The sequence below is a fragment of the Mitsuokella sp. oral taxon 131 str. W9106 genome, from assembly GCF_000469545.1.
In the GTDB taxonomy this organism is placed as follows: domain Bacteria; phylum Bacillota; class Negativicutes; order Selenomonadales; family Selenomonadaceae; genus AWVT01.
In genome coordinates this window covers 1-57,671 of the sequence record NZ_KI273055.1, presented here as the reverse complement: position 1 = coordinate 57,671, position 57,671 = coordinate 1, and the positions used below count along the sequence as shown (strand labels likewise).

The 57,671-nt window shown below is 51.1% G+C and carries 51 protein-coding genes, 3 tRNA genes and 2 pseudogenes; 8 read left to right on the top strand and 48 right to left on the bottom strand.

The window, feature by feature from the left end; translation table 11 throughout:
- Positions 1-23: 23 nt before the first annotated feature.
- From HMPREF1985_RS10775 to HMPREF1985_RS02630, 12 genes are all read right to left on the bottom strand, one after another.
- Complete coding sequence (locus tag HMPREF1985_RS10775; protein WP_021770910.1) at positions 24-1,706, bottom strand: MuF-C-terminal domain-containing protein; 1,683 nt, start codon at positions 1,704-1,706, stop codon at positions 24-26.
- 12 nt (positions 1,707-1,718) lie between these two features.
- Positions 1,719-1,853 (bottom strand): hypothetical protein, encoded by a 135-nt coding sequence (locus HMPREF1985_RS11715; protein WP_021770909.1) that lies wholly within the window; start codon positions 1,851-1,853, stop codon positions 1,719-1,721.
- Entirely contained in the window at positions 1,850-3,502 is a 1,653-nt protein-coding gene (locus HMPREF1985_RS02680) for a hypothetical protein (RefSeq protein WP_040636857.1), read from the bottom strand. The genes HMPREF1985_RS11715 and HMPREF1985_RS02680 overlap by 4 nt, the downstream gene beginning before the upstream one ends.
- Before the next feature lie 118 nt (positions 3,503-3,620).
- Positions 3,621-4,994, bottom strand: a complete 1,374-nt coding sequence (gene rlmD, locus HMPREF1985_RS02675) for a 23S rRNA (uracil(1939)-C(5))-methyltransferase RlmD (RefSeq protein WP_021770907.1) — start codon at positions 4,992-4,994, stop codon at positions 3,621-3,623.
- Between the two features lie 35 nt (positions 4,995-5,029).
- Positions 5,030-5,698 (bottom strand): HAD family hydrolase, encoded by a 669-nt coding sequence (locus tag HMPREF1985_RS02670; protein ID WP_021770906.1) that lies wholly within the window; start codon positions 5,696-5,698, stop codon positions 5,030-5,032.
- A 97-nt stretch (positions 5,699-5,795) separates the two neighbouring features.
- Positions 5,796-7,238, bottom strand: a complete 1,443-nt coding sequence (gatB, locus tag HMPREF1985_RS02665; protein WP_021770905.1) for an Asp-tRNA(Asn)/Glu-tRNA(Gln) amidotransferase subunit GatB — start codon at positions 7,236-7,238, stop codon at positions 5,796-5,798.
- Entirely contained in the window at positions 7,238-8,707 is a 1,470-nt protein-coding gene (gene gatA / locus HMPREF1985_RS02660) for an Asp-tRNA(Asn)/Glu-tRNA(Gln) amidotransferase subunit GatA (RefSeq protein ID WP_040636866.1), read from the bottom strand. The genes gatB and gatA overlap by 1 nt, the downstream gene beginning before the upstream one ends.
- A 16-nt stretch (positions 8,708-8,723) precedes the next feature.
- Entirely contained in the window at positions 8,724-9,014 is a 291-nt protein-coding gene (gene gatC / locus HMPREF1985_RS02655) for an Asp-tRNA(Asn)/Glu-tRNA(Gln) amidotransferase subunit GatC (protein ID WP_021770903.1), read from the bottom strand.
- A 79-nt stretch (positions 9,015-9,093) separates the two neighbouring features.
- On the bottom strand, positions 9,094-12,009 hold the full coding sequence (locus HMPREF1985_RS02650; protein WP_040636855.1) for an insulinase family protein: 2,916 nt from the start codon (positions 12,007-12,009) through the stop codon (positions 9,094-9,096).
- Positions 12,010-12,123: 114 nt separating this feature from the next.
- Positions 12,124-12,210 (bottom strand) — tRNA-Leu (locus HMPREF1985_RS02645).
- A gap of 654 nt (positions 12,211-12,864) precedes the next feature.
- Entirely contained in the window at positions 12,865-13,563 is a 699-nt protein-coding gene (locus HMPREF1985_RS02635; protein ID WP_196805306.1) for a 3'-5' exonuclease, read from the bottom strand.
- A gap of 403 nt (positions 13,564-13,966) precedes the next feature.
- The gene (locus HMPREF1985_RS02630) at positions 13,967-14,512 is read right to left on the bottom strand and encodes a beta-N-acetylglucosaminidase domain-containing protein (RefSeq protein ID WP_155943507.1); all 546 of its coding nucleotides are present in this window, start codon (positions 14,510-14,512) and stop codon (positions 13,967-13,969) included.
- 176 nt (positions 14,513-14,688) lie between these two features.
- On the opposite strand from HMPREF1985_RS02630, the gene HMPREF1985_RS02625 reads away from it, so the two are divergent.
- A complete protein-coding gene (locus HMPREF1985_RS02625; protein ID WP_021770897.1) occupies positions 14,689-16,077 on the top strand; it encodes a hypothetical protein in 1,389 nt (462 codons plus the stop codon).
- Between the two features lie 193 nt (positions 16,078-16,270).
- On the opposite strand, the gene ligA is transcribed toward HMPREF1985_RS02625, so the two are convergent.
- The 20 genes and pseudogenes from ligA to HMPREF1985_RS02530 all read right to left on the bottom strand — a co-directional run bounded on the left by ligA (position 16,271) and on the right by HMPREF1985_RS02530 (position 34,556).
- On the bottom strand, positions 16,271-18,283 hold the full coding sequence (gene ligA / locus HMPREF1985_RS02620) for an NAD-dependent DNA ligase LigA (RefSeq protein ID WP_021770896.1): 2,013 nt from the start codon (positions 18,281-18,283) through the stop codon (positions 16,271-16,273).
- A 17-nt stretch (positions 18,284-18,300) separates the two neighbouring features.
- Positions 18,301-20,616, bottom strand: a complete 2,316-nt coding sequence (gene pcrA / locus HMPREF1985_RS02615) for a DNA helicase PcrA (protein WP_021770895.1) — start codon at positions 20,614-20,616, stop codon at positions 18,301-18,303.
- 135 nt (positions 20,617-20,751) lie between these two features.
- Positions 20,752-22,398: a putative manganese-dependent inorganic diphosphatase gene (locus HMPREF1985_RS02610; protein WP_021770894.1), complete on the bottom strand. Its 1,647-nt coding sequence runs from the start codon at positions 22,396-22,398 to the stop codon at positions 20,752-20,754.
- Between the two features lie 21 nt (positions 22,399-22,419).
- Positions 22,420-22,977: a bifunctional pyr operon transcriptional regulator/uracil phosphoribosyltransferase PyrR gene (gene pyrR / locus HMPREF1985_RS02605; RefSeq protein WP_021770893.1), complete on the bottom strand. Its 558-nt coding sequence runs from the start codon at positions 22,975-22,977 to the stop codon at positions 22,420-22,422.
- An 11-nt stretch (positions 22,978-22,988) separates the two neighbouring features.
- Entirely contained in the window at positions 22,989-23,909 is a 921-nt protein-coding gene (locus tag HMPREF1985_RS02600; protein WP_021770892.1) for an RluA family pseudouridine synthase, read from the bottom strand.
- 2 nt (positions 23,910-23,911) lie between these two features.
- Complete coding sequence (lspA, locus tag HMPREF1985_RS02595) at positions 23,912-24,367, bottom strand: signal peptidase II (RefSeq protein WP_021770891.1); 456 nt, start codon at positions 24,365-24,367, stop codon at positions 23,912-23,914.
- A complete protein-coding gene (locus tag HMPREF1985_RS02590) occupies positions 24,367-24,939 on the bottom strand; it encodes a DivIVA domain-containing protein (RefSeq protein WP_021770890.1) in 573 nt (190 codons plus the stop codon). Before HMPREF1985_RS02590 ends, lspA begins: the two co-directional genes overlap by 1 nt.
- A 47-nt stretch (positions 24,940-24,986) precedes the next feature.
- The gene (locus tag HMPREF1985_RS02585) at positions 24,987-25,778 is read right to left on the bottom strand and encodes a YlmH family RNA-binding protein (RefSeq protein ID WP_021770889.1); all 792 of its coding nucleotides are present in this window, start codon (positions 25,776-25,778) and stop codon (positions 24,987-24,989) included.
- Between the two features lie 17 nt (positions 25,779-25,795).
- Positions 25,796-26,605 carry a pyrroline-5-carboxylate reductase gene (gene proC, locus HMPREF1985_RS02580; protein ID WP_040636851.1) on the bottom strand — a complete coding sequence of 270 codons (810 nt, stop codon included), beginning with the start codon at positions 26,603-26,605 and terminating at the stop codon, positions 25,796-25,798.
- A gap of 12 nt (positions 26,606-26,617) precedes the next feature.
- Positions 26,618-27,127, bottom strand: coding sequence for a cell division protein SepF (locus HMPREF1985_RS02575; protein WP_021770887.1), 510 nt, complete (start codon positions 27,125-27,127; stop codon positions 26,618-26,620).
- A 14-nt stretch (positions 27,128-27,141) separates the two neighbouring features.
- Complete coding sequence (locus HMPREF1985_RS02570) at positions 27,142-27,834, bottom strand: YggS family pyridoxal phosphate-dependent enzyme (protein ID WP_021770886.1); 693 nt, start codon at positions 27,832-27,834, stop codon at positions 27,142-27,144.
- A 24-nt stretch (positions 27,835-27,858) separates the two neighbouring features.
- A complete protein-coding gene (gene pgeF / locus HMPREF1985_RS02565; protein WP_040636850.1) occupies positions 27,859-28,686 on the bottom strand; it encodes a peptidoglycan editing factor PgeF in 828 nt (275 codons plus the stop codon).
- A 25-nt stretch (positions 28,687-28,711) separates the two neighbouring features.
- Entirely contained in the window at positions 28,712-30,436 is a 1,725-nt protein-coding gene (locus tag HMPREF1985_RS02560; RefSeq protein WP_021770884.1) for a TIGR03960 family B12-binding radical SAM protein, read from the bottom strand.
- Between the two features lie 36 nt (positions 30,437-30,472).
- Complete coding sequence (nrdR, locus tag HMPREF1985_RS02555) at positions 30,473-30,976, bottom strand: transcriptional regulator NrdR (protein WP_040636848.1); 504 nt, start codon at positions 30,974-30,976, stop codon at positions 30,473-30,475.
- Positions 30,973-31,517 (bottom strand): annotated as a pseudogene (locus HMPREF1985_RS11790) (DUF3362 domain-containing protein); the annotation flags it as partial. The gene nrdR and the pseudogene HMPREF1985_RS11790, both read right to left, overlap by 4 nt.
- Positions 31,518-31,532: 15 nt before the next feature.
- Positions 31,533-31,748 (bottom strand): annotated as a pseudogene (locus tag HMPREF1985_RS11785) (YgiQ family radical SAM protein); the annotation flags it as partial.
- Positions 31,748-32,584 carry a helix-turn-helix domain-containing protein gene (locus HMPREF1985_RS02545; protein WP_021770881.1) on the bottom strand — a complete coding sequence of 279 codons (837 nt, stop codon included), beginning with the start codon at positions 32,582-32,584 and terminating at the stop codon, positions 31,748-31,750. The gene HMPREF1985_RS02545 and the pseudogene HMPREF1985_RS11785, both read right to left, overlap by 1 nt.
- Positions 32,585-32,729: 145 nt before the next feature.
- Positions 32,730-33,869 carry a cysteine desulfurase family protein gene (locus HMPREF1985_RS02540; RefSeq protein WP_021770880.1) on the bottom strand — a complete coding sequence of 380 codons (1,140 nt, stop codon included), beginning with the start codon at positions 33,867-33,869 and terminating at the stop codon, positions 32,730-32,732.
- Positions 33,866-34,312 (bottom strand): RrF2 family transcriptional regulator, encoded by a 447-nt coding sequence (locus HMPREF1985_RS02535; protein ID WP_021770879.1) that lies wholly within the window; start codon positions 34,310-34,312, stop codon positions 33,866-33,868. The genes HMPREF1985_RS02540 and HMPREF1985_RS02535 overlap by 4 nt, the downstream gene beginning before the upstream one ends.
- 167 nt (positions 34,313-34,479) lie before the next feature.
- A tRNA-Pro gene (locus HMPREF1985_RS02530) sits at positions 34,480-34,556 on the bottom strand.
- Positions 34,557-34,700: 144 nt separating this feature from the next.
- Here HMPREF1985_RS02530 and HMPREF1985_RS02525 point away from each other — a divergent pair.
- A tRNA-Ala gene (locus HMPREF1985_RS02525) sits at positions 34,701-34,776 on the top strand.
- Positions 34,777-34,880: 104 nt separating this feature from the next.
- Here the strand turns inward: HMPREF1985_RS02525 and HMPREF1985_RS02520 are convergent.
- The 6 genes from HMPREF1985_RS02520 to HMPREF1985_RS02495 form a co-directional block, all read right to left on the bottom strand.
- Complete coding sequence (locus tag HMPREF1985_RS02520; RefSeq protein WP_040636845.1) at positions 34,881-35,366, bottom strand: methylated-DNA--[protein]-cysteine S-methyltransferase; 486 nt, start codon at positions 35,364-35,366, stop codon at positions 34,881-34,883.
- A gap of 13 nt (positions 35,367-35,379) precedes the next feature.
- The gene (locus HMPREF1985_RS02515) at positions 35,380-36,531 is read right to left on the bottom strand and encodes an HD-GYP domain-containing protein (RefSeq protein ID WP_021770877.1); all 1,152 of its coding nucleotides are present in this window, start codon (positions 36,529-36,531) and stop codon (positions 35,380-35,382) included.
- An 89-nt stretch (positions 36,532-36,620) separates the two neighbouring features.
- Entirely contained in the window at positions 36,621-37,865 is a 1,245-nt protein-coding gene (locus HMPREF1985_RS02510) for a methionine gamma-lyase family protein (protein WP_021770876.1), read from the bottom strand.
- Between the two features lie 9 nt (positions 37,866-37,874).
- Positions 37,875-39,689, bottom strand: coding sequence for a GTPase HflX (gene hflX, locus HMPREF1985_RS02505; protein ID WP_021770875.1), 1,815 nt, complete (start codon positions 39,687-39,689; stop codon positions 37,875-37,877).
- Positions 39,690-39,695: 6 nt separating this feature from the next.
- Complete coding sequence (locus HMPREF1985_RS02500; RefSeq protein ID WP_021770874.1) at positions 39,696-40,697, bottom strand: nucleoid-associated protein; 1,002 nt, start codon at positions 40,695-40,697, stop codon at positions 39,696-39,698.
- The gene (locus HMPREF1985_RS02495; protein ID WP_040636844.1) at positions 40,694-41,395 is read right to left on the bottom strand and encodes a hypothetical protein; all 702 of its coding nucleotides are present in this window, start codon (positions 41,393-41,395) and stop codon (positions 40,694-40,696) included. The genes HMPREF1985_RS02500 and HMPREF1985_RS02495 overlap by 4 nt, the downstream gene beginning before the upstream one ends.
- Positions 41,396-41,595: 200 nt before the next feature.
- On the opposite strand from HMPREF1985_RS02495, the gene HMPREF1985_RS02490 reads away from it, so the two are divergent.
- Positions 41,596-42,831: a VanW family protein gene (locus HMPREF1985_RS02490; protein ID WP_021770872.1), complete on the top strand. Its 1,236-nt coding sequence runs from the start codon at positions 41,596-41,598 to the stop codon at positions 42,829-42,831.
- 6 nt (positions 42,832-42,837) lie between these two features.
- Here the strand turns inward: HMPREF1985_RS02490 and priA are convergent, their stop codons facing one another.
- Complete coding sequence (gene priA, locus HMPREF1985_RS02485; protein WP_021770871.1) at positions 42,838-45,276, bottom strand: replication restart helicase PriA; 2,439 nt, start codon at positions 45,274-45,276, stop codon at positions 42,838-42,840.
- Between the two features lie 151 nt (positions 45,277-45,427).
- On the opposite strand from priA, the gene HMPREF1985_RS02480 reads away from it, so the two are divergent.
- Positions 45,428-45,790 carry a YraN family protein gene (locus HMPREF1985_RS02480; protein ID WP_021770870.1) on the top strand — a complete coding sequence of 121 codons (363 nt, stop codon included), beginning with the start codon at positions 45,428-45,430 and terminating at the stop codon, positions 45,788-45,790.
- A gap of 19 nt (positions 45,791-45,809) precedes the next feature.
- Positions 45,810-47,342: a YifB family Mg chelatase-like AAA ATPase gene (locus HMPREF1985_RS02475; RefSeq protein WP_021770869.1), complete on the top strand. Its 1,533-nt coding sequence runs from the start codon at positions 45,810-45,812 to the stop codon at positions 47,340-47,342.
- Between the two features lie 110 nt (positions 47,343-47,452).
- Here HMPREF1985_RS02475 and HMPREF1985_RS02470 read toward each other — a convergent pair whose 3' ends face one another.
- The 9 genes from HMPREF1985_RS02470 to HMPREF1985_RS11710 all read right to left on the bottom strand — a co-directional run bounded on the left by HMPREF1985_RS02470 (position 47,453) and on the right by HMPREF1985_RS11710 (position 56,398).
- Entirely contained in the window at positions 47,453-48,562 is a 1,110-nt protein-coding gene (locus HMPREF1985_RS02470) for an HD-GYP domain-containing protein (protein ID WP_021770868.1), read from the bottom strand.
- A 114-nt stretch (positions 48,563-48,676) separates the two neighbouring features.
- Positions 48,677-49,363, bottom strand: a complete 687-nt coding sequence (locus HMPREF1985_RS02465) for a cytochrome c biogenesis CcdA family protein (protein WP_021770867.1) — start codon at positions 49,361-49,363, stop codon at positions 48,677-48,679.
- Positions 49,363-49,893: a TlpA family protein disulfide reductase gene (locus tag HMPREF1985_RS02460; protein WP_040636843.1), complete on the bottom strand. Its 531-nt coding sequence runs from the start codon at positions 49,891-49,893 to the stop codon at positions 49,363-49,365. Before HMPREF1985_RS02460 ends, HMPREF1985_RS02465 begins: the two co-directional genes overlap by 1 nt.
- A 108-nt stretch (positions 49,894-50,001) precedes the next feature.
- Positions 50,002-52,482: a leucine--tRNA ligase gene (leuS, locus tag HMPREF1985_RS02455; protein WP_021770865.1), complete on the bottom strand. Its 2,481-nt coding sequence runs from the start codon at positions 52,480-52,482 to the stop codon at positions 50,002-50,004.
- Positions 52,483-52,760: 278 nt separating this feature from the next.
- Positions 52,761-53,672 (bottom strand): YitT family protein, encoded by a 912-nt coding sequence (locus HMPREF1985_RS02450; RefSeq protein ID WP_021770863.1) that lies wholly within the window; start codon positions 53,670-53,672, stop codon positions 52,761-52,763.
- 17 nt (positions 53,673-53,689) lie between these two features.
- On the bottom strand, positions 53,690-54,499 hold the full coding sequence (locus HMPREF1985_RS02445; protein ID WP_040636842.1) for a Nif3-like dinuclear metal center hexameric protein: 810 nt from the start codon (positions 54,497-54,499) through the stop codon (positions 53,690-53,692).
- Positions 54,493-55,179 (bottom strand): tRNA (adenine(22)-N(1))-methyltransferase, encoded by a 687-nt coding sequence (locus HMPREF1985_RS02440; protein WP_021770861.1) that lies wholly within the window; start codon positions 55,177-55,179, stop codon positions 54,493-54,495. Before HMPREF1985_RS02440 ends, HMPREF1985_RS02445 begins: the two co-directional genes overlap by 7 nt.
- 21 nt (positions 55,180-55,200) lie before the next feature.
- Positions 55,201-56,106, bottom strand: coding sequence for a ribosome biogenesis GTPase YlqF (ylqF, locus tag HMPREF1985_RS02435; RefSeq protein WP_021770860.1), 906 nt, complete (start codon positions 56,104-56,106; stop codon positions 55,201-55,203).
- 163 nt (positions 56,107-56,269) lie between these two features.
- Positions 56,270-56,398, bottom strand: a complete 129-nt coding sequence (locus HMPREF1985_RS11710) for a hypothetical protein (RefSeq protein WP_021770859.1) — start codon at positions 56,396-56,398, stop codon at positions 56,270-56,272.
- 171 nt (positions 56,399-56,569) lie between these two features.
- On the opposite strand from HMPREF1985_RS11710, the gene HMPREF1985_RS11245 reads away from it, so the two are divergent.
- The 3 genes from HMPREF1985_RS11245 (at position 56,570) to HMPREF1985_RS10765 (ending at position 57,644) form a co-directional block, all read left to right on the top strand.
- The gene (locus HMPREF1985_RS11245) at positions 56,570-56,722 is read left to right on the top strand and encodes a hypothetical protein (protein ID WP_155943506.1); all 153 of its coding nucleotides are present in this window, start codon (positions 56,570-56,572) and stop codon (positions 56,720-56,722) included.
- A 122-nt stretch (positions 56,723-56,844) separates the two neighbouring features.
- Positions 56,845-57,435 carry a hypothetical protein gene (locus HMPREF1985_RS11415; protein WP_231385155.1) on the top strand — a complete coding sequence of 197 codons (591 nt, stop codon included), beginning with the start codon at positions 56,845-56,847 and terminating at the stop codon, positions 57,433-57,435.
- On the top strand, positions 57,432-57,644 hold the full coding sequence (locus HMPREF1985_RS10765) for a transposase (RefSeq protein WP_021770856.1): 213 nt from the start codon (positions 57,432-57,434) through the stop codon (positions 57,642-57,644). Before HMPREF1985_RS11415 ends, HMPREF1985_RS10765 begins: the two co-directional genes overlap by 4 nt.
- The last annotated feature ends 27 nt before the right edge of the window (positions 57,645-57,671 follow it).

Below are 57,671 nucleotides of genomic sequence, written 5' to 3'. Positions count from 1 at the left end.
GCAGATGGAAGCGGACGGCATCATTATGCACACCGCCTACCCCGAAGTGTTACCACGCATAGGGTATGCTCTCTCGAAACTTGGCATTGCCGCAGCGTGCCGTTGATGTCCTGTATGAGGTGTTTGATGTAGCGCGCCTCCTGCCCGCGCGGCCCCTTTATGTCGCCGGGGTCGGCGTTAAATGAGCCATACCACCGCTCGTACATGCTGATGGCCTGCGGTTTGAATTCTTCCATCGCGATGTAGCGCGCGGCGGCGTTCAGCGTCCGCGCGCTTCCGACTACTGCGTATGCCTCCTTCCCGTCCTTGCCTTTCGTCACTTCATATACCATGAACTCGTGGAAGAAGTGCGGGAAGTACCCTTCGCGGCCCGTGATCGGCTTGATGCGCTCCACATAGCTCACGGAGAACATGTTTTCCCCATGCTCCCTGGCGTCAAGCGCCTTGACGTCCGTCACGTGGATGTTCCCGTCCTTCTGCATGAGGGCAAGCGCCTCCCCCGTCACGTGCTGTCCCTTGGTGTCATACGTCTTGCGACCGCGCCACGTGAGCAGCACGTTCCCGTCGCCCAAATCCTGCACGGACTGCACGTCCGCCTCGCCGATCCAGTGCGATTCCTTGAAGTTCGAAAGCTCGCTCTTCTTGACCTGCGCCGTGCGCGTGCGCACCTGCATCCGCGCCTCGTTCAGGAGCTTGTAGGCATGGCTTAGCGCCCGACGCGCCGTGAGGTACGCCTCCGCCGCCCGCTTCGACACGCCCATCGCCTCAAGGTCTTGCGGCTTATAGTCCTTCCCCTCCGCGTCGCCTTGGAGAAGGACGCTCGTCACCTCCTGCAAGTCCTCCTCCCGTTTCGTGAGGCGGGCGAACTCGCGCACGGGCTTATTGAACTGGTTGCGCAGGCGTTCCTGCATGTGCATGGCCTTCTCGCCGAGGTCATAGATGGCCTTGATCTTCGGATTCGTCCGCGCAAGAAAGCGCGGCGTGTGGAGCTGTCCCAAAGGACCGAGGCCCTTCATCCGATAGCGAAGGCGCACCTTACCGCTATCCAGCTCCTCGCGCTCGACGATGTCCTTTGCCGTGAGTCCCCGGTCGCGCATGAACCGCGCCTCCTGCCCCTTGCCGACGGTGACGGACGACGTGTCGCGGTAGTCGCGGACGGTCACGCCGCCAATTGGGCGCGTGCCGTTCTTGACGCCGTCGAGCACGCGGCGGATGCGGGAGGCGGAGCCTGCCGGCTCATCCTCAAGGGAGGCGGAATACTTGATTGCGTTGGTTTCGTTTTCATTCCCTTCTTTCTGTGGTGTGGGAGGCTGTATGGAAGCAGAATATTTCGAGCGATTTGCCGCCCGCATCTTGACAAGGTCTGCGTCCGTCTTTATACTGGAACCAAAGAGGTCGTTGAACCTTCTACCCTCCAAGGGCAATTGCAGCCCGGCGGACTGGTAGAAGTCAGCGGCCTGTTTTTTGTTGAGATAAAGCGTGTTCCCTTTCCGTATATTGTTATAGAACCATGACGTTTGAATCTCCCTATGCCCGTTATTTCGCTTTTGCCCACGCCCGTAAGCTGACGCAATGACATTGACTTCCATGCGTCCCTTGCGAGCATTCAGTTCGACAGGAACGACTACGTTTATTCCTTCTGCATCGGTAAGCTCCAATCCAACAACGATACGTCCTTGCACGGTATCGGACTTGAATATAACCATGGGGTCTGCCAACTATTCCGGCAACTGGTAAAAAATGGATTTCGTCATTTTCGGATGGTCTTGCTTTATTTTTTCAATCTTGCTGCGTGCCATGTAAAGAGGCACATCCCTTGCTCCAACAAGCTGCAAGGCAAGCGGTGTGTTCATAACACGCACCATGCCTTTTTTGCGCCGCCTGCTTCCCACGCTTCTTTCAGCGTCTGCTTCCATGCCTTAGCGTCTGCCTTCAGCTTCTCGTCCGCCGTCTGTTCCTTTGCATCAAGCGCAGGAAGCTCGCGCCCGTCCGCCATGCGGACAGACTTTCCCCGCACGCGGAAGAGCGGCTTTCCTTCGCCGTCTTTCATGTCGTGCATGACGCAGGAGAAGGCCTCTGCCATGGCCGCCGTCTGCCGCTCGCTGAGCCGGTCGCCCGCGCGGCGGAAGTGCGCCACGAAGCGGTCGATCATGCGGCGGATCCATGCGGCGATGCGCGCGGCAAGCCCCGCGTTCTCCCTGCCCATGCCCTTCAGGAGGCGGACGCGCTCCTTCACGTCCTGCATCCGGTCGGCAAGCATCTCCTCGATGACGTCGGCATCGGACAGGCTGGGCCGCCCGATTTTCTCGCGGTAGGCGTCCATCTGCTCCTTCGTGATGTGTTCCGCGCGCTCGACGTGGTGCACCATCTCGCCGTAAAGCGCGGGGTTGTTCGCCCGCATGTAGTGGAACGATTCGTGCCAGAACACCTGCGGCAGGCGCATCTCCGACCGGCGGTTGAGGAACGTCACGCCGCCCGAATGGAAGCCGTGCAGGCTCGCATCGCCGTCCATCCATACGACAGGCGTCCCCATCTCCTCGCCGATCGCGGAAAGGTTCCGCTCCTCTGCCGTCAGGTCGTCCGCCTTCAGGAACTTCGCCGCTGCGAACATCTGGCGCAGCTTTGCGCCCTCGCCCTTTGCCGAGAATTTTCCTAGGATCTCGATTGCCTTGTCGTCGAACACGACGCAGCAGCGGCCGTCCTGCCGCCCCCCATAGGCGATGCCTTTGATGCCGTGCGCATTGAGCGTTTGCGATGCGCTCCGAGCCGATTTGTACGCCGCTGCAAGAGCCCGGTAAAAGTCTCTTCCTGTCTGATTCTGCATGGCGCCTTCATCGTGGAAGTATGTTTCTGCGGCGCCTTCGCCTCGCTCTTTTCCGTCTTCGCTTTCCCGATACCCTATGCGCCTGAAAAACGTTTCAAGCTCGTTTGCGGACAAGGATCCCACCACGCGGCGCAGGCCTTGCAATACTTCCGCCGGCTGCTCGCCAATAGGCTTCTGCTCGTCGAGCAATACGTCATCGCCCGGGATGTCTGCTTTGTACAATGCTCCGGGTTGTCTCAGCTTGGCACGCACGGCATCGGAAGAAAGGTCTTGGGCGGACAAAAGGTCTAATATCGCATGCAACTGATCCGCATCATAGTCCGTTTCACGGTAAGCGCCACGTTCTTCTGCCTCCAGCTCCTGCTCAAAAAAAGCTTCTGTCTCCAGCGCATCCTTGGAGTCATATAACGCATCCAGCAGTGCACTTGCCGCCTCGTCTTTCACCGGCTCTGAATCGGATTCACGGAACCATGCATCACCTGCATTCGGCTTGAAGTATGTATCTCCATTGAAATCCAACGTCGGTTCGCCTTTCGGTTCATCCGTAACGTCTATCTCATCGTAGTAAAGGTTTTCCGGCGACAAAAGGCCCAATATCTTGCGCAGCTGCTCCGCACTGTAGTCTGTTCCCCCCCATTCCTCGCCATCTTCCTGTAGGTTTGTATTGTACCGTTTCACACCCTGATTTTCAGTGGTCAAAGCTACTGTCGCTGACAGCAAAAAATGGATTCCGGGAAACTGCCCCCTCACGGGCGATCTCTCGGAATCCCTTGAGCCCAAGCCTTTTTCTGTACGTTTACTTCCGCTCCCTTGACAGCAGTACAACCGTCTCGACATGAATGGTCTGTGCAAACATGTCCACCGGCTGCAGCTTTTGGGCGTGGTAGCCCAGCGTCGAAAGGATTGCCAGATCGCGGGCAAGACTTGCTGGATTGCAGGAAACGTAAATGATGCGATCCGGATGCATGGCGGCGAAGGTCTTCAGGACTGCTTCTGTGCAGCCTGCACGAGGAGGATCGACGACGATGACGTCGGGACAAACACCTTCCTTGTAAAGGCGCGGCATGAGCACGGTCGCATCGCCGACTAGGAAGGTCGCATTTTTAATGCGATTGTCTCGTGCATTTTTTTTGGCATCCTCGACAGCGGGACGCACGATTTCAATGCCGTAGGCCTTTCGTGCCTTCTGCGCGAGAAAAAGCGTGATCGTCCCCGTACCACAGTAGGCGTCTAGGACGGTTTCCTTTCCGGTGAGCTGCGCGAATTCGAGCACCTTGTCGTAAAGCTGCTTCGCCTGCACGGTATTGACTTGGAAGAAGGAACGCGGCGAGATGTGAAAGGAAAGGCTGCCAAGCATATCAATGATGGTCGCCCTGCCCCATAAGAGCCTAGTCTCGCGTCCCATGATGACGTTATTCCGATAGGTCTGGATATTTTGATGGATGCTGACGAGATGAGGTAGTCCAGCACGCAGCAGTTTCACCCATTCCTTTTCACGCGGCAGTTCCCGCACCGCGGTGACGAGGACGACCATGAGTGCCCCATCCTTTCCCACGCGTCCGACGACGTGGCGCAGGACGCCCGTATGACGGTCTTCGTGATAAATGGGCGTACGAAGTTTCGCGGCGATTTCACGCACGACATTCACGATTGCGTTATTGCCTTCTTTTTGAATATGACAATCGTGCGTGTCGACAATCGCATGACTCCCCTGCGCAAAGCAGCCAATGATTGGTTTCCCTTTTTCAATGCCGACAGGAAACTGCACCTTATTGCGGTAATTCCACGGGGGATCCGCACCGATTGTCGGCAGAACAGAAAGATCCTTGAGTTTGCCGATGCGCGTGACGGCATCGACGACCTGCTGTCGCTTTGCCATAAGCTGTGCTTCGTAGTCGAGATGTTGGAGCTGGCAGCCGCCACACTTCTCATAGATGGAACAGATGGGATTTATGCGGTTCTTGCTCTTCGCAAGGATCTCCTTCAACTGCGCCTTTGCATACGTCTTCTTGACCTCTGTAATCGTGGCGCGAATGCGCTCACTCGGCAAAGCATTCGGCACAAAGACGGTAAAATCTTCATAGCGTCCGACACCCTCCCCACTCGTTCCAAGTGTCCGAATATCGATTTCGTACGAATTCCCCACCATAACGGGAATGTGCTTTTTCATTGTATTATCCTTTTCATTCCATCATTCGCCATAGTTCATGCATATGAAAAATGCACTTTAGCCAACAGCTCGGACGGTGTATCAAGAAGGATCCTAGCACCATGTTCGATGAGTTCTTCCTTTGGCCGGAATCCCCATAGGACACCGACAGGCAGCAGGCCGCCATTGCACGCCGTATCCATATCCACGCTGCTGTCGCCGAAGTAAGCAATTTCTTTCGGTGCGAGACGGAACCCTTTCGCAATATGAAGAACCTTCGTTGGGTCTGGTTTCGGTGGCTGCCCTTCTGAATCGCCTATGACCATATGGAAGAAATTCTGCGGAAAGAGACTCGCTACAACAGACTTTGCCTCTTCCTGTGGTTTATTCGTGCATACTGCCATCGGAATGCCCATCGTCTGCAAACGTTCAAGCATGAGCACGATTCCATCATAGGGTTTCGTATGATCGAGCGTATGGGCAGCGTAAATTTCCTTGCAGCGCGCCGTCGCCTTTGCGACGAAGGCTTCATCTATTGCCTTTTCCTTCGGCAGACAGCGCTCCATGAGTTTTTTCATGCCATTGCCGACGAAATAGCGGTATGAATCCATCCCATGTTCGGGAAATCCCTGCTCGCGCAGCACGGCGTTTGCACTTGCAGCGAGGTCTTGAAGTGAATTGATGAGCGTACCATCGAGATCGAATATTGCCGCTTTGGAAATCATAATCGTACCCCTTTCTTTCCAGCGTATTTTTTGCGTATGCGCGAAAAGCCCCCCTTCATCAGGAAGGCTTTTCTCCTGTCAAAGATCCGTATTTTGCTTAACCGTTCAGCTTTTCGGCAAGCATCTTATTGACCATCTGCGGGTTTGCTTTGCCCTTCGATGCCTTCATGACCTGCCCGACAAGTGCGCCGATGGCTTTCTTATTGCCGCCCTTATAGTCGTCAACAGCCTTTTGGTTTTTCGCGATGACTTCGTCGACGATACCTTCAATGGCACTCGTGTCCGTAATCTGAACGAGCCCTTTATCCGCAACGATTTTGGCAGGGCTGTCTGGATTCGTCCACATCTCCGCAAAGACTTTTTTTGCGATCTTGCCCGAAATCGTGTCCTTCATGATAAGCAGGATCATTTCGCCGAGACGCGTCGCTTCAACAGGAGATTTCGTGATATCGATGCCATCGGCATTAAGCTTCTTTGCAAGATCCCCCATCATCCAATGCGCCGCAAGTTTCGCATCTGCTCCTGTCGCGATGACGGCGTCGTAATACTCCGCCATAGCACGCGAGCTTGTGATGATGCCCGCATCGTAATCAGATAGCCCATCTTCCTTCTCAAGGCGCGCGCGACGCGCGTCCGGAAGCTCCGGAAGCTCGCTCCGATACTTCTCGATCATCTCTTTGCTCGTCACGAGCGGAGGCAGATCTGGCTCCGGCATATAGCGGTAGTCATTTGCGTTTTCCTTCGTACGCATGGAAAGCGTGATGCCGCGTGCGGGATCGAAGGTACGCGTCTCCTGCACGATATGACCGCCGTCCTCCAAGACTTCTTCCTGACGATCGATCTCGTAATTAATGGCGTCTTCGAGGTTTTTGAACGAATTGATATTCTTCATCTCCGTGCGCGTACCAAGCTCCTTCGTGCCAACGGGGCGCAGGGAAACGTTGATGTCGGCGCGGAGGTTCCCCTCTTCCATGCGGCAGTTTGAGACGTCAATGTATTCCATGATCGTCTTGATCTTTTCCATATAGGCACGCGCTTCTTCTGCCGAGGAAAGATCCGGCTCAGAGACGATTTCGAGAAGCGGCACGCCCGTACGGTTGTAATCGACATTACTCGATGCCGAATCCTTGATCGTCGTGCCCGAATGGACGAGCTTTCCTGCATCCTCCTCCATGTGAATGCGTGTGAGGCGGATGCGCTTCTTCTCGCCGTTTACATCGATGTCGACCCAACCATGCTCGGCAATCGGGAGATCGTACTGCGAAGTCTGCCAATTTTTTGGGAGATCCGGGTAGTAGTAATTCTTGCGATCAAACTTGCTGTACTCGTTGATCGTGCAGTTCGTCGCAAGCCCCGCCTTGATGCCGAACTCGACGACACGGCGGTTGACACAAGGCAAGACGCCAGGCATACCGAGGCAGACGGGGCAAACATGCGTGTTCTGGTCTGCGCCGAATCCCGTCGCACAGCCGCAAAAAATCTTCGTCTTCGTCTTCAGCTCGCAGTGTATTTCAAGTCCAATGACTGCTTCGTACTTCATCAGTCGTTCCCTCCCAGCTTCGCCATCTCGTTTACGCCGCCTTGTGCCTGCTCATAGGTGTACGCCGTGCGAATCAGCGTTGCCTCATCAAGCGGCTTGCCGATGATCTGAAGGCCGATGGGAAGGCCTCCCTCACTTTTGCCGCACGGGATGGAAATGCCTGGAAGGCCGGCGAGATTTAATGGAACGGTGCAGACATCCTGCAAGTACATCTGCAAGGGATCCTCCGCCATCTCGCCGATCCGAAAGGCAGGCGTCGGTGCTGTCGGTGCCATGATGACGTCGACTTTCTGAAACGCCTCAATGTAGTCCTGCTGAATGAGCGTACGAACCTTAAGTGCCTTGAGATAGTAAGCATCGTAATAGCCAGCGGAGAGCGCATAGTTGCCGATGAGAATACGGCGCTTGACTTCTTCGCCAAACTTTTCGTCTCGCGTGTTCGTCATCATCTGCACGAGATCCTCGCCGTCGACACGTTCGCCGTAGCTTACTCCGTCGTAGCGTTCAAGATTCGTCGCAGCCTCGGCGGGAGCGATGATATAGTACGTCGAAATCGCATAATCTGTATGCGGCAATGAAATATCGACGACTTCTGCGCCCATTTCCTCATACTTTTTGATAGCCGCACGAACGACACGCTCGACCTCTGCATCTATTCCCTTGACAAAATACTCTTTCGGCAGGCCAATCCTCAGTCCCTCGACTTTTGCGCGAAGCGACTGTGTGAAGTCGGGAACGTCTGCCTTGCTCGACGTCGAATCCATCGCATCATGCCTTGCGATGACGTTCAGGATATGGGCACAATCCGTCACATCACGTGTGATCGTACCGATCTGATCAAGCGAAGATGCGTAAGCGATAAGACCATAACGTGAGACGCGTCCATATGTCGGCTTCAGACCGACAACACCGCAGAAGGATGCCGGCTGGCGAATTGATCCGCCCGTATCGGAACCGAGCGCCCAAATCGCCGTGCCAGATGCAACCGCTGCTGCACTGCCGCCCGACGAGCCACCAGGAACACGCGCAAGATCCCATGGATTATGCGTTGGATGGTAGGCTGAATGCTCCGTTGAACCGCCCATCGCAAACTCGTCCATATTGAGCTTGCCGAGAATGACGGGACTCTCCTTATAGATTTTCTGCATGACCGTCGCATCGTACGGGGGAACGAAATGCTCTAGGATTTTGGATGCACACGTCGTCCTTATGCCCTTCGTGCAAATATTATCCTTGATCGCGCCGGGAATTCCTTCTAGGAACGCAATCTTCTCTCCCGCCGCAATCTTCTGGTCTACAGTCTCTGCAGCAGCCAATGCCTCGTCGCGCGTGATCGTCAGATACGCTCCGATATCCCTTTCGACCGCGTCGATGCGTGCGAGCAAGTCTTTCGCCAGCTCCACTGCCGTAATTTCTTTCTTTTCGAGCATATTGTGCAGGATATGCGCCGGTTTTTCGTACAGTTTCAACGTCATCCTCCCTTTCCTACTCGCCCAAAACGCGCGGCACTTTGAAATAGCCGTCTTCCTTCAACGGCGCATTCGCGAGAGCAGCCTCGCGGTCGAGTGACGGACGCACCTCGTCTTCGCGGAATACATTCTGCATCGGAAGCGCGTAAGTCGTTGGCTTGACGTTCGTCGTATCAAGCACAGAAAGATTGTCCATGTACGTCAAAATATCATCCATCTGTTTGATGTACATATCTGCCCTGTCCGCTGGCACAGACAGCCGGGAGAGAACGGCAACATTCTCCAAAGTCTCTTTCGTTACTTTCATGCTTTCACCATCCAAACTCTTCTACTCGCAATCAAATCGCAGTTTATTATAACATAGGCAGATCATCTACATCAAAGGGTCAAAGAGCTGGTTTCACCATATCAAACACCCCTCTTGCTGCATGGATCTTCTCCTCGCCGCCAAAGACGCAAAGCGCATTCTCCTGCATACAGGAGTCGACAAGCGGTGCAAGCGCACGAATGTCTTCCTGACGCGTCGCAAGCACCTCATCACGCGTCTTTTGGCGATCATCAAATGTTACGCCGTGCAAATAACAGCCCATCGCTGTCTCTCCTTTCATCTTTGGCGTCATAGGCGCATCGAGGCTACTCATCGTACCGATGATGAACTTGTCCATCTCGCGTTTTGTCGCATCAAATCTGCGCACGTAGTCCCCTGTCGCATTGAATACGTCAATCGTCTGCGTGAGATGGGGATCGCGATATGAACCGAAGAAGAGCATGCCGTTGCGATTGAAGTTCGTAAATGCGCCATACGCGCCGCCTTGAACGCGAATCTTCGTCCAAAAGTAATCGTAGCGCAAAAGTGTCGAGAGCACGAGCATACTGCCGGAATATTCGTACCCAAGACGGATGAAGTTCGCCCCCTTACCGACGTACTGCACGCGGCTTGACGAGGTCAGCCCTTCGCTCTTTGCCGCGAGATCCCACGTGTACATCTGTGCAGGGAACTTCTCTTCCGACAGAGCGGAGAGCAGCTTTTCAAACGGTGCCTCGAACGCATCGTAATCCTTTCCGTCAATCGTAAGCCCAACAAGAAGGTTGTTGCGATTAAACACAAGCGGTAAAAGCTCCGCGAAAATGCGCTGCATCTTCGCATGGTTTTCTGCAAAATTCGCTTGAAAGTCTTTCAGGAAATGGTAGAACGGAAGCTCCCCTGTCGACGAGTATGCGCCAACGCGCGTAAAGTAGCTGCTGATACGCGTCGCGATGATCTGATTGGCAGAGCGCTGAAGACTCAGTTCGATCGATGTTGCCTCCTGTTCAATGCGTTCGCGAATACGCTTCTCATCTGTGAAACGGCTTTTCGTCAAAAGTTCCTCGACAAGCGCAAAGCCCTCAGAAAGTTTTTTTGTCAGTACCTTCATGCGAACGCAGAACTTCGGTGCAAGCGAGTCCGGCTTCCCTTTGCGCGAGAAGCCTGCAAGATCAAAGCGAATGCCGCCCGTCACGAGGTTTTGCTGATTGGCGACATCGGCATAGCCACGAACCTCGGTATCGACCGAGCCGATGAGATCGCTCAGCAAATAAAGGTACAGCAGTTTATCCTGCGGAACAGTCTGCGCATCGAAGAACAGATTGACGTAGGCGATGCCATTCGTTTCTACATTGCTCAGGAGTACTTTTACCGTGTCAATTTCGCGCTCCTCCAGCGGCAAGTCGTATGCTTCCCTGCGGATATCCTTCAGGCTCAAGATAGGGATCGTATTGAGCGCCTCCTCCGAATCCGGTGTCTGTTGACGCGTTTTAAGTGCACGCGTCTCTTCCACGTAGGCAGCGATTTCCGCTTTGCTCATCGCAGCCTTTTTATTCGCTAGGATTTCTGCCTGCCTTGCTTCGCGCCGTACCGCCAGTTCCGCGTCAGGACGCAGAACGACAAGCGTGCGATGCGTGTTGTCGAGCAAATAACGGCGAATGAGTTCTTCAAAATAGCCTGTTTCAAGACCTTCTTTCATCTGCTGCAGTGCGTCCTCATAGTAAAGCGGCGCTTCTGGATCACCATCGTAGAGCCAGCTCTTCATCACGCGAATCGCGTAGACGAGACCGCGCGGCGCAGAGCCAAAGTCTGCCTCGCGTAGACGGAACTCAAACAAATTGATCGACGCTTTCATCAGCGTACGGTCAAGTCCCTTTTCAGCAAGCGTCGCCAGCGTCTTCTCCACCGTTTCGCAGAACGCATCGACGCAGCTTTCCTCCGTATTGTTCACAATGATGCTGAAGAACGGCTGTAAGATGTCATTTTCAAATATCGAATCGACGTCTTTGCCAATCTTTGCACGAAGAAGCGCTTTCCGAAGTGGTGCCGCCTGAGTACGCAAAATGGCATGTTCCAAAATCTCAAGCCCCATCATATCTTTCAGATCGAGCGACTTTCCGACAATCCAGTTCATCGAAAGGAACGTTTTTTCCCTCACACTCTCCTCTGCACCAATCGGATACGAAGACCTGCTGCGCTTCATGACCGCAAATGGCTTTTGCTCCTTAATGTGCGAAGGTACGGGAATCCGATCAAAATGCGAAAGGTATTCCGCATCGAGGTAGGCAAGCTTTTCCTCAATATCGAGATCACCGTACAGGTAAATATAACTGTTGGATGGATGATAGTAACGATCATGGAACGAAGCAAACATCGCTTGCGTGAGATTGGGGATCGCCTCTGGATCGCCGCCCGATTCATAGCCATACGTCGTGTCGGGATAGAGTGACGTCATGATGCGGCTCTCCAAAATATCATCCGGTGAGGAAAGTGCCCCTTTCATCTCATTGTAGACTACGCCGCTGTATGTAAGCGGCGAATCTGCATTTCCTATCTCGTAGTGCCATCCCTCCTGCATAAGGATATGCGGATCGCGTTTCATATTCGGATAAAATACAGCGTCGAGGTAGACGTCCATGAGATTTTGGAAATCCTTATCGTTTCGGCTCGCAACGGGATACATGGTTTTGTCTGGATACGTCATCGCATTCAAGAACGTATTGAGCGAACCCTTGACAAGCTCGACGAATGGTTCTTTGAGCGGGTATTTACGTGAGCCGCAGAGCACCGAGTGTTCGACGATATGTGCAACACCTGTATCATCGATGGGCGGCGTACGAAACGCAATGGAAAATACCTTGTTGTCATCGTCGTTTTCGAGGAAGAAAAGACGTGCGCCGCTCTTCTCGTGCGTAAAGAGGTATGCTGTCGAGTCTGTCTCTCGGATAAACGTCTTACGTTGCAGGGTAAAACCGTGTACTTTCGTATGGATATCCATACTATCCTCCATTCTGTGCGGAATACATTGGCGTATTCCTAAGGAACTATGGCAACTTGCCTAGTGAAAAAAGAAAAAGCTCCCACGAGTCTCGTGAAAGCTCAAGATTCCAAATGGTGCCGAAGGCCGGACTTGAACCGGCACGCTGTTGCCAACGGCAGATTTTGAGTCTGCTGCGTCTGCCAATTCCGCCACTCCGGCATCTGAATATGTCTGCGTTATTGACAAATATAATTTTATCATATTTCATGTTTTTATGTCAATAGCTACAGTAATACGCATTGTATATTTTTGTAGGTTTACAATACATGTGTTACAAAATCGTCATGAAAAGAGGACGCCCCTTGTGGTATGCTTTTAAGCAGCAAAATCAAAAAGCAAAGGCGTGTCCTCTCAGGAACAGAATCGCACAAGAAACACGGAATCCCCTTGTAAAACAAGGCTTTCTACCAGCATTTTGCAATTCGCGCCGAAAACCATTGCAGGCTTGGCAGGTCTTTCAATCCACCTCTATCCATCTTATCCATCTCGATCTAAAACTTCTATACGTTTAATGCTACAAAAATAAGACAGGCTATATAGAAGAACCCGTCTCATTTTATCGCGTCTTGATAGGAATTGAACCCCTATCTTCTCTATAAGGCATAAGGCCGAAGGGCGCCGACTTCTGTCTCGCTGGCTTGTGGTTGGCGTTCAAGCTCAGGGACGTGACCGAAGCCGGCAAGATAGAGCTTTTCGGCTGCCAACCTATCTCCTTCATCTTTATTATACGGAACAATCTACCCAAAAGGAACACTCTTGCATTGTACCATTTTCCAAATATACTTGTAGGATGATACAACTTTACCAATATTCTTAACTCTCCTCATTCCGTTCAAATCGTTCGAGTACGATTTCCGTCCCCGAAGGTGTATCGAAAAGACTGGGAAAGGATGGTATGCCATGCGGTATGTCTTTGAGCAAACACTCAAAAAGCAGGTACGCACCGAGCGCATCATCGAGTGCACGATGCTTCTGCTTTGCCCGCCAGCCGAAATGAAGCAGCAGCGCCTCAAGATTGAACTTCGTCGTATCCTTCGACAAAATACTCTTGGCCAAGCGGACAGTATCGACATACGGCGGGCAGAACTTTCTGCGCTGTCCTGTCTTTTTTGCAATCCGAGCTAAGGCTAGATTGATGCTCAAAATATCATTGTCCCCAACAGCATGACCGAGCACTACGGCATCTTCCCCGACGAACTGCAAAAAGGCTGGTAAAATATCGGGAAGTCGATCTTTTCCTTTGAAATCGTCCTTATCGAGTCCTGTCATCTTACGCACCGTGCGATTGATGAAAGTGCGCGGATGAACGAGCTCATGAAATACGGAAACAGAATCTGCACCTTCCTGCAGGCGAATTGCACCGATCTCGATGATATCATCGGGAAACGTTCCGGAAAGCTCCAAATCAAATGCGACGATAGTCTTTCCTTCAATCGCTGTCAAATGCTCCACGTTGACGACCTGCGCACGAATGGAGCGCTCCATTCGTCGCTTTTGACGGCGCTTCTGCATCGTTTCTCCCCGTTTCAGTGGACGAGTTGTTCGTTTCGGCGCAGTCCCAGTAACCTCTTTTGGGGATTCTTGCAAGAGCATATCTCCAAGCAACGGCTCTGCTCTGACTAAGTTACGAGAACGCATACGCTCCTCTTTTCTCTTGCGGATGCTTCATGACAGACGCTATAAACACCATGCCTACATCCTCTGAAATATACGCACTTGCTTTATGTCCTTTGCTTTCCCGCACCTGCTGAAAAAGCCCATTTCGATAAAACTTTTTATTTCATGGTTGAATAAAATCGCGAGTACAGCGCTCTCCCTCGGCAATCTATCGACTGAGCAAGCGTAAGCTTCGACTTCATGTAGTCATTGGCAGGATAATCCCACCGAATGCCGAGCCATCATCCATAGAGACGACCTATGCCCCAGTATGAATCCTCTGATGGATTCCCCTGTGCAATGCCATCGCTTGTGTACAAAACGATTCTATCTTTTGCTTTTGCGAGATGACGGAGAACTCTTTCGTGTATAGGCTTAGCGCATCCTGCACGCTTTGTACATAAATGGCTTCCATCTTGCTCATCAGTCTTTTCCTATCGCTATAACGAGCCATGCCAGAAAGCTTGATGCCAAGTCCCGATGAAATGACAAAGACGAAGCGAATATCGTGTGCCCGCGCTTCCCTCATAAGCATACCGAAATGCACAAGATGCTCTTCGGGAAACGGCTCACGCCATTTTGCGCGATGACAAGGACCCTCTTTCAGCGCGTAGAGACACGCTTTGAAACCGACATTCTTCTCAAAGAAAAAAGCGTCCATCCACGCTGCATCACTCCAAGACGTGCCATAAAATCCTTTCACAATGCCGCGCAGTGGAATCACAGAAGCTGCACAGCGATCAAGGCATAGACCATTGTGCAGAAAATCAATTCTACGACAACTGCGAGACATTCGTTTTTGCACATGAATCTATCTCCATTCTTATTCCTAATTCTATTTTAGCATAGTATGAACAGATATGATATACTGAAGTGAGAAAATAATTGCTTTTATTTTGAGGAAATTCTATTTATTTTGAGGATATTTCCATGATTTCATCATTTCATGCCATACATCGCACAAAACTGCGGCGAATCGGAATGATTTTGTCCGTACTTGCACTGTTTCTCTTGGTTGCACTCGAAGTCTTGAGCTTTACAGCAGCAGCCCTATTCAATCGTGCCATAAAGCAGCAGGATATGCTGCGTGGAACGATTCGCGTTGAGCGTCTGATCTCAGATATCACAGGACACGTTTACTTCACCAATCTCGAATGGTACGATCAAAATGGTGAGCGAATCCTCTCCATCCCCAGCGGCGATTTTCGTGTGCGCCTCTGGGACGTTATCACGCATCATTACAAATCTACGACGATACAGGAGCTGAACATTTACAATGCCAACATCTCGCTCCATTTCGATGAAGCGATGCGGCTCGACTTTATTCGGCCTTCTCCCGACATGAAAAAAATGCAGGAAGAGGATTGGCAAAAGAAAGTCAGTCTCGAAGGCCTCAGTGAAGAAAAGCGCCGTGCGATCGGTGAAGCAAGACGGCGTATGCAGCAAAATAAAATGACCCGCCGTTGGCAAAACTTCAATGCCACGGGGAAAAAGATCAAATTAAAACTAAATGTACATGATAGCCGATTTGAGATTCTCGCGCAACATCGTCATTATCTCATGAACCATGTGCAGCTCATGTCTTCTATCGACACAACGAAGAAAATGGTTCTCGCTATGACGATCGGAGGATTCGGCGGCATCATGATCGGTGATGGCATTACGCTGAATGGACACGTGGATTTTCATGGGGAAGACGTGCCGACAGCCGACCTATCCGCTGTATTTTACGCAGTTGATCCATCATCGCTAGGCTTCGGCATGAATCTCCATGATAAAATGACGCTCGATGCATATTTCAGTGGACCACTCACGCACCCGCTCGGAACCGGCTCGCTCTCGATGGATGAACTGAGCATCCCAGGGCTCTTTTTCACGAATGTCCGTGGCGATATTTCCTACGACAACGCCATGCTGAATTTCACAAATGTCTCAGCCAATGTCTTTGATGGAATCCTCACCGCGCACGGTGACTACAATCTCGATACACGCTACTATCACATATACGGAACGGGATCGGATCTGAGTGCGGCGAAAGCCTTGCCGGGAAGTGGCCTTTCCTGCCGTGTCGCGATGGATCTTATGGTTGCAAGCGACGGCTCATCCAAGGGCACGCTTACGTCCGGCTCATTCCAATCGAGCGCAGGTCGATACCACATGCTTCCATTTGAACAAATTACGGGAACGTTCCATAATGCCTATCGGGATCTTCGCTTTTATGATGTACGCCTTTCCTTTGCTGGATTTAATGTCGCAACGGATGGACTGCGAATCGAAAACGGAAGGCTCGCATTGAGTCCCATTCATATTACGGATAAGGACGGTTCTCCACTCTACACTTATGTCCATGAGAAAGGAAATACACCTTGACAGATCGATAAAAAGGGATTCTTCTGGTACTCACAGGCGGCTCATTATGGGGAGCATCAGGGGTAGCAGGACAGTACGCCCTGCGAGACGCAGGCTTTTCTGCCGAATAGCTCGTCGTCTCACACATGCTTATCAGCGGCATCGTTCCTTTGGATTGACGCACTTGGAACCGTCTTGATTCTCAGTACAATTTTCATTCTTGCACGGAAATCATCGTCCTAAGACCAGTTTCATTCAAAACTTGAATTCCGAGTTCCTGTGCCTTTTTCAGTTTGCTGCCGGCTTCCTCACCTGCGATGAGATAGTCGGTCTTTTTGCTTACTGCGCTTGCGACACGCCCCCCGTGCGCTTCAATGAGTGCGGCACATTCTCTGCGCCCCATTGTGGGAAGTGTTCCCGTAATGACAAAAGTCTTTCCTTCAAGCACCATATCTCCTGGTGCACGTTTCTTTTCCGCAAAGCGAACGTTTGCGGCACGAAGTTTAGCGATCATATCCTGCGTCTTTTCGTCGGCAAAAAAAGCTACGATTGCTTTTGCGCTGACTTCACCTATATCACGTACGGATCGAATTTCTTCTTCGTCTGCTTCGCGCAATCGATCAATAGAGCCGAAATGACGCATGAGTTCACGCGCGGCACTTCGGCCAATTCCTGCAATGCCGAACCCTGCCAAAAGCTGCTGCGGCTCATTCTCTTTGCTCGCTTCGATCGCAGCGAGCACTTTATCCGTATTCTTCGCCTTGCCGATAAGCCCCTTTTCAATGAGCTCCTCACGTGCATCATGCAGTGCATATAGATCCGCAATCGTCGCGAGCTTCCCATCGGCTATAAGCGCATGGATGGTGCTCTCACCAAGGCCTTTGATATCCATCGCGTCGCGACTGACAAAATTGAGCAGATGGTTTTCGATCTGGGCAGGACAGCTCGGATTTTGGCATCTGATATCTGCCGTATCCGCTTCGCGTACAGCAGGTGCTCCACAGACAGGACAATGCGTGCCGATGGCAAAGGGTTTTGCATCTGCAGGGCGTTTTTCTCTGACGACTTCCTTGATTTTCGGAATGATCTCCCCAGACTTATAAACGCGTATCGTATCGCCAATACGCACATCCATGCTATCGATAAAGTCTTGATTGTGCAGGGTCGCACGTTCTACATTTGTACCGCAAAGGCGAATTGGATCGAATACGGCCGTCGGTGTAATACGCCCCGTACGTCCCACGGAAAGCTCAATTGCTCGAAGGACGGTTTCCTTTTCCTCTGGCGGGTACTTGTAGGCAATCGCCCACCGTGGCACTTTGGAAGTTGCGCCGAGCTTCTCTCGATCATGCAAGTTGTTTAGCTTGACGACTGCACCGTCGATATCATAGGCGAGATTTCCGCGATTTTCACCGATTGCTTCAATCGCCTGCCAAACTTCTTCTGCCGTATGGCAAACCTTATAGTCATGAATGACCTTAATGCCCTGTTTTTTCATAAAAGCGTAGGCGTCGGTATGCGTTCGAAATTTCATACCGCGCACCGACTGCAAATTGAATACAAAAAAAGATAACTTTCGCTCCTTCGTGATACGGCTGTCAAGCTGGCGCAGTGTCCCAGCCGCACAGTTTCGCGGATTTGCAAAAGGACGCAAACCAAGAAATGCTTGCCTCTCATTGACGGCATCGAACACAGCGCGTTCCATATAGACCTCACCGCGAATCTCAAAATAGGCTGGCTTGTCTTTTAGCGTCTTTTGAACATCGCAAATGACCTTCGCATTCTCCGTTACATCTTCCCCTTGCACAATTCCATCGCCGCGCGTAATGGCTCGAACGAGGACGCCGTCCTCATAGCGTAGAGCCATCGAAAGCCCATCGATCTTCTCTTCTACGACGAATTCAGGATGATCGAGTTCTCCTTGCAGTTCTTGCACAAAAGCAAAAATTTCTCCTTTAGAAAACACATCCTGAAGAGAGAGCATCGGCACATCGTGTTTCACGAGTACGCCTGCCGTCCGCTGTGCCGTGCCGCCGACCATCTGCGTTGGCGATGTCTTCGTGATGAGTTCCGGGTACGATTTTTCGATTGCCCTTAGGTGCAACATGAGCTGGTCATACTCGTAGTCGCTGATCTCCGGCGCATCCTCGTTGTAGTAACGATTGTTGTGGTAACGAATCGTTTTGCGGAGCGAAGCGAGTTCCTCCTTAACCTTCTGAATATCCATATCTTCTCCTCTATCGCTCAGACTTTCTCAATCGGTGCGTACTTTTGCATGAGCCCTTTTATCCCTTGCCCCGGGAATGCGATTTTGAGTTCTGCTTCTTCGCCACTTCCCTTGACGGATACGACCGTTCCAATCCCCCATTTCCCATGACGTGCCTTATCACCTGTCTTCCACATGGTGCTCGTATTCGGACGAATGACACCGCTTGCAGGCGGCATACTCTGTACGCGAGCCACCGATCCAGCCATGTGCCTAGCTTGTGCAGTGCGCAGTGACTGCATGGCTTCGTATGCCGACATCGGCTTTCCCACCAATCGCACGCCATCCCCCATCTGATATGCAGTCGCTCGAAATGCATACGAGCCAGTTGAATCATCCATCACTTCAAAATCGGAACGAGATCGCATTTTATCGATGTAATCCATCGGAATCTCCAAAATGAACCGCGACGGCGGATAGGCATTCGTCTTGCCGTAGATCGTTCGTTGTCTCGCACGCGTAAGGTAGAGCTTTTTCTCGGCACGCGTAATTCCGACGTAGCACGTTCTTCGCTCCTCTTCTATCTCCTTCGGCTCAAGAAGTGTCCGCGCATGCGGAAAGAGCCCCTCCTCCATGCCGATCAAGAAAACGACGGGGAACTCCAACCCTTTTGCCGAATGAAGCGTCATGAGCGTCACACGCTCATCTTCCAATTCCGCCGTATCGATATCGGAGACAAGTGCAAGCTGGGAGAGAAACGCTTCGAGACTCGTGTCCTCTTCCGTTTTCTCAAACTCGCGTGCGACGCCGATGAATTCCTTCAAATTCTCAATACGCGACTCATTCTCTGGCTTCTTTTCTGCTTCCAGTTCTTTCCAATAGCCTGTTTCATCCAGCACTTTCTGGATAAGGTCGTCAAGGTGCATGGACGCGTACGTTCCAGCCATTGCAAAGAGAAAAGACGCCAGTGCGATGAGTGTTTTTTTTGCACGCGTCGTGAGCGCCGGTATCGCATCCAACATCTCACGATTTGCCATAACTTCAAAGAAACTGAGCCCTGCATCCGTCGCATATTCTGCGACACGCGCGACAGACGTTGTCCCGAGGCCACGCTTCGGCACATTGATGATACGCATGAGACTGACCGTGTCGAGCGGATTGTAAATGATGCGCAGATAGGCGAGAATATCCTTGATTTCCTTGCGATCATAAAACTTCAGCCCGCCGACCATCGTATACGGAATCCCCATGCGCATAAAGGTCTCCTCGACGACGCGCGACTGTGCATTCGTACGGTAAAGGATCGCGATGTCACCATAGGAGCATTTCCGTTTGTTCTTCTCCTGCTGAATAGCGGACGCGACAAATTGCGCCTCATCGCGCTCATCGTATGACTCGTAAAGCGTAATTTTTTCCCCTGTCGGATTCTCCGTCCAAAGAGCTTTCGGCTTGCGTTCTATGTTGTTCTCGATAACGGCATTTGCCGCTGCGAGAATATTCTTCGTCGAGCGATAGTTTTGCTCGAGCTTAATCGTCCGCGCCTCAGGATAGTCCCGTTCAAAATTCATGATATTGTGAATATCCGCACCGCGCCAACCGTAGATAGACTGATCCGCATCGCCAACGACGCAGAGATTGCGGTGCTTTTCCGCAAGGAGCTTCGTGAGCTCGTACTGTGCCCCGTTCGTATCTTGATACTCGTCGACAAGGATGAATCGGAATCGGTTCTGATACTTCGTGCGCACTTCTTCATTGTCGCGCAAAAGTGCAACGGAGAGCATGAGCAGGTCATCGAAGTCGAGTGCGTTGTTCGTGCGCAGTTTCGCTGCGTAAAGCGCATATACTTCCGCCGCCTTCTCCTCAAAGAAGGTATTCGCATTACGTGCCATCGCCTTATGGCTTTGCATGGCATTCTTCGCTACCGAAACAGCGTTTTGAATACTCGCAGGGCGATACTGCTTATCATCGAGATTGAGCTCTTTAATGCAATCGCGAATGACTGTCTGGCTGTCCGATGTGTCATAAATGACAAAGTTGTGCTTGTACAGCCCCGTTGTTTCGATCTCACACCGCAGGAAGCGTGCGCAGAACGAATGAAACGTACTGAGCCATACGCCCTTTGCTGCTTCACCAATCATGTGTTTTGCACGTTCGCGCATTTCAGCAGCCGCCTTGTTCGTAAAGGTGATAGCGAGGATCTGATACGGCAGGACACCGTGCGCAAGAAGATTGGCGATGCGGCAAGTGAGTACCTTTGTTTTTCCTGACCCTGCACCTGCCATGATGAGAAGCGGCCCTTCGAGGTGCTCGACTGCCTCCCTCTGAGCAGGATTTAACCCCTGAACAATATCCACAATGAAACCTCCTGCATGATGAACGATTTATTTTATAGCAAAGCCCGCCCATTCCCTTGGATACCGTCCTCTCGTTAAACGCATTTCGTTTGAACAAAATAATCGGACAGATGGTGAATGGCCGGGCTGTGAACGTTACTTCGTGATACGCTTGACGGCTTCGGAAAGCGGCGGTATGATCTGCTTTTTACGGCTCATGACGCCGGGCAGATAGACGTGTGTGCCGCTCGCATCTTTCTTGAATGCCTCGCCAATGAGCGTTTTCGGTGAGCCTGCGTAAAGGAGATATGTCGCTTCTTCGAGAATATCCGTGACCATGACAAGACTCATATCAAAGCCTTCCTTCTCACAGATATTCGTCATTGCGGCGATGAGCTCATCCTCAAGATCCATGACTTCCTTCGTGTCCATGACGGAGATCTGGCTGACAATAATGCGATAATCGCCGATCTGGAACTCTTTTAGGTCATTCTTTGCGATTTCCTGCGGCGTCATATCGCCGATACCGGATCCGGCCTTGAGCATATCCATTCCGTACGCCTGCACGTCGACTCCCGCAATTTCCGCAAGGCGTTCCGCCGTTTTCTTGTCGTATGGCGTGCAAGTCGGCGACCTGAAAAGCACTGTATCGGATAAAATTGCGGAGAGCAATAGACCTGCAATCGACGGTGGAATATCGATATCACGATGCCAATGCATATTGGCAATGATCGTCGCTGTGCAGCCAACAGGCTCAGCGTGCGTGTAGATCGGCTCGCTCGTCTGGATCCCACCGAGGCGATGATGGTCAATGATCTCAAGAATCTTCGCTTCCTCGATCCCTTCGACTGCCTGTCCGCGTTCATTGTGGTCGACGAGAATGACACGCTCACGTTCCGGCACCATGAGTTGGTCGCTGCTAACGATTCCGACGAGGCGCCCGTTTTCGAGAACGGGGTAATTGCGATAGTTTGTCTGCTCCATCGTCCCCTTGATATCGGATAGCAAATCAAGCGGCTTGAAGCAGACCGGATCCGCATGCATAATGCGGCGGATCGGCACGCACTGATTGATGAGACGTGCTACCGTATATGTATCATACGGCGTCGAGAGGACGAATACATGGCGTTTCTGTGCCTCCTCGATAATATCAGCAGACACACGCCCGTTCCCTGAAACAATGAGACATGAAATTCCTTGGCGCAAGCAATCAACGAGCGTCTCGTCATGACGATCCCCGATAATGACGATGTCATTTTCTTCTACCGTATTTTGAATCGTCTGAATCGATCCTGCCGCAATGCGGACATTGCCCTTGATCGTATCGCCCTCTTCGCCTGAAACCAAAACGCGGCTATCCGTCGCCGCAATGATGTCACGATAGCGAACGCGCATGTCGGCGAGATTCTGCATGCCGAGTTCCTGGAAATAACGCTTGGCAAGGTCGGAAACCGTTACGATGCCGACAAGAATCCCTTTGCTGTCTGTAACCGGAACGGATTTCAGATCATGCTCGCGCATAACTTCGCCGAGACGACGGAGCGTATCGTGCTGTCTGACGACAATCTTGCAGTCGAGTGTGACATCCTTGACGCGCGGGTAAAGATCGGTCAGCAAGAGCGGCTGCTCGACCTTGAAATACGCAAGTGCGTACTTCGTTTCCGCATTTATTTTGCCTGCACGCGCCGGCACGACATTCTCGCCGAGTGCCTGCTTCAAATGCGCATAGCCGATTGCCGAGCAAATCGAGTCCGTATCGGGATTGCGGTGGCCTATCGTGTAGATCGGTTTTGTGTTCTTCATCGTAATCTTCTTCCTCCTGCCTTACTTCTCTTCCTGTATTTCGCGAATGACGACCTTCTCCTCTGCATCAATGCCGCCAATCTGTACGCTGACCGCTTCGCGCGACGCCGTCGGGACATTCTTGCCGACGAAGTCTGCGCGTATCGGAAGCTCGCGGTGACCTCGATCAACGAGAACCGCGAGCTGTATTTTCTTTGGGCGTCCCATATCGATAAGTGCATCGAGTGCCGCACGGATCGTTCGTCCCGTATAGAGCACATCATCGACGAGTATGATCGTCTTGCCCGTGATGTCGACAGGCAGGTCAGTTGGATGGACGATGGGCTGATACGAAAGCGTCGAAAGATCATCGCGGTAAAGCGTGATGTCGAGGATACCGACAGGAAGCTTCTCTCCTTCAATGCGTGCGATCTCGTCTGCAATTCGCTCAGCGATCGGCACGCCTCGCGTGCGAATGCCGACAAGCAAGACCTTGCCGACGCCTTTATTCCTCTCCACGATCTCATGAGCAATACGCGTGAGCGCACGCCGGATTCCTTCCGCATCCATCAAGACCATCTTATCAACCAGTACCGGCATGAATCTCCCTCCTACTGCTTGCGCGCGCGAAGCGCAAAAAGAATTTTCTGCATATCCGCAGGAAGAGGTGCTTGGAATGTCATTTCCTCTCCTGTTTTTGGATGGACAAGGACAAGCTCACGTGAATGGAGAGCCTGTCCATCAATCGCAAACGGACTCTTGCGGCGCGAGCCGTACTTCGGATCGTTGACGAGCGGATGTCCGATACGCATCATGTGTACGCGAATCTGATGCGTACGTCCCGTTTCAAGCTGACATTCGACATGCGTGTAATTGCCGAAGCGCTCAAGCACGCGGAAGTGCGTAACGGCGGGTTTTCCGCCTTCTCTCACAATCGCCATCTTCTTTCGCTCCGTCGGGTGCCGTCCGATATTCCCCTTGATGATACCCGCTCCCTCACGTATGTTGCCCAAAACGATGGCATCGTATATGCGATGCGCCTTTTTCGTGCGAATCTGATCCGCTAGTGAGAGGTGTGCCGCGTCATTCTTCGCTGCAACCATGACGCCGGACGTGTCCTTATCCAGGCGATGCACAATACCGGGACGAAGCTCGCCGTTGATGCCTGAAAGATCTTTGCAGTGATAAAGAAGTGCGTTGACGAGCGTTCCTTTCGTCACCCCTGTCGCGGGATGGACGACCATGCCGCGCGCCTTGTTTATCACGATGATATCCACATCCTCATAGAGTACGTCAAGCGGAATATCTTCTGCCAGGATCGAAACAGGTTCTGCCTCAGGAATGTGAAGCATGACTTCTTCGTCAAGATGCAATTTATAGTTTGCCTTGCGTACGGTTCCAGAAACAGCCACTTTTCCTGCTGCAATGAGCTTTTGGACGTGCGCACGGGAAAGCGTTTCATGGTGCCGAACCAAGAAAACATCGAGCCGCTCTCCCTCTCGGTCTGCATGAAAAAAAAGTTTCTCTTCCATGATCAAGCATCCTTCTTTTTTCTACCAAACAGGATCGAAATGATCATGCCTGCCACACCCGCCACGATCGCAACGTCTGCAACATTGAACACAGGCCAAACACAAAAATCAAAGTAGTCGATTACATAGCCAATCCGCAACCGATCAATTAGATTTCCGACCGCTCCTGCCGCGAGGGAAACGCAGCCATAATAAAGGAGCGGTGGCTCGCGGCGCAGTTTCGGATAAAAGCAAAAAAATGCAACGATTATCGCGATGGCCGTCAGCAAAAAAAACCATCGCTGATGTGCTAATATACCAAAAGCAGCGCCGGGGTTGAGCACATACGTAATATGAAAGACCGAGGCAATAACCGAAATACTCTCTCCCGGCAACATCGTTGTCTCAACATATAGCTTGACGCCCTGATCAAGAAAAAGAAGCGTGAAAAAAAGGATACAGGCCATGATTGTCGCCATCAAGATTCCTGAGTCCCTTCATCGTCTGTCTTCGTATTCGTTTCTTCCTGCCCATCCTTTTTCCCCGCGCCTTCCTCACTTTTTAGAGCCAGCGCGGAAGCAATGCTTTCATCGATGACCGAAAGTTCCCCTTCCATCGAATCCTTCAGTTTGCGAAGGTATTCCACGCGGTCTCGAATGATCTGATCGTAGGTGAGCGCCTTTTCTCTCGCTTGGGAAATGACCTCTTCCGCTTGCTGCTTGACGTAAAGCTCCGCTTCCTGGCGCATCGTATCACATTTTTGCGTCGTCGTCTCCATGAGTGCTTTGGACTCGTCCTTTGCTTTCCCTACGATTTCTTCTGATGTCTTCTGTGCGAGAAGCAATGTATCCCGCAAGCCCCGCTCCATCTTTTGGTATTCTTCGTTATCTTTGCTCGCACGTGCAAGGCGTTCCTTCAAATCATCATTTTCCCGAAAGAGCTTCTCGTAGTCGTTGACGACGCGATCAAGAAAATCATCAATCTCGTCCTCATCATAGCCGCGAAAGCTGCGTTTGAACTCCTTGTCATGTATGTCAAGCGGTGTCAGCATGATCAGGTCCCCTCCCTGCCTATAGCTATAGCAAGCAATTTCTCACTTCAGAAATAGCGTTTCAACAAGATGACCGTTCGTCCTTTTTTCGTCTTCCCACATATTTCCGCAACCTCAATACGACCGCGGCCGTGCATAGATAAAACATCACCTTCTTTGATGGCCGTTGAGGCACTCTTGACATGCTGCCAGTTCAGCCTCAACTTATCCGCTTCAATATCCGCCGCTGCACGGCTTCGCGAACATCCGTAGCCCGATGCAGCAATCGAATCAATGCGCAGTGACGCGACCGTCGCACGGATTTCCTTGCAACGCTCTTCTTTCGGCGTGATCGAGGAAAGAAGAGCCCGCTCGCACTGAACGCCGACCGAACCAACCTGCGTGAGATTCGCTAGGAGGTACTCTGCCATTTTTTCATCGCAGAGGATGCGCGCCGTATCTGCCGTCAGCAAAATATCGCCGAGACGGTCACGCTCCATTCCGAGTCCCATGAGTGCGCCAAGCACATCGCGATGACCAAGCCGCGCAAACTGCCCATTCCATGACACTGCGATACATGCAATGTCGTAATTCGTAGCAGTACCTGCAAAATCTTCATGCATGTACATCGCACGCGCACGTTCTGCACCATGATACCCACCGTCAAATGAAACGCGAATGCCGCCGTAATTTGCCGCAACCGTCTCCGCGATCTCCTGCCCAAACGGATCGAGGAACGGACTCAGGCGCGGCCTTTGCGTGCGCTGTACTGCTTCCGCTAGATCGACGAGTTGGGTCACAGCTTTCTCGCCTTCTGTGCCCTTATAGAAACGAAGCAACTTTTCTTTCTGTTCTGCCATATCGTATTTCCCATTTTTTATTTTCCAAGCTCTTCGGAACGCGCCGAAGCTGCAAGAACAGCATCCATGAGCGCACCACGCACACCACGTTGTTCCATGACGCGGACGCCAGCGATCGTTGTGCCCGCAGGGCTCGTTACGGCATCGCGAAGCACTTCCGGATGCGTTTCTGTTTCAAGCACCATTTTGGCTGCGCCAAAAATCGTCTGCGCCGCAAGCAAACGCGCTGTTTTTGCAGGCAGTCCCGCCGCAATCCCACCGCTTGCCAAGGCATCGATCATTAAAAAGGCAAACGCAGGGCCACTTCCAGAAAGCCCCGTCACGGCATCCATTGCAGACTCTTTTATCTCGACGACGCGTCCCGCACTAGAAAAGATCTGCTCTACGATCTCCCTGCATGGTGACGTCACATGCGTCCCGCACGAATACACGCTCATGCCCGCACCGACTGCAAGCGGCGTGTTTGGCATAATGCGAACGATGGGGTGACCTGAAAAGGCACGCTCCATCTCCTTAAGCGTCAGTCCGGCAACAATCGAAAGTACGAGTGCGTCACATCTGAGCCTGCCGCTCACCTCTGCAATCGCTTTCTGCGCTGCCTGTGGCTTGACTGCGAGCACGAGCACCGTCACATCATCGAGAAATGTATCCGCTCCTACGCAAGCGTGGATTCCATAACACTTGCAAAGCTCTTCTGTACGCGCCGCCTTATGATCGGAAACGTATATGGCCTCTGCCGGAATCACATCGCTCTTTCGTAAGCCGGCAATGATCGCCTCTGCCATTGCCCCGCCACCGATAAATCCGATTTTTGAGGAGGATGCCACGTTCCCGCCTCCTTACTTTTTAAGCCAAGGCATTTCTGTTGATACCTTGCGCTCTTCCTCCATGTAACTGACGTTGACATTGCTCGGTGCACAAAGGAATACATTGTTGCCAATCTTCTTGATCTCACCATTGAGCGCATACGTCGTACCGCTGATGAAATCAACGATCCGTTTCGCATCGGTCGCGTCCGTCTTCTCAAAATTGATGACAACCGGTTTCTTTTCGCGCAAGTCATTGGCGACCTGCTGTGCATCATCAAACGACTTCGGTTCAATAACCATGACCTTCATCTTTGCCATCGTCGTATTCTCACGCGCCGAAGCAGCCGACTGAAAATCGACAACCTTTCGCGGCGTTTCCTCATTGTTATCGTGATTCATGAACGCACTCTCTTCCTTCTTTTCGTATGCCTCTGTGTAGGAACGCGAGCGTTCCCTGCGTTCCTCTTCCTGCTCAAAAAAGGTTTCTTCTTCCGGCTCCATCAAGCCGACCTTGCTGAGCACTTTATCTACTATACGCATCGCTCTCACATCCCCTAATACTGCCGCGGCCCAAATATGGCCGTGCCAACGCGAACGAGATTCGCACCCTCTTCCACCGCAATCGCGTAATCGTGTGACATACCCATCGATAGATATTTTATATTCGCGTCATGGAAGGGAATTTCCTTCGTCTTCAGAAAGATTTCATACATTTCGCGAAAGAGTGGCCGACACTTCTCTACATCGTCATAATTTGGTGCAATGCACATGAGTCCAGCGAGATGCAGGTTTGGAAGTGCATCCACGACATCCAATAAGGAACGCAGGTCTTCCTTGTAGATGCCGGACTTGCTCTCCTCCTTCGCAAGATTCACTTGCACGAGAACATCCTGCCGCTTGCCGATTTTGCCCGCCTCTTTATCGATTGCACGTGCGAGATGTTCGGAATCGACGGAATGAATGAGGTCAAAGAGCGCGACTGCCACCCTTGCCTTGTTCGTCTGTAAATGACCGATCAGGTGCCATTTCACATTCCGTTCGAGCGTTCCAAACTTTTCCTTCGCTTCCTGAATCCGATTTTCGCCGATCTCCTCGATGCCAGCGTCGATTGCCTCGCGCATTGCCGTCACATCGTGATTCTTCGTCACAGCAATCAGTGTGACGGATGCATCCTTTGACACGCGTGCGCGCCGTTTTTTTGCCGCCTCAATCTCTGCCTCTACCGCCTGAAGTCGCTCTGCAATCATGGGATCCCTTCCTTTCCTGTCCGCTCATGATATATACGGATGCAATGCGATGACTGTTGCCATGCGGCCTGTCTTGCTGCCATCCGCACGGTAAGAATAAAACCACGCATGCTCGCAAGAAGTACACGTCTTGGCTTCCTCAATATTTGCACGCGGGACGCCTGTCTCCATAAGCTGAATGCGATTGGCTGCCCATAAGTCAAGGTGCTCTTCCGACCCGTGCATAGAAAATATCTCTTCTTCATATCCGGGAAAGGCTTCACGAAATGCCTGCGACACATCCTCGCGTACCGCATAGCAGCAAGCACCGATCGATGGGCCGATCCCAATGCGCAGCTTGCCTGGGTCCGTACCAAACTCCTTCTGCATGCGCTGAACTGTCTTTGCCGCAATCCGATTGACCGTTCCCTTCCAACCACCGTGTGCAATGCCGACGGCTTTATTTTCTGCATCGAAGAAAAGGATTGGCACACAGTCTGCAAAACAGAGCATAATGGGAAGCCCAGGTACATTCGTAATAAGCGCATCCGTCTTCGGCACGGCTTTTGCGTAAGCAAGCGCCCCGCGCCCAGCGTCTGCTTCCGTGACGCGCATAATATTCGTACCGTGCACCTGTTCCGGGGAAATGACGCATTCCGCCTTTAGATGGAGTGCCGACAAAAAGCGTCTCCGATTCTCCAAAACGTCCGCTTCTGTATCCCCTACATGAAGTCCCATGTTGAGTGCCTGCCATGGCTTTTTGCTTACGCCGCCGAGACGACACGAAAATCCATGTGTCGCAATATCCTCACCAAAATCCGTGAACTTGCCGCACCAAATATTTTGTCCCATGTGCTCCAATGCAAAACTCACACGAACACTTCCTTTCTGCTTGATTTCAGCAGACGCCACAGCGATGGCACCCGTCAAAGCATGCCGGCGTCGGCTTTAACGCCACTGCTCGTTTCAATTCACTGTAAAGATAGTCTCTTGTGACACCGACGTCAATCCGCTCCCAAGGAAATACTTCATCCTTTTCCCGCTCGCGATAGAGATATGCGTCCATATCGAGCCCCATGCTTTTCATCGCACGGCCAAATGACTTGCTACCCCCCGCTTCTGCTGCTGTAAGCAAGGCCTCGCCGACGCGACGGTCACCACGTGCAAGAACGCCTTGTATATACGCTTCCTTCGGCGATTCAATATGGACGATGATATGCTTGCGCTTGCGCAGGATCTGTGCCATGCGCTTCAAGTCGCGTTCAACCCGTTTTCGATGCGCCATCGGCTCCCATTGGAACGGTGTAAACGGCTTCGGAATAAAGGGGTTGACGCTGAGCGTCAGCGTCCCTTTGCTGCCGCGCTTCTCCATATAATCCTTGAGACGCCCGGCGAGATCGATGATCGCATCGATATCCTCCTCTGTCTCAAACGGAAGCCCAACCATGAGGTAGAGACGGAAGTGATGGATTCCCGCTGTAAGCCCCAAATCCATTGCATGAAAAAGATGCGGCTCTTCGATCCCCTTATTGATGACGGCGCGCATGCGCATACTCCCCGCTTCAGGAGCCATCGTCAGGGTCTTCAGCCCGCTTTCCGCAAGCGAATCAACGAGTTCCTTGGTGACAGAATCCGCGCGAAACGACGCTACCGACATCGAAAGCCCTTCGCCGAGGATATTCTTGCAAAGCGCATCGATCTCAGGATAGTCTGAAATGGCTGCTCCCATAAGCCCAATGCGCTTGCGATAAACGAGTGCCTCCTTGACCTGCCGTTCGATGACGGCGAGCGAACGATTGCGTGGGCGGCGAAAGCAGTAGCCCGCCATGCAGAATCGGCAGTGCCTGCCGCAACCACGCGCCGTCTCAATGAGGTAAAAATCAAACTCCGTGTGATCCGTTACGACAACTGTATGTGCTGGGAATGCGTCGAGATCCTGTACCCATTGGCGGCGGATAGCCGCCGGCGCCCCTGCAAGAGGCTCAATCGACTGAATCGTGCCTTTCTCTGTATAGTGATGGCAATAGAGCGAAGGAACATAAACACCAGGCACTGCCGCAAGGCAATGCAAAAGCGCTTCCCGTGATGTGCCACGGCGCCGTGCCTCCTGCACAGCGTCCATGAGCGCAGGCATGATGACCTCACCCTCACCGATGACAAAGGCATCAAAAATGGCAGAAAGCGGCTCCGGATTAAACGTTGGACACGGACCGCCCGCGATGAGGAGCGGATCGCGTTCATTGCGTTCGTCCGCTCTCGCCTTCACCTTGCCAAGTCTGAGCAATTTTACGATATTAAAATAGTCCATTTCAAACGAAACGGCAAAAGCCAGAATCGAAAACTCATAAAGCGGGGACTGTGTCTCCATGCTCATAATGGGCGTTCGCGTATTTTCATAGCGTTTCACGTCCTGCCGATCAGGAAGAAATACGCGCTCACACGCCGTATCGGCACGCTTGTTCAACAAATCGTAGATGATGTGGAACCCAAGATTCGACATGCCGACGTAATAGGAGTTCGGATAGACGAGCGCGACATGCGTTCGCGTTCCCTGCGGATAACGATAGTATCCCTGCTCTTTTCCAAGCTGCTCCTGAATCCTCTTTCTCAGCGCCCAATCCAAGGATCCATTCCCCCCTCGTTTGCCTTAGGCTCTATATCATAACTTGATGCCTTTTTCCGCTTGTGCCACTTTGTCCGCTTCGCATTTCTTCCGTGCCTGCAATTCTTTGAGCTCATCGAGAAAACCAGATACATCCGCAAACTTTCGATAGACCGATGCAAAGCGGATATAAGCGACGTCATCGAAATCCTTGAGTTTCTCCATGACGAGCTCACCGATTCGCTTGGATGGCACTTCCTGATCCATCGTATTGCGTATGTCGCGCTCCACCGCATTGGCGAGTGCTGCAATTCGCTCCATGGAAATGTCACGCTTGTCACAGGAACGAATGAGTCCATTGAGAATCTTATCTCGTTTGAACACTTCACGCCGTCCATCGTTTTTTACGACCATCAACGGCAATTTTTCGACAACCTCGTACGTCGTAAAGCGTTTGCCGCATGCATTGCATTCCCGGCGGCGGCGTATCGTCGCACCATCATCTGCTGCGCGCGAGTCCACGACGCGGCTGTCTGCTGTTTTACAATACGGACATCTCATGGCTGCACCTTCTTTCTGGGTTTCTGTCTTTTTCTTTTGGGATGCGTATCCGCTGGACGGACGAGGCACTTCGGCCCGTAGCCGATGAGATCCTCACGATGTGCAAGACGAAGTGCCTTTCGCACAATTTCACGATTTTGGGGAAGCCAATACTGCATAAGTGCTCGCTGCATGCCCTTTTCTTCATGGCTCTTAGCCGTGTATACATGCTCTCAAGCCCCGTGTAGTACATGCACGTCGCAAGCGTGCCAGGCGTGGGTATGAAGTCTTGCACCTGCTCAGGATGGTACCCCATCTCATGAAGGAACACCGCTAGCTCTACTGCATCTTCAAGCTCCGCACCAGGATGGCTCGAAAGAAAGTACGGCACGAGGTATTGTCTCTTGCCAAGCCGCGCATTGATAGACGCAAATCGTTTTACAAACGTCAAGTACGTCTTCTTGTTGGATTTGCCCATGAGCCTCGTCACGCGATCCGAAATATGTTCTGGCGCAATCTTGAGCTGGCCGCTGATATGGTGCCTGCATAGCTCTTCAAGAAACGGAAACCCCAGCCGAGGTTTGCCCAATCGCGAAAAATCGCGATCCGAGCGCCAATCTGGCTGGGGGATAATGCCGACTTTATAGCCGTGCGATTCGAGCACGCGACAGATAATCGCCGGACCAAAGCTCGGATGATCGACATAAGCATCACCGGACACAAAAACGAAGTCAAGTTGATCCAAGCCGCGCGCTTTCATATCAGCACGCGAGACGGGAAGAAACTCTTCCATCAATTATTGTCCGTCGAGAACGTCTTCTCAACGACCTCACCCATGCCGCCTGCCTTGCCCATGTCCTTTCCATTGACGGTAAATTGCACAGCACCGGCATTTCCTGCCGTGACAACGACGTGCTGCGTGCCTTTCCAATTCATCGTCTTGCCCTTTTCCGCCATTCCTTCAAATACAGTCTTTCCGTCGACCTTGACCTCCATCCAGCAGCGATCCGTAAACTTTGCCGTTACCTCGACGCCGTCAGAAGCTTTCTTTGCTGATTCTTCCTTTTTTGCAGCGACACGGTTCTTGTCTTGCGATGCGCTGCTCGGCGACGGACTTGTTTGCTTCGACTGCTCCGTACGCTGTGAAACCTGCCGCATCTGATCGGCATCCGGCGAGGCGCTTTCAAAGAAAAAGAATACGCCTCCCGCAATCACGATGATCACAAGGAGCACGACCAACACAAGCGCATTCTGTCGATGATGTGAATGATCCACGCGTTGACGCAGATCACTCGTCATCGGCGTTGCATCAAAGTGCACCGCTGCACGCTCCGGTTTTTCTGCTGGTGCGACATGCGTCGGCGTTCCAAGGGCAGAATCCTGCGCCGCAATATCGGGGTGATTCTCTTCCATGTATTCGTGTAGGAGCGCCGTCGCATCGAGCTGCAAAAAATTTGCATAATTTCGAATGAACCCTTTTGTGTAAACCTCTCCCGGCAACTGATCATACTTGCCTGCCTCAATGTTTTCTATATATAAAGAACGAATGCTCGTCCCTTTTTCGATATCTTTGATTGTCAGGTTTTGTCTCTCGCGTTCTGCACGCAGCTTGTCTCCTACCACTGCCATACCTCCTGAATAACACTCGCCTTGACATACGATTCCTAACTATTATACATGATTAAAGCTTTAAAAACAATTTTAGCAAGCACTTTTTCGTAAATTTAACGAAGATGATTTCATACAAAGACAACCCCTACGATACACCATCGCATCATCGAATGGATGAAACGATTTCCGTAAGCGTATGAAGGAATTGCACGACTTCCTCTTTCTGTGTCCATCTGCCAAGCGTAACGCGCAGCGCGCACGACGCTTCCTCCTCGCTCTGTCCGACTGCGAGAAGAACGTGTGACGGTTCAAGTGCCCCGGCACTGCAAGCACTTCCTGCCGACACAGCGAAACCTGCCATATCAAGTCGGATCAAGAGCGTATCATGGTGCATCCCACGAATGCCAAAGCTCACATTGCCGGGCAATCGATTTTCCCTGCTGCCATTCACCCATGCTCCATCCAACGCGAGAATCCCTTTTATGAGTGCTTCTCGCAGCTCGATTAGCCGAACGCGTTCCGTTTGCATTTCCTGCATGGCAATCTCCGCTGCGATGCCGAGGCCGACGATGCCGGCTGTATTTTCCGTTCCCGCGCGCCTATCGCGCTCCTGCGCACCGCCATGGATCAAGGCTTCCGCTGGGACACCACGCCTAAGATAGAGCACGCCGATGCCTTTTGGCCCATACAGCTTATGTGCAGAAAGGGAAAGCGCATCGATCTGCATTTTCTCCACGGAGATGGGAATATGCCCTGCCGCCTGCACTGCATCCGTATGGAAGGGAATCCCATGTGCGTGGCACCACGCACCAATCTTCGCGATTGGCTCAATCGTGCCGATTTCATTGTTCGCCGTCATCACGCTGACGAGCGATGCATTGTCTCCTGCAAGGCGTTCTAAATCCACCGTATGGACTTCTCCTGTCGGATCGACAGGCAGATAGAAAACTTCTGCCCCTTCCTTTTTCACTTGCGCGCATGCAGAAAGAATTGCTTGATGTTCAATCGGCGTCGTCACAATGCGGCATTTGCGACCGGATAAAAGCATCGTCCGCGCGATTCCCTTTACAATCCAGTTGTCGCTCTCACTGCCGCCGCTCGTAAAATAGACAGAATCGCTCGGCGCGCCGATGAGTGCTGCAACCTTTCGCCGTGCCTCTTCGACTGCCCTTCTTGCCGTTCGCCCAAACGAATAAAGGCTCGACGGATTGCCGAACGAATCCGAAAAAAAAGGCAACATCCCCTCGACGACGCGGGGATCGACCGGAGTTGTTGCTGCATAGTCAAGATAAACTGGTTTCATCGCGCACATCCGATATGTTTTGCCGCTGTGTCCGCACAAAGATCTGATAGTGTGATATTGTTGAGCACGCTGTTGATGCTTTCGCATACCTTTTCCCAAACGCTCCGCGTTACGCAGTCACAGGCCCTATCACAAGGCTGTTTTTCCGATTCCGCACTTGTGAGCAGGCAGTCGACGAGCGCGATCGGACCCTCTACCGCTTGAATAATATCTCCAATCGCGATATCCTTCGGATCACGTGCGAGCACATAGCCTCCCTGGGCTCCGCGAACGCTCCGCACGAGTCCAGCTCGGCGAAGCGGTGCCATAAGCTGCTCCAAATAATTTTCCGAAAGGCCCTGGCTTTGCGCGATACTCTTCAACGGCACAGCACCCTCCCCGCATCTTAACGCCAAATCGTAAAGGGCAGTCACGCTATACCTTCCCCTTGTTGATATCTTCATATCTCACCTCGTAAATCCGAGCATTCCATCCCTAGGTCAATATAACAGAATTCTGCTTATTCGTCCACTCTGTTTTCAAGTCGCTGTTTGTTCAGCATTTCTTTTTGCTATAAAAAGGAGAGCCATCCGTAACACACGGATAGCTCCTACGCCTTGATATTCATAAATGGTCGGAACGACGTGATTTGAACACGCGACCTCTTCCACCCCAAGGAAGCGCGCTACCAAGCTGCGCTACGTCCCGACAACGAATAGTATAGCCTAAGACGTTTTCCTTTGCAAGGGGCAAAAATATTTTTTTGCAACATTAACAGAGCGTATGCGAATCGTTAATTTCTGCACAACATATTTACAAGGAAATCCCTTTATGCTAAAATAGTCGCGTATCGGGGGCATAGCTCAGCTGGGAGAGCGCTTGCATGGCATGCAAGAGGTCAGGAGTTCGATCCTCCTTGTCTCCACCATAATACTGAATGGAAAAGGATGTTGCGTCGCAGCATTCTTTTTTTGTGGAAAATAATGTGTGCCAGCCAGCGCGCCTTATTGGGATCCCTGCATACACTTCCCTTCACTCGATTTCATTCATCCTGTCCATTTTTTTCCGTTCCAAGGCGAGCAGCCTTTCCTTGATCGGAAGCCCCCATGCGTATCCCGTCAGGGTTCCATTTGTCCCAATCACGCGATGACAGGGAACGACTATGCTTAAAGGATTTGCAGCGACCGCACCGCCTACTGCATGGTAAGCACCGGCTCTGCCAATCGCCTCCGCAAGCTTCTTGTACGTCGTCGTTTCCCCATAGGATACGTTTTCGAGCTCATGCCAAACTTTCATGCGAAACGGCGTTCCCTGCAAGCGATAGGGAAAAGAAAACTGCGTTCTCCTACCTGCAAGGTATTCGGATAATTCACCTGCCGTCTGATCCAAAAGTGCAGACGGCGCATTCGGCTCTTTGTTCAAAGCCTCTTTTTCAATATCGATGGAAATGACAGCACCGGACTCTTCTCCAATACGAAAAAAGCCAAATGAACACGGATATTCTGCATACTGTGCCAAAATTGCCTCCTCATCACATTTCTGATTCTTTTTGAAGTTCCAGAAGAGCGCCGGGATCAAATCCAATCTCATGAACGAAGTGATAAAGCTCCATATCTTTCAAAACGCCTTCGATCACACATTCCCGATCCCTGTAAAGATCAACCTCCTGCGGCGAGAAAAAAAGCTTCTTATCGCAATCGGCAAACAGAATGATGTCCGGCCGGTCCGTCTTGCCAAATACGACATTTTTGACGACGCCGTAGCCAAGTGAAGTTTTGAGGACCGTTCCCGTCGGATAAATCGCCACATTTTGAAAGAAGAGCCCCAGCAGTTCCTCGTCAAACTGCCCCTTTGAGCAATTCGCCATGATATTGTAAGCAATCGAAGGAATGTACGCTTTCTTGTAAGGACGACTGCTCGTCAGCGCATCGTAGACGTCTGCAATCGCACTAATGCGTCCAAAAATGTGAATCTCTTTTCCCTTGCGTCTGTCAGGGTAGCCCGTGCCATCCATGTGTTCGTGATGCTGCAATGCCACAATCGAAAGCACGTCCTTGTTTGGCAATTTCTTCATCGATTGAATTCGCTCGAACCCTGCACGTGGATGGCGTTTGATGACAGCAAACTCCTCGTCCGTCAGACGACTTGGTTTATTGAGTATTTCAATCGGAACAGATAATTTTCCGAGGTCATGCATGAGCGTACTTAGCGTCAGATCAGAGATCTCTTCCTGCTTCATGCCGACAAGCACTGCAATGAGCGCGGATAACATCGCCACATTGACACTATGTGCAAACGTATACATATCATGCGTACGAATATCCGTGAGTTGGACGAGGTTTTTGCGCCGCTCCAAAATATCCTTGACAATTGCGGAAGATGCTTTCATGAGCGGCTCGACATCGAATGTTCCTTTTTTTGCCACTTGCTGAAATATGTCGTAAACGCGTTTTACAGCAAGAACGCGCGTTTTTTCCTCAAGGACATCTTCCGGAGGCGCGATCCTGTCACGCGGATCCATGCTGGTTACCGTAACACTAGCTATACCTAAATCATGCAATTTTTGAATATACGACTCCGTCAAGGAAACACCCTTGCTCAAAAAACTGCCGCCACTCCCATTATAAATTCCCTGTGTCATAACCATTCCCGGCTTGAGTCGCTTCAATGGCAGTTGAATCATCTTCAACCCTCCGTTATCGATACTGATAATGAAACAAGCTATTTCAGCTATTCTTGTACCTTATCCATCATTTCGTCCAGCACAAACGGCTAAACGCATACATTTCCTTTTACGGCTTCCGCAGCTCCCATCACGCCCAGGACAGCATGTTCGAACGTAAGGCCGCCCTGCAGATAAACATTATACGGCGCGCGCAGCGGCCCATCTGCACTGAGTTCGATGGATGCCCCCTGCACAAAAGTGCCTGCTGCCATAATGATTTGATCCGTATATCCTGGCATATCCCAAGGCTCTGGTGCTGCAAAAGAATCGACCGGCGAATAGTGCTGAATGCCGCTGCAGAACGCAATGAGTTTTTCCGCAGAACCGAGTTCAATTGCCTGTATGATATCACCGCGCACTTCGTTTGGAAGCGGACGTGTCTTATAGCCAAGCCGCGAAAATACGCCCGCTGCGAAAATGGCACCCTTGATTGCCTGTGCAACGATATGCGGCGCAAGGAAGAATCCCTGAAAAAGCAAGCGGTTATTTGCGAGGCTTGCGCCGAGCTCATCCCCCATGCCTGGTGCTGTGAGGCGATATGAAGCAAGCTCGACAAGATCTGCACGCCCTGCGATATAACCGCCTGTCGGCGCAATTCCGCCACCGGGATTCTTGATGAGTGACCCCGCCATGATATCTGCCCCCGCCTGCGTCGGCTCAGCCACGTCAACAAATTCACCATAACAGTTATCGATAAAACAAATACATTTTGGATTCACACGATGCACTTCTTCCGTAATCGCACGAATGGCATCGATTGAAAGCGGGCTTCTCATGCTGTACCCGCGCGAACGTTGGATCGCAGCGACTTTTGTTCGCTTCGTCACAACGCGCTGGATCCCGGCAATATCCACTTTTCCATTGACCATCGGAAGCTCGTTGTACGAGACACCAAATTCTTTGAGTGATCCCTTGCTCGGATGCTCGTAGCCAATGACCGTCTGCATCGTGTCATAAGGCTTTCCCGTCAGTGAGACAAGCGCATCACCTGGACGAAGGATGCCGAAAAGCACCGTCGCAAGCGCATGCGTCCCCGAAACGAACTGCGTGCGAACAAGTGCGCGCTCCGCTCCAAATACCTTCGCGTACAGGTCTTCGAGTTTCGTGCGGCCTATATCGTCGTAAGCGTAGCCTGAAGTCGTATTGAAGTGCGCATCCGACACGCGGCATTCGCGCATCGCATCAAGGACTTTGAGCGTATTCCGTTCTGCAATTTCCTCGATATATGCAAACTGCATCTTGGATGATTCGAGGACTTCTTTCTTGATCGCCAATAGTTCTTTTGAAAACACATCTCTCTCCTATCCTTTATCTCGTTCATTTCGCGCACATTCATAAGCACGAAATTGCTCTCGTGCAGAAAGCGGGATATGCGCGCATACACGCGTTCCTTGCTCACAGTACGCCGTATCGCGAACGGCGTGCAGCGCATGGAGCGCGGCGATTGCCGCCCCATCCGCATAGGGAATGAGCAGCGTCAAATTGACGTAGCTCTCGCGGAAAAAAGCTTCGATATGTGCGATGAGCCCATCTAGGTTCTCGCCTTTCTCCGCCGCGATGCAAACGCCATCCCGATTGTGCAGGAACGTCTCTGTACGTGTCCTTTCTTCGAGACAGTCCATCTTGTTCCAAACGTAGAGCGTCGGCTTATTCTCTGCATGAAGCTCCGTAAGAACGTGGACAACGGACTCGATCTGTTGCTCCACATTCTCATCACTCGCATCAACGACGTGAAGCAAGAGATCCGCTTCCTGCACTTCCTCAAGCGTCGCTCGAAAAGCCGTCACGAGCGTATGCGGCAGCTTTTGAATAAAGCCGACCGTATCGGTCAGCAAAATTTCTTGGCCGCTCGGCAATACCAGCTTGCGCGTCGTTGGGTCAAGCGTCGCAAAGAGCTTGTCTTCTGCCATGACAGCCGCGTTTGTCAGCTTGTTGAGAAGCGTTGATTTTCCCGCATTCGTATAGCCGACGAGTGCAACGAGCGGAATGCGCGCCTCCTTGCGTCCTTTCCGACGAAGCGTGCGGTTGCGCTTCAGGCGATCAATCTGCTGTTCGATATCGTGGATGCGCGAGCGAATCCTCCTGCGATCCATTTCGAGCTTCGTCTCGCCAGGCCCACGCGTCCCGATGCCACCGCCGAGTCGTGAGAGCGCCAGTCCCTGCCCGCCGAGACGTGGCAAATGATAACGAAGCTGTGCGAGCTCAACCTGCATCTTGCCCTCGCTCGAACGTGCACGCTGTGCAAAAATGTCGAGAATGAGTGCGGTGCGGTCAATGACCTTGAGTCCAAGCGTCCGTTCCAAATTGCGCTGCTGCGACGGCGTGAGCTCATCGTCGACGATAAGAAGCGTCGCGTCCTGATCCTGCGCCTCCATCGCGATCTCGGAAACTTTGCCTTTCCCTAGAAACAGCATGGCATCCGGTTTCTCCTTGCGCTGTACGCATTGTCCGACGACAATGGTTCCTGCCGTATCGGCAAGGCGAGCAAGCTCTTCCATCGAAGCCTCATGGCTCCACGAGCCATTCCCCGACCATGCAACGCCTGCCAAGATTGCGCGCTCGACTTCCTCCTCTGTTCCCTTCGCCCGCGAAGCATGAAGCCTGCGATTGACTATTGCGATAAGCCACGTCAGATTGACGCCATGGAGCACATCATCACACACCGGCCCCATCTGTCCGAGCGCCAACTTCCCATCTTCTTCGGAATTCCCCGTTAGGAAGCCCATGGACCCGACGATATCCTTGCCGTCTCTTCCGATCGCTGCCATGCAGTCAAAGCGCAGGCGGCGAAGCGAGGATAAGTCTGGCGAACTTAGCCGCGTATCACCGCTTGGATGCGTATGGATGCAGCGAATACCGGAAAGACTGCTTGCAGAGCGTGCCTTTACCTTGGGGAGATCGACCGTTCCCACATCCCCAATGGAAACCTGAACAATGCTTCCCGCGCGATTCACATAGACGGCGACCTCGCGATCAAGGAGATCCGTCACCGCAAGCATCGCCTCGTTGAGTTCACGCGTCGAAATCTGATCCGTCGGAACAGAAAGCGCATAGAGCGCTTCGATCGCTTCAAGGACACTCGCCTTGACATTTGCCAAATCACCATGTATTTTCATCGCGTGCTATCCTCGGTTCATGATATTCGAAATGTGCTTGAGCGTAATGGATAGCGTGCCGTCCGTATCATGGTTGAACTCGATGTACTCCGTATTGTCAAAGTAATCGGTCGGTATCGTGAGCTCGATTCCCGTATCCGTCTTCAGTTTGTGCTTGCAGACCTTTTTGAGCGTCGCTTCCGAATCCATTTTTACAGGAGCGGCAAAGCCCGCATCCTTGATCGCTGTCTTAAAGTCCTGCTGCATCGAAGGATTGTCACGGAATATTTCCTTGCCCGCTGCCGCAAGGTCAAGCGCATCCGATTCCTGCATGTTCTCTAGGACGTAACTCTTGGCCGCTGCTTCCGCCATCACGGCATCCCGTCCGTAGCTTTCCGCTACCTTTGCTGCCGTCCTGCTGAGATTCTTGATTGCTTCCTTCGGCGAAGGCGCAAGACTGCACTCAAGCAGCATTTCCGGAAGAATGAGGATGCCGTTCCCATCCATCGTGTACTTCTTTGCACAGACGAGCAATGCAGATGTCTTCACGTCGATGAATGCAAACTCGTCGATTTTTTGATTGGGTCCAGGCAAGATCGCATAATGACTGACGATTTCATTTTGGACGCCCGTTCCGCTCTGGTTGACCTGATGCATGAACGCCCTGTGATTCTTGCAAAGGCAGATTACGACTTGGCGTGCCTCATCAATCATCGCATCGAGTACGAGGATGTCGAGCGATTCCATTTCATCTGCATGAACAAACACGCGTTCCAATCCCTTTGCGATTTCTTTGGAAAAGGCCACAAAACCCGCATCATCACTGAGATAGGCCACAAGGTTCTTTGCAAAAGCGCTGTCCGCATAAAATGTGCCCGGCTTTGCCTCCTGCATGCTCCATGCGCGTTCGATATGCTTAAGAAGAAACGCCTCGACGATTCCATCCACAGGCATCTCTGCATCTGAATAAACCATCGTTCCCGTATGAAAATCGAGTATATGCAAAATAGCGTGTTGGACTTGGATCATACCATTCTCTCCTTCGCTTCCTTTTCCGCCCATGCGCGTACCTGCATCAAGCGCGGCATGAGACGCGCGCGGAGTTTCTCTTCCAGCTCTTCCAAATCGCTTGAATCGAATTCGTAGGTTACATTCGGGATATTCCAAATTCGCGCTTCGCTGAAAAACTCATCCCGATAAATATTGTAATAAAACGTGACACCGCTCTCCATGTCAAAATCCACGTAATCCGCTATGACGTATGAACCATTGTTGATCTTGATGGGGGCATCGGGCGAGATGTAACGAGAAAATCCCTCTGCTTCCGCGGGCAAGAAACGCGTGTAGTCCCATTCGAGTATCTTTTTGTGCCGCACAATGCTGCTAACCTGCTCCACATGGAATTCGGTCAGTTCGACAAGAAGCGATTCGAGCTGATTGTGCAGAAGTTCGACGAACGTATCGATGCTCGCCGTGATAAATTCGATGCGGCAGAATTCAATAAGCCCGATTTTGAGACGCAGCTTATACTCGTGCGTCTCTTCATGAAAATAAAGCGATGCGTATTTATGAAGTGCCTCATTTCCATAAACACAGATATCGTAGACATCGCCACTCGCCTGATTCAAGCGGCGCAGGTGAAAGCCGTGCCATTCCTGCGGAAGGTCGTTTAACAAACCGCTTTCTTCGAGGTTCGCTTTGATCTTCTCAATCGTTTCTTCCTTCAAGTTTTCGCTCCTTGAAAATTGTATCATGACACTTTAGTATACCATTCGTCATTTATGCGATTCAAGCAGAAAATCCTGCATTTCGATTTTCTGCTTGTGTAACACATGATTGACAAACCTACATAGAAGAATCTATTATAATCGTAGCTGTCAACTTTATTTTAATTTTTCTTCATTGTTTTTCTAGGAGCACGACCCGAATGAAACTCGCATCTATCTCATTTGAAAAGATTGTACTCATCGCAATGCTCACGATTGCATTTGGCACAGTCACCATCGGAGGCGTTTCCGTTTCCGTCACGAACCATGATCGAGTCATCATGGGCGTGCAATCGGGTGGAGCAAACCTTTCCGGCATGACGGAAAGCGAAGTGCTGCAGTATTTCAAACAAGTAGGAAAATCCAAACTTTCGCGCCCTGCTGCTCTTCTCATGTACAAAGAGCGCAGTTGGACCATAAATCCTGAGGACATCCATCTGCGAGCCGAGGCGGAAAAGGCCGCAAAAGAGGCTTACGCCGTCGGACGTACAGGAATCTTGCTCCGAGATATCCTAACGCAGATGCAATGTGCCATATTCGGAAAAAATATAATACTTGCAGGAGCGTATGACCAATCTCTTCTCGATAATGTGTTAAAAAGCGTCAAAGCGCAAATCGATACACAGCCGGTCAATGCAGCCGTGGAGCTTCATGATGGTGGTGCCATCAAAAAGATACCGGCTGTCACGGGGCTAACGCTTGACACAACGCCGATCAAGGAAGACTTGGATTCCAAATTCAAATCATTGCACATTTCGGTACGTGAAACGCTCCAGCCCAGTATACAGGAGCCGTTTATAACGAATGAGGACATTGCAGCCATTGACACAGTTCTCGGCTCGTACACGACATCATTCTTTCCTGGAGCACGCGGCGATAATATCAGCATTGCGGCAAGTCATTTGCAAGGCGTGCTGATCCGAAGTCAGTCGACACTATCGTTTAATGATATCGTAGGACGCCGCACTCGTACGGCGGGCTACAAAAACGCAGGCGTCATCATCGACGGTGAACCCGCCATTGACGTGGGTGGCGGTGTCTGTCAGGTCAGTTCGACACTCTACAATGCGGTCTTGCTTGCAGGAATGAAACCGACCGTCCGAAGCAGTCATTTCCTTCCTTCACACTACGTTCCTGCAGGACGGGATGCAACCGTCGCCGATGACCTGCTCGACTTCGTATTCCAAAATCCGCTCCCCCATCCCGTTTACCTTGTCGTAGGCAATACGGGGACGGAGCTTACGGTAAGCGTGCTCGGCACACGAGCGGATCTTACGGGGCAAACAATCGCGCTCGTCACAGAAGGCAGCCAAAGCCATCCTTCACTCTATCGTATTTGGAGCAAAAACGGACAGGTCGTCAACCAAGAGTACATGCATACCGACAACTATTCTTAATCGAATTTAGAACATCGTGATGGGATCGATGTCAATCGCGACATTCGTTTGCAGATGGAGTCCTTCTTCTCGCAAGAACTCTTGCACTTTTGCGAGAGTTCTTGTTTTGATCAGCACGACAAATCGATACGTACCTCGAAAACAAGCAACCATGGCAGGAGATGGGCCAATGATTTGATTTTGCTGCAGCATCCGTCCCTTTTCCTCCGCTTGACTTTTGAACACCTCGCGAAATCGATCAATAAATGCGCGCGCCTCCTGCTCTGCAATTTCCTTATCCGTATTCTGATAGAGGAGTTTGACCATTCGACTGATTGGTGGATAGAACAGTTCCTCCCGCAACGCGATCTCCCGCTCATAAAAGTGCTCATAATCCTGCGCTATTCCACATGTAATCGCGTAATGGTCGGGATTATACGCTTGTATAATGACGTTGCCTCGCGTGCCATGACGCCCTGCTCGCCCTGCCGTTTGCGTAATAAGCATGAAGCAGCGTTCCGCTGCGCGAAAATCTGGAACATTGAGGGCGGCGTCCGCACTAATGATTCCAACCGCCGTAACATTCGGTATGTCATGTCCCTTCGCGACCATTTGCGTACCTAGCAAAATATCGTATTCCTGATTGCGAAATGCGTCCAATATATTCTGATGGGAAAATTTTGCCGTTGTGGTATCCCTGTCCATACGAATGATGCGGGCAGCAGGCATGAGCGCGTGAAGCTCCTGTTCCAGTTTCTCCGTTCCAGAACCGAAGTAGCGTATGCGACGGCTTCCGCATTTTGGGCAAACATCGGGCACCGGCTCATGTGTGTCGCAATGATGGCAAACGAGATGTCCATTTGTATGGAAAACAAGCGGAAGCCCGCAATTCTTGCAGCGCAGCACCTCACCGCAATCCCGACAGAGAACGAATGTTGAAAAGCCGCGTCGATTCAGCATAATGATAGCCTGCTCGCCCTTTTGAATTGTCGATTCGATCAATGTGCGAAGTGCTCGTGATAAAACGCCGCGGTTCCCAGATCGCAGTTCCTTGCGCATATCGACACACGAGGCATGTGGAAGCGGCACATCGCCAACGCGATGTGGCATGGAAAGGAATGTGATTTCACCCGTTTTGGTACGAAAGCAGCTCTCCATGGAAGGTGTCGCGCTTCCGAGCAAGAGAACGGCATGATGCAGTTTTGCAAGGACTTCCGCAACGACGCGCGCATGGTAGCGCGGCGATTCGTCCTGCTTGTAACTCATATCCTGTTCCTCGTCCATGATGATCAATCCGATATTTTCCACTGGAGTAAAAAGAGCGGATCGCGCACCAATAACGACGCCGGCTTCGCCTCGGCGCACACGAAGAACCGCATCATTTCGCTCAGCGAGGCTCAATCGGCTGTGGATAACAACAAGATCCTGCGGAAAATACGCCTTGAATGCCATGACAACCTGACCGGTCAGCGCAATTTCAGGGACGAGTACGACAACACGGCGCCTCGCCATGCGAACATGCCGAGCAAGTTCAATATAGACCTGCGTTTTCCCGCTTCCCGTAACGCCTTTCAGCAAAAACTTCCGATGCCGATTCGCTTCAAGTGACGGAATGATTGCGCTGAGAACTTCCTTTTGGTCGTCCGTCAAGACGATATCCGCGTGATTTGCTTGTGCGTTTTGGTAGCTATCACGCAATACGCGCCGTTTCTCCTCTTTGATGTATCCTGTGAGGCAAAGACGCCTTATCGTATCATACGAAATGTGCTGTTTCCGAAGCGCCGTTCGCGTCTGCGCTCCCTTTTCCATAAGAAACCGCAGCAGCTTTTCCTGCGCGGGCTTGCGCCGAAAGGACTGCATATCCGCATCCGAAAGTGCCCTGCCCAGAGAGATGATTTCTTCATACCGTGCCACTTCTCGTTTTGTCGCTTCATACTCCCTGCAAATCAAACGATGCCGGAGCAATTTTTTTAAAACATGATCCAAATCATCCTCAAATGCAGGAAGTTTTTTCTTTAGTTCCGTTTTCTTCTGCGCCCCTTCCCTGCACAGGCAATCGTATACGGAGCGGCATGCGGGCATTGCGAGCAAAGCATTCCCTTCTTCATCATTCTTCGCCGCATACCGAAGCGTGATCTTCAGACCGCTCTTGCCGGGCATAAAGAGGCGCATCATCTCAGCGAGCGAACAAAGGTAGAATGACGCAAGCCACTTTGCCGCTTTCAGCATTTCGGGCGTAAACCAGCTTTCATCATCAACGACAGCAAGGATATCCTTGAGCGGAATGTCTCGCTTTTCTGTCTGGTCAGCAGTGGAGACGACGAAGCCTTCTACCCTTCGTCCGCTAAATGGCACATAGACACGCCAGCCAACATCAACAAAGGACAATGCGCTTGGCACACAATACGTGTACGCTTTCGCGATGCTTTTGACGGGAATATTCACAAAAACATCTGCTGTTCTCATCTCGTCGCTCCTTCTCTTTCATCATTTCTCGCTCTATCTTAAAGACTGCAAAAGAATCCGTCAAGAAGTTGTTTCACAGTAGCAAACAGAATCAGTTTATGATAGAATCAATATTATATAGAATATTCGATAAATAAAGGGTGCCAAAAACATGAACAATAAGATTCTTGGAAACCAAGGCGAAGCACTGGCAGCGAATTACCTGATCCAACACGGTTATGCGATCCTCGCACAAAATTATCGCATTCGGTCAGCAGAACTTGACCTCGTGGTGAAAGATGGAAATACGGTTGCATTTGTTGAGGTCAAGACGAGACGCAACATGCATTTTGGCAGTGGTGCTGAGGCCGTCAACTATCGAAAACAAAAAAAAATCATTCAGGCTGCACAGTATTTCCTGCAGCGATGGCATTTAGAGGGGCGTCCTTGCCGCTTTGATGTCATCGAAATCTACAAAGACACAAATCAGCTCTATCGAATTCATCATCTAAAAAATGCATTTGAATCCCATTAGTTTGAGAGGAGGATCCTTTATGTTTGCACGGACGCATGGAGGCACGACGCTTGGCGTCGATGGGCTCGTGATCGATGTGGAAGTCGATTCGTCGGCTGGACTGCCCGGATTTGATCTCGTGGGGCTGGCAAATACCGCCGTTCGCGAATCAAAGGAACGCGTTCGAACTGCAATACGCAATTCCAGAATCAACTTGCAGCAGAAGAAGGTAACCGTCAATCTCGCTCCTGCAGGTATTCGAAAGGACAGTGCGGGGCTTGACCTCCCTATCGCAATTGCTCTTCTTGCCGCTTACGGCATCATTCCTGCTGAGCGCATCGAACGCAGTCTGTTTGCTTCGGAACTCTCACTAGAGGGAGATTGCCGCGCCGTGCAAGGCATTCTCCCCATTACGATCACCGCAAGGGAGCAAGGATATTCATCCATCTTCGTCGCATGTGACAACGCAAATGAGGCACTCCTCGTCGATGGCATAACCGTATATGGCATTCAAAACCTGCACGAAGCCATTGCTTTTCTAACAGGAAAAACATCGCTCTCCCCGTCTGTCCCGAATCCGACCCCTTCCGTGCAAACGGTATCGACGGACGACTTTGCAGATGTACAAGGGCAATTTCAAGCAAAACGAGCATTGGAAATCGCAGCGGCAGGTGGGCATAATGTTCTGATGGTCGGTGTGCCCGGCTCCGGAAAAACAATGCTTGCACGGCGTGTAAGTTCGATTCTCCCTCCATTGACACGCGAAGAAGCTCTCGATATAACAAAAATCTACAGTATTGCGGGACTTCTTCCACAGAATGGAGGTCTCGTCCAGACACGTCCATTCCGCAGTCCACATCATACAGCATCCACCACGGCGATGATCGGCGGAGGAAGCGTGCCTCGTCCCGGTGAAGTAACACTAGCACATCATGGCGTGCTCTTCCTCGACGAACTCCCCGAATTTTCCAAATCAACACTGGAAGTTCTTCGCCAGCCTTTAGAGGATAAGAAAATATGCATCTCACGCATAAACGCATCAATTGTATTTCCGTCTGATATCATGTTGGTCTGCGCGATGAACCCATGCCCTTGCGGTTTCTATGGCGACGAGTCCCCAAAAAACGAATGCATTTGTTCCCCAAACGAAATTCGCCGCTACACGCGTAAGATTTCAGGGCCTTTGCTGGATCGAATCGATATTCACATCCGCATACCACATGTCGCTTACAAGGATCTTGTTTCAACAAAGAATGCCGAATCATCCGCTGTGATTGCTAAGCGGGTCGAAGCGGCGCGCGCAATCCAACAGGATCGCCTCGCTCCATGCAGCATAAGCTGCAACGCACAGATGAACCACGCCATGCTGAAACGATTTTGTCCGCTCAGCAAGGATGCGCAATCCATGCTTGAAATGGCATTTCACAGATTCCATCTCTCCGCACGTTCATATGACCGAATCATCAAGGTAGCACGAACGATTTCGGATCTTGATACGCAGATGGAAATACTGCCACGCCATATCGCAGAAGCAATTCAGCTTCGCCATGATGCGGGGCTCAGCGATCTTTAAGTTCAAACTATTTTTGTTGGCCACGAAGGAATCACGGATAAAATGAAGCTTATCCGATTGGCGTAGATTTTTCGTCTGCCAACTCATGGGGATGTACAACCCTTATCGTATCACAGCAACTGTTCTTTTGCCCGTTCGTCCGCAAGTTCCCTAGCCGTCAAAATGCAGGCGATCTTTTTATCCGTCATTGTATTGAGATCGATGAACTCGCCTTTTGTCGTTTGTACAACCGGAAGTGTCGTGACACGCGATTCGTCCATGTACACGATATTCGCAATCGTACCATCATTCAAACGTACCCAGCTTCCATTGAGGGCATGACAGACACGACGCATAAAGAGGACAGCATACTGCACATCAAGCCGATTGTTCAAAACATCGTCATGAAGAATATCAAAGATATGGAACGGGGACACCCGCTTAGCGTAGCTGCGCGTCGAAGCCATGGCGTCATACATATCGAGCAAAGCGAGAATCCGTCCGAAATCCGAAATCTTATTTCCTGTAAGCGCCATCGGATATCCGCTTCCATCGGTGCGTTCATGATGCTGCAGTACGCCGTCCAAAATCTTTCGATTGGTACTGAGATCCGTTTTTTCCAACATTTCCACGGCGATCTTCGTATGGTTCTTTACGATTCCATACTCGGTCGCCGTCAGCTTTCCATGCTTGTTGATAATGTTGCCAGAGATACGCATCTTACCAACATCCATAAAAAGCCCCGCCACAATCAAATCGTAACGTTCATACGGCGTAAGACTGAGCCAACGCCCCATGAGACTAGCTAAGATTCCGACATCAAGACTATGGTGAACGATATAGTCCCGCGTACGATCCATGTTGTGAATCTGCGATATGGCCTTTGCTCCGTTAGACAATGTTCGGAAATCCGAACTGCCGATCATACGCTGCAATGCCTTGAGGTCAAGTGTTCCGTACTCATTCAACGCTTTGAGCAAATCTGCGAGCACCTCATATACACGCTCGTAACAGGAAACGTACGCATCATCAAGCAGGTTGCTTCTTGGGACCTCTTCTGCCTTCGTCTCCTCTCCCTCGCGCACCTCGACGGAAAAGATCGCATGCGTCATCAAATCATCAAGAATGGGCTGCGTCAAAACGGTTCCAGCCTGAATCAAAATATTTACATCGTCTTCTGAAACGTCCCTGCCGATAATCATGCCCGGTTTTAGGTCTTCCACTGCATACGCTTTTAACATCGCATAGCCCTCCTAAGCATTACGAGTCACAACCTTTTCCTGTACATATTAGACAAACGTCCTGATTTTCCTGTCGATTAAAAATTATTTTTAAGGAAAAACTTATTCAAACTGTCAAAATGTGCTCAATATGCTAAAAATCCGCAATGTCATGCCCAAAAACATCAAGATGCCAAACAAGATCAAGAATGCGCCTGCCATTTTCTGTACGTAAGGAAGATACGGATAGATCTGTCGAACCCGATCTCCAATGCGCTGCCATAGAAGCATGATGCAAAAAAACGGAAGTGCAAACCCCACGATGTAGGCAATGAGCAAAACAATTCCTTCGGACACGGTTTCGCGGCTCCCCGCATAGAGAAGAATTGCCGTCAGTATCGGCCCTGTACATGGAGTCCACCCGATCGTAAAGGCAGCGCCGAGCAGGAATGAACCAATCGTTCCACCGCCGCGTCGCTGCAAGAACGGCCTTCGTTCTCGCAGCAGAAAATGGGGCGTCCATATTCCTGAAAGAAAAACACCGAGAAAGATGAGCAGCGCTCCGCCTGCCCTTTCAAGTGTCTCCCAATGACGAAGCGCAAGCTGCCCGATCGACGTTGCTGTCGCACCAATGATCAAAAAGGTGATCGCAAATCCTATGAGAAATGCAAGCAGATTGCGTGCGAGCACACTCCTTCCATTGGTCCCATCAGATGATCCAGCAAAGATGAGCAGAAATGTCGGCAGCATGGGAAGCACGCATGGAGAAAACAAGGACAGCATACCGGCAAGGAATGCTGCCCAAACCGAAAGTGCTTCCATTATTTCACACGCGCGAGCGCGTCCTCCAACTCCTTTTCCGTTGCCATACCTTCCTTGCGGAATTTGACCGTACCCATGCCGTCGATTATAACCGTCGTCGGAATAGCACGCACATGGTACGTATTCGCTACCTTGCCTGCCGCGTCTAGCAAGACATGCATCTTATAGTCATTCTTTTGCATAAATCCTGTGACTTTCTCGCTGTCCTCCTGCATATTGATTCCGTAGAATACGAGGTCTTGTGCATGCGCCGCAGCAAAATGATCCATTTCCGGCATTTCCTTACGGCACGGCGGGCACCACGTCGCCCAGAAATTCAGTACATAAAGCTTCCCATCGCCGGGGTTTACGGCCTGATTCCTCCCGTCGATGTCTGCCAGTGCAAAGCTCGCCGCATGGCTTTCTTCCTGTGTCTCCGCCTGTTGTTTTGCCCCCGCATCTGCGAGTGCATCCTTTTCTGCCTCACCACATCCTGCTGCCGTAATCAAGAATACTGCGAGAATCGCTGACAAGATATTCTTGCTGTTCATGAAAATCCCTCCCTTGGAAAAAGCTTCCACACAAAACCATTCTCTGCACCGCATTGAAAACACAGCGAGAAATACGCTGTGGAAAGCCCTATCGATATATCGATGATTTTAGCCTTTGACGACGACATTGACGAGTTTCTTCGGCACGCAGATCACCTTGACAATCGTCTTGCCTTTGGTAAGCTCCTTCGTGCGCGGCAAGCGCATCGCAAGCTTCTCCATTGCCGCACGATCCATATCAGAAGGAATTATCAGTTTGTCACGTACCTTTCCATTTACCTGCAGTACGATCTCAATTTCAGCGAGCTTCACGGCCTCTGCATCGTACGCTGGCCACTTTTGTTGATGTACGCTGCCCATACCCGCAAAAAGCGTCGTCCAAAGCTCTTCTGTGATATGCGGTGCAAACGGAGCGAGAAGTTTTAACAGAGCTTCAGCGACCTCACGCACAAGCCCTGCGTTGATATCCTTGTCTTGGAAGGCATAAAACGCATTGACGAGTTCCATGATAGAGGATACCGCCGTATTGAACATAAAGCGGTCTCGTATGTCTTCCGTAACCTTGCGGATCGTCATATGCAGGACACGGCGAAGATCCGCTTCTTCCTTCGTCAGTGTCGTAATATCGTATTGCTTTGGCGCGCTCTGAATCGTGCCTTCAAAATGTGCAAGGATGCGCCAAACGCGACCGAGAAAACGGTACGCGCCTTCAACTCCCTTGTCACTCCAATCGAGATCTCGCTCAACCGGTGCTGCAAAGAGGATAAAGAGACGCGCCGTATCTGCGCCGTATTTTGCGATAATCTCTTCCGGTGATATGACATTGCCCTTCGACTTTGACATTTTAGAGCCATCTTTCAGAACCATCCCCTGCGTCATCAAATTCGTAAACGGCTCATCGAAATCGACGAGGCCTGCATCGTGCAGGACTTTCGCAAAGAAACGCGAGTACAGCAGATGTAAGATGGCGTGTTCGATGCCGCCGATATACTGATCGACCGGTGCCCAGTAATTGACCTTGTCCTTGGAAAACGGCGCATTTTCATTTTGCGGATCCGTATAACGCAGATAGTACCAAGAAGAACAAATGAAGGTATCCATCGTATCGGTTTCACGCTTCGCATCTGCGCCGCACCTTGGACACTTGCAATGCACAAATGCTTCGCACTGTGCAAGGGGCGAAACATTTCCCTGCTCAAATGAGACATTCTCAGGAAGACGCACTGGCAGTTTCTCTTCTGGCACGAGCACTTCGCCGCAGTTTGGGCAATGGATGACCGGAATCGGAGCCCCCCAGTAGCGCTGGCGCGAAATAAGCCAATCACGCAGGCGATAATTGACTTTGCGACGGCCAAAGCCCCCTTTGACCGCCTCGTCGATAATTCCCTTGAGTGCTTCGTGCATCTCCATGCCATCAAAACGGCCAGAGTTTACAAGGACACCACTCTTATCCGTATAAGCTTCCGTCATTTCCTCCAAAACAAGTGTATGGTTCTTCGGCTGAAGGGTAATGATGATGGGCAGATGATACTTTTTCGCGAACATCCAATCGCGTTGATCTTCAGACGGAACCCCCATGACCGCGCCCGTTCCGTACTCTGCAAGTACATAGTTCGTGACCCAAAGCTCTACCTTGTTTCCGTTAAACGGATTGACCGCGTAGATGCCAGTAAAGATGCCTTCTTTCTCCGATTCGCTCGACGTGCGTTCGATCTCCGACTGGCTTTTGACGCGTTTGCAGAACGCTTTGATATCTTCCGCCTTAGGATTATTCTCCATAATTTTCGAAAGGAGCGGATGCTCTGCTGCGAGCGCAACAAACGTGATGCCGTATGCCGTATCGGCACGCGTCGTGTAGACTGGAAGCTTTTCGCCAAGTGACGGCACGTCAATATCGAACTCCAAGCCTTCACTGCGACCGATCCAGTTATCCTGCATCGTCTTAACGCGATCCGGCCATCCCTTTAGCTTATCAAGATCTGCCAGCAATCGATCCGCATAATCCGTAATTTTCAGGAACCACTGCGAAAGTGCCTTTTTGTGGACTTCCGAATCGCAGCGCCAGCACTTCCCGTCGATAACCTGTTCATTGGCAAGGACTGTGCCGCAAGTATCGCACCAATTGACGCTAGCCTTCTTCTTATAGGCAAGCCCGCGTTTGTAAAACAACTCGAAAAGCCACTGCGTCCACTTGTAGTAGTCCGGTGCACACGTCTTAACTTCCCGCGCCCAGTCATAGGAAAGACCCATCGCACGCTGCTGGCGTTCCATATTTTTAATATTGCCGTACGTCCAGTCCGATGGCTTCACACCATGTTGGATGGCCGCATTTTCCGCCGGCATGCCGAAGGAATCGAATCCCATCGGATGCAGGACATTGAAACCTTCCATCGTCTTATATCGCGCCATGACATCGCCAATGGAATAGTTGCGGACGTGTCCCATGTGGAGATTGCCAGACGGATAGGGAAACATCTCCAGCGCGTAGTACTTCGGACGCGAAGGGTCGGCCTCCGTGCGATAGGCCGCTTCCTCTTCCCATTTTTTCTGCCATTTCTTCTCGATTTCCTGCGGCGCGTAACGATCCAAAACAATCTCCTCCTAGTTTATTTATGCAAAGACACCAGCCATAGACTGGTGTCCGCTTTACGACAGTCTTTTGCGATTCCGTTAGACCGTTCCCATTATATCGTATCGGGCCGCCAGCGTCAATCCCTCCGCACCGCTCGCTCTTATCGTATATCCGTTTGCAGCAGTCCTTCTTTTCATTCCATCAGATCCATACGCATTTTATTCTCCTTTTACTGCTCCCAGCAAACAAAAGCGTGCTGAACGCAACGGCATTCGTCAGAATTTTTGTACGTAATTTAAACGTGATGGTGCGTTTCTTCCCATTTTCGTCGCGCATCCTCATAACTCTCGCATTCTAACGTAAAGCCCTTCCCCGATACTTCCGATGTATCAGAAACAATCATAAATGCCTGCGGATCATGATGATGTGCAATCGTCTTAACGCGGCTGACTTGCGTTAAACTTACCACGATAAAGAGTATGTTCTTGCGTTCGCCGGCGAAGCCGCCACGCCCGTCTAAAAACGTCACACCGCGATGAATATGCTCCATGATGTCATAGCAAATCGCATCCGCCTGCGGGGAAATGATGACGATGGATTTCTCTCGATTGAGTCCCGTCGCAACGCGATTGGTCAATTCTGCTGTCACATAGATCGAAATGAAACTAAAGAGGGCGACATTGATATTAAATAGCGCAATAGATGCCATGATAACGAGAAAGTTCAGCGCAAAGATGACTGTACCCATATCAATCGAGTAGTACTTACGAACAACGGCACCGACGACATCGAGACCTCCCGTATTAGCATTGGCACGAAATACCATGCCGAAACCAACGCCTGCAATGACACCGCCGAATATGGCGCAAAGCATCGTATCGCTGCAAATCGACCAATCTACCATAAAATGCGTCACGTCGAAGAGGATTGACTGGCAAACCGTTCCAATCACTGTATCAACCGCATACAAACGACCAAATACACGGTAGGCAAGATAAAGAATCGGCAAATTGTAGATAAAATTCTGCAAACCAACGGGGAGTCCTGTCAAATAATAGATAATGAGTGCAACACCACTGACTCCGCCCATCAAAAGGTGTGAAGGAATTAAAAACAAATTGAATCCTAAGCATGTCAGTGCACAGCCAACGACAATCTGCATATAACGAAAGACGTGTTTTTTTATATCTCGCAGCTCTATATTCATAACCTTTTCCTACTGCGTCAAACGACGGTGAACACATCATGTGACACATCGTCACATAGGATCTCGACCTCTCCCTTCACCGTTTCGAGCTCATGCTGCAGACGCTCGGCAAGCCTCCTTACAATCGGAAATTCTGTACCGAAATGACCCGCGTCAATGACGTGCATCCCAAATTCCATGGCTTGCTGTGCATCATGATAGCGCACGTCCCCCGTCACATAAGCATCCGCTCCGAGAAACGCCGCCTTGCCAATAAACTCGGCACCGCTCCCGCTGCAAATTGCGACTTTACGCACGGTACGTTCTCCCACCTTGACCATGCGTACATAAGTGACGGGAAGCGCTTCCTTGATTGTCTCGGCAAAATCCTCGATTCTCATCGGTGCAAGAAGCGACCCCACTCTTCCGAGACTCTCCGTTGTACCATCTTTATGCTGTTCCGTCAGGACAAAACTCGAAACTTGTTCCAATCCGATCGCTTCTGCGAGCACGTCGTTGACACCGCCTCTCGCGATATCAAGATTTGTATGTGCAGCGGCAACCGCGATACCATGCTTGAGCAACGTCTGAATGCGTGCACCGATCGATAAATCGGTTCGTATGTGCTTTAATGGTTTGAATATCACTGGATGATGCGCAACAATCATATCTGCCTTCTTCTCCATCGCACGCGTTACGACCGCATCCGTCACGTCGAGTGCCACGAGCACACGTTCTGTACGATGTGCTGGACTGCCAATGAGAAGCCCGGAATTATCCCATTCCTCCACCAGTCGCTTCGGTGCAATCCGTTCCAATGCATCGAGAATCGTCTTACACATTACCATGCACGATACGCCTCCAATTTTTCAATATACGCTTTCGTCTCTGCGTACTTACGAGATTTCTGCGCCGTTTCACTTTTCTGCATTCCTGCCAAGGCACGCTGCTTTCCTAAAAGCAGAACTTCGATATGCCGCCGTAAAAGGGGCGGTTTCTTTTTCCAAAGCATTGGACCAATCTCAAGCAAAATCCGGTTTGGCGTCGGTTTTTTCCCACGCTTTGCCTGCATGATTTCATACATGCGGCCATCCGCTTCGACCAGTGCCTCATCTGCAATATACCAGTCATTTTGATAGAGCCACCAACGTAACTCCATCGCTGCTCCCTGCGGTTGAAGCACGAGCGTGGAAAGCCTCTTCACCGTAGCAGGCGCTGCGGATAAAATTTCTATCATCAACGCTCCCCCCATTCCGGCAAGACAAACCGTGTCCACTTCCATCGGGGCAATTCTTATAAGCCCATTTGATTGACGCAAAGCAATCTGCTCCGCGAGCCCAGCCGATTGTACGGCATGGCTCGCCGCTGCAAGCGGTCCTTCATTTTTGTCACTCGCAATGACAAAGTCCGCCGTTCCTTCCTGTACAAGCGTAAGCGCCAAATGACCATGATCCGTGCCAACGTCCGCGACACGGCTGCCGCGCGGCACAAAATTTGCGATTGCACGAAGCCGTGCGTCGAGTTGCATGAAAAGTATCTCCTTCTGATCTTATCGGGCTGATTCATTCAGCATTTGTGTCATCGGAATCGGGTCAAGCGTTACCAATCCTAGCTTGCCGCTGCGAAACTCTGTCAAGACAATTTGTTGTGCCTTTTCATGATCAATATGCCCGCCCTTTACAAGACAGCCGCGCTTCCTGCCGATTGCCTCAAGCAGCAGGACACTGTCATTCGGCACCTCTTGCAGCTTGAATCGTTCTTTCAAGCGATCCGCATAACTGTGCTGCAACGTTTCCAATAATAGTTTTACAACGCTTTCCCGATCATAAATCTCATCGCTGATCGCTCCCGTAAAAGCAAGCTTTATGCCAACCGTTTGATCCTCGAATTTCGGCCAAAGGATTCCGGGCGTATCCAAAAGATCAAGATTGCTTCCTATTTTTATCCACTGCTTAGCACGCGTAACGCCAGGTTTGTTTGCCGTCTTCGTGCGCGCTGCACCGGCAAGCCGATTGATAAGCGATGATTTGCCGACATTGGGAATGCCGAGAATCATGCATCGCGCTGCGCGCGGGCGGCCGCCATTTTTTACGAAACGATCCGTCTTGGGACGAGCCAGTTCCTCGGCGATCTTCACAAGCTGCTTCGTTCCCTGTCCCATGACAGAGTCAACCGAACAGGCTTTTATTCCTCGTCCGAGAAAATACGCCAGCCACTGTTTTGTCATATTCGCATCTGCTAAGTCACTCTTGTTGAGTACAATAAGCCTAGGCTTTTCCTGTATGATTTCAGCAAGCATCGGATTTGCACTAGATGCGGGAATCCGTGCATCAAGCAATTCAATGACGATATCGACAAGTTTTAGATTTTCTTCAATGATTCGCTGCGTTTTTTTCATGTGCCCCGGGTACCACTGGATACTGGGTATATCTCTCGCTGCATCATTTTTCATCATTATACATATTCCCTTCGGCCCTTGATTCTACTGGATTCTTACGGCATGTGCCTAAATATAAAACAAAGAAATCGTGATTTATCGCTATCCATACTATATCATATTTTAGCGTAAAAACCCATAAACGGGAGACAAACGGGCACCAGCCATGCTCCTCTTTGGCCTACGCCTGAATTATCGTCGAGAACTTATTGACCGCATCCTCGATCGGCGGCAGCACCTCGTTCACGATGCTTGCCGACACACGCTGCTTGATCTCCTCCGTCACATTGTCAATATGTAGCTCACGCACAATGTTGTCCTAGGTCTCCTTCCACTTGCTCATAATAAACTCCATTCCGCCGCTCAAGCACAAATAAGTGGATCTTTTAGACCGTACGCTAATCATGGGCTTAGACTTATCGTTTTTGCTTGGCATGGACAGGCAATGCCTCTCCTCAACCATGAAAGGAGGATTGCCAACATGAAAATCGTTTCCCCCGTCTGCTGTGGCATCGATATCCACAAAAGTTTTCTCGTTGCCACCATCGTATCCGTCACCAAGATGCGGACACTCTCTTACAAGAAGGAACGCTTCTCCACGCTCAACAAAGATCTTCGAAGGCTCAAACATTGACTCATCGAAAATAACTGCTATGACGTTTGCATGGAATCCACCGGCAAATACTGGGTTCCCGTCCTCAATGTGCTCACTGCAGAACTGCATGCGTGATTGCGAATCCGAAGTGGGTACGCGCAGTGAAAGGCAACAAGGACGATGCCAAGGATTCCAAATGGATCGGGGAACCGTTCTGCTTCGGTCTTGTCAAAAGCAGATTCATCCCCGGCAAAGAAATTCGCATATTGCGTGAGTTTACACGCTACCGCTGTAAGCTCGTCAATATGTGCAGCAGCGAGAAGGACCGCTTCTCAAACGGCTTTACGGTCTGCAACATCGCCATGGATTCCGTCGTCTCCGATAGGTTCGGGAAATCTGCCCGTCAGATCACCGATTATTTGCTGACCGACAAAGATCCAACCGCGCAGCATTGTCCAACTCTGCTCCATCGCTCTCTCAAAAAGAAGGCTGTTGCTGTCGTTACATCCATCGAAGGATTTCAGCTCACAGAGGAGCAGAAGTTTTGCATGCTGCAGATACGTCAGCATATGGAATGCTTGGATGCTGCGATACAGACCATCGATGAAAAACTCGATCAGATGACGACTCCCTACGCCGCTGCCATCCGCCTCCTTTGCACAATCCCCGGCATGAAGCGCGAATCTGCCATAACGATCCTTTCCGAAATCGGTACGGATATGGCGCAGTTCGACTCTTCCAAGAGGCTTTGAGTTGGGCCGGCCTGGCCCCCGGCAACAATCAATCCGCCGGCAAGAAGAAATCTGCGAAGATTACACGTGCCGGTGCCTACATCAAACCGATGCTTGTGCAGGCAGCTCATGCAGCCGTCAAATGCACCGGTCAGCCCTACTGCAAAGTCAAATATGAAAATATCGCGCGGCGCCGTGGCAAGAAAAGAGCCATCATTGCCATTGCGTAAGTTGTAAAATAAATTGACGCAAAAAGT

Excerpts from the sequence above, each read along its gene's own strand:
- HMPREF1985_RS10775 (WP_021770910.1), bottom strand. The coding sequence starts at position 1,706 with ATGGTTATATTCAAGTCCGATACCGTGCAAGGACGTATCGTTGTTGGA.
- HMPREF1985_RS11715 (WP_021770909.1), bottom strand. The coding sequence starts at position 1,853 with ATGAACACACCGCTTGCCTTGCAGCTTGTTGGAGCAAGGGATGTGCCT.
- rlmD (WP_021770907.1), bottom strand. The coding sequence starts at position 4,994 with ATGAAAAAGCACATTCCCGTTATGGTGGGGAATTCGTACGAAATCGAT.
- HMPREF1985_RS02670 (WP_021770906.1), bottom strand. The coding sequence starts at position 5,698 with ATGATTTCCAAAGCGGCAATATTCGATCTCGATGGTACGCTCATCAAT.
- gatB (WP_021770905.1), bottom strand. The coding sequence starts at position 7,238 with ATGAAGTACGAAGCAGTCATTGGACTTGAAATACACTGCGAGCTGAAG.
- gatC (WP_021770903.1), bottom strand. The coding sequence starts at position 9,014 with ATGAAAGTAACGAAAGAGACTTTGGAGAATGTTGCCGTTCTCTCCCGG.
- HMPREF1985_RS02650 (WP_040636855.1), bottom strand. The coding sequence starts at position 12,009 with ATGGATATCCATACGAAAGTACACGGTTTTACCCTGCAACGTAAGACG.
- HMPREF1985_RS02635 (WP_196805306.1), bottom strand. The coding sequence starts at position 13,563 with ATGCAGAAGCGCCGTCAAAAGCGACGAATGGAGCGCTCCATTCGTGCG.
- HMPREF1985_RS02625 (WP_021770897.1), top strand. The coding sequence starts at position 14,689 with ATGATTTTGTCCGTACTTGCACTGTTTCTCTTGGTTGCACTCGAAGTC.
- ligA (WP_021770896.1), bottom strand. The coding sequence starts at position 18,283 with ATGGATATTCAGAAGGTTAAGGAGGAACTCGCTTCGCTCCGCAAAACG.
- HMPREF1985_RS02610 (WP_021770894.1), bottom strand. The coding sequence starts at position 22,398 with ATGAAGAACACAAAACCGATCTACACGATAGGCCACCGCAATCCCGAT.
- pyrR (WP_021770893.1), bottom strand. The coding sequence starts at position 22,977 with ATGCCGGTACTGGTTGATAAGATGGTCTTGATGGATGCGGAAGGAATC.
- HMPREF1985_RS02600 (WP_021770892.1), bottom strand. The coding sequence starts at position 23,909 with ATGGAAGAGAAACTTTTTTTTCATGCAGACCGAGAGGGAGAGCGGCTC.
- lspA (WP_021770891.1), bottom strand. The coding sequence starts at position 24,367 with ATGGCGACAATCATGGCCTGTATCCTTTTTTTCACGCTTCTTTTTCTT.
- HMPREF1985_RS02590 (WP_021770890.1), bottom strand. The coding sequence starts at position 24,939 with ATGCTGACACCGCTTGACATACATGACAAGGAGTTCAAACGCAGCTTT.
- HMPREF1985_RS02585 (WP_021770889.1), bottom strand. The coding sequence starts at position 25,778 with ATGGCAGAACAGAAAGAAAAGTTGCTTCGTTTCTATAAGGGCACAGAA.
- HMPREF1985_RS02575 (WP_021770887.1), bottom strand. The coding sequence starts at position 27,127 with ATGCGTATAGTAGATAAAGTGCTCAGCAAGGTCGGCTTGATGGAGCCG.
- HMPREF1985_RS02570 (WP_021770886.1), bottom strand. The coding sequence starts at position 27,834 with ATGATTGCAGAGCGACTTCAGGCGGTAGAGGCAGAGATTGAGGCGGCA.
- nrdR (WP_040636848.1), bottom strand. The coding sequence starts at position 30,976 with ATGAGATGTCCGTATTGTAAAACAGCAGACAGCCGCGTCGTGGACTCG.
- HMPREF1985_RS02545 (WP_021770881.1), bottom strand. The coding sequence starts at position 32,584 with ATGGCAGTGGTAGGAGACAAGCTGCGTGCAGAACGCGAGAGACAAAAC.
- HMPREF1985_RS02540 (WP_021770880.1), bottom strand. The coding sequence starts at position 33,869 with ATGAAACCAGTTTATCTTGACTATGCAGCAACAACTCCGGTCGATCCC.
- HMPREF1985_RS02535 (WP_021770879.1), bottom strand. The coding sequence starts at position 34,312 with ATGAAGATATCAACAAGGGGAAGGTATAGCGTGACTGCCCTTTACGAT.
- HMPREF1985_RS02515 (WP_021770877.1), bottom strand. The coding sequence starts at position 36,531 with ATGATTCAACTGCCATTGAAGCGACTCAAGCCGGGAATGGTTATGACA.
- hflX (WP_021770875.1), bottom strand. The coding sequence starts at position 39,689 with ATGAAAATACATGGTGATTTGGCAAATGTCAAGGCGAGTGTCCTTGAA.
- HMPREF1985_RS02500 (WP_021770874.1), bottom strand. The coding sequence starts at position 40,697 with ATGATCCAAGTCCAACACGCTATTTTGCATATACTCGATTTTCATACG.
- HMPREF1985_RS02490 (WP_021770872.1), top strand. The coding sequence starts at position 41,596 with ATGAAACTCGCATCTATCTCATTTGAAAAGATTGTACTCATCGCAATG.
- priA (WP_021770871.1), bottom strand. The coding sequence starts at position 45,276 with ATGAGAACAGCAGATGTTTTTGTGAATATTCCCGTCAAAAGCATCGCG.
- HMPREF1985_RS02480 (WP_021770870.1), top strand. The coding sequence starts at position 45,428 with ATGAACAATAAGATTCTTGGAAACCAAGGCGAAGCACTGGCAGCGAAT.
- HMPREF1985_RS02475 (WP_021770869.1), top strand. The coding sequence starts at position 45,810 with ATGTTTGCACGGACGCATGGAGGCACGACGCTTGGCGTCGATGGGCTC.
- HMPREF1985_RS02470 (WP_021770868.1), bottom strand. The coding sequence starts at position 48,562 with ATGTTAAAAGCGTATGCAGTGGAAGACCTAAAACCGGGCATGATTATC.
- HMPREF1985_RS02465 (WP_021770867.1), bottom strand. The coding sequence starts at position 49,363 with ATGGAAGCACTTTCGGTTTGGGCAGCATTCCTTGCCGGTATGCTGTCC.
- HMPREF1985_RS02460 (WP_040636843.1), bottom strand. The coding sequence starts at position 49,893 with ATGAACAGCAAGAATATCTTGTCAGCGATTCTCGCAGTATTCTTGATT.
- HMPREF1985_RS02450 (WP_021770863.1), bottom strand. The coding sequence starts at position 53,672 with ATGAATATAGAGCTGCGAGATATAAAAAAACACGTCTTTCGTTATATG.
- HMPREF1985_RS02445 (WP_040636842.1), bottom strand. The coding sequence starts at position 54,499 with ATGGTAATGTGTAAGACGATTCTCGATGCATTGGAACGGATTGCACCG.
- HMPREF1985_RS02440 (WP_021770861.1), bottom strand. The coding sequence starts at position 55,179 with ATGCAACTCGACGCACGGCTTCGTGCAATCGCAAATTTTGTGCCGCGC.
- ylqF (WP_021770860.1), bottom strand. The coding sequence starts at position 56,106 with ATGATGAAAAATGATGCAGCGAGAGATATACCCAGTATCCAGTGGTAC.
- HMPREF1985_RS11245 (WP_155943506.1), top strand. The coding sequence starts at position 56,570 with ATGAAAATCGTTTCCCCCGTCTGCTGTGGCATCGATATCCACAAAAGT.